Genomic DNA, 57671 nt, shown 5'->3' on the forward strand with positions numbered 1-57671 from the left:
CCGGGGACGATTCCGGAGGAGTGACTAGAGAGTCTTAGGCAAAACCGGGATTCACGCAGGAGATTTTTTCGGCAGTCAGGGCCGAAAAAAAGTGAGCATGGGCAGAGAATGCACATCAAGCATTCTTTGCACATACGAACGGTGCTCCGGCGGGGATTCCGGTTTTGTCTTAGACTCTCTTCGCGACAGAGGTGTCCCCGGAACTTAAGCCTTCCTCCCGCCCGAACCAGCCAGCCCGCTGCCGCGGGATTCCTCTCACCGTCCCCCCGCCATCTCACACTTTCCGACTTGCATCACTTTAAGCTGAAGTCCAAGCGCTACACTCCTAAATCCCAAGTTGCCACAACCACCTTGACAACTTTTCCCAAATATTGCATACTTGAATTTGCACCATATTCCACCAAAGGAGATCTTAATATGCTAATGTACCTATGGCTTATCGTTGGTTTTGTATTTTTAATTAAAGGGGCCGACTTTTTCGTAGAAGGCTCCTCCAGCGTTGCCAAGCTTTTAAAAATACCTACTATAATAATAGGACTCACTATCGTTGCTTTCGGGACAAGTATGCCGGAGGCATCTGTGAGTATTACCGCTGCCATGGCTGGAAAGAATGAGCTTTCGCTCAGCAACGTAATCGGCTCTAACATCTTTAACCTTCTTGTGGTAGCAGGAGCCAGTGCCGTACTGCGGCCCATTCACGTGGAGAATTCTGTTTTGAAAAAGGACTTTCCTTTTTCTATATTTATAACCCTTGTTCTTCTTATTATGTGTATTCCCAGCAAGTTTCACAGCAGTAAAATTTCTGTTTTGACTCAGACAGAAGGAGTACTCCTGCTTTTGCTTTTTGCATTTTATCTCTACTGGACCGTTCGCCATGCCCTGAGGGCCCGCCATTGGATGGCTGAGGATTCCGAACCCAGGGTCCTGTCTCCCCTCTGGACAATACTGTATATTATACTGGGACTGGCTGGCATCATCTGGGGAGGCAATCTTGTGGTAGACAGTGCTACCGCCATTGCCCAGGCATTTGGACTCAGCGAGACCTTTATCGGCCTGACGATTGTGGCTCTGGGTACATCCCTTCCGGAGCTGGTTACCTCTGTTGTTGCTGCCCGCAAAGGGGAAAGTGACATTGCCATGGGCAATGTCATTGGGTCTAATATATTTAATCTGCTTTTAGTACTTGGGGCTTCCTGCACTCTCCATCCTGTAGCTGTCAACCTGTTTTCCGTGTATGACATTATTATTCTGATGGCTGTAAGTATTTTCACATACATTTTTGCCCTTCACAAGAGAACCTTGAGCAAAAAAGAAGGAGCACTTATGCTCCCTATGTACCTGGCCTTTTTCTGTTTTATTTCATTTCGGTAGATGCTAAAGTTGAACAAATTCGAACAACCGCCATATCCTCTTATTTTCAGATACAACGGTTGTTCTAATGTTCTTCTTTATTCAATTTTCTACTTTCCTTTTCTTTTTAGTCTATGAATAAGTTTCTTTGATATTAATTAGTTACTATCAACAGTTACACTATAGTTACTAATTATCTATATCAATTCACATTTCGTGTTTCCCTGCTATAAATCACTGGGATTTATTGAAAGTTTTGTATCATTTATCTATACGAGCTAATTCGATATAAATAGGATAATATAAAGTTTCTAATTTATAAATCACGTGTTATAAATCTTCCAAATGCTTATTTATATAATTTCATTCGATATAGGAACTTGTTACCAAATGGATATCAACCTCTTCTTTTATTATACCTTCATTTATTATATAAACATCACATTTTTTTAAAATATATTTCTTCACATATATTTTAAAACCTTTATACTATTTTTGTGGTAATTATTCAATATGAGGACTCTTTGATACGTTACCTGATATGCTTTTCCTACTACAATATCTTTTATGAGGATTTCTCTTTTTTCTTCCTATATACCAGGTCTTTCTACAGGGAATTAAGCCTTACCACTCTCATATTGATTATTAGATTCATTCGTTCCCAATGGACTAATCCTCCTTTACTATTTCTATTCAAATATTACTTTTTTTCCTCCACATCCTTTCCTGATTTCTTTTTCTTTTGTTCTTATCTTGTACTCTCAATACACATAAAGTTCAAAGTACTTTGAAATCCTTTAGATGCTTTGTTTCATCTTTCTAAGAAGATTTATCTTCTCTGGTTAGAAAATGAATATGAAGTAATATTTTCTCTTTAGTTGTTTGTATCTCTCTTGTTTATGTATTTATAATAGCAGAGAGGGTTGTATTTGTCAATATACTTTTTAAAAAAGTTTATGTTTTTTTATAACGATATTTTTAATATTTTTTGCACAGTTTATTTTATAAATTTTCATGAATTGTACTCGCAATTTTGACAAGTTAATTATATTCAGACAAAGAAAGACCGGATGAGTGCTTTCGCTCTCCCCGGCCATTTTCTCTCAGTATGTTCCGCGGTTATCCTCTGCGGTTATAGTTAATCAGACATCCCTTCAGGATAATCTCTCTCTCATCATCGGTAAGCTCACCTAATGTAAGGGTGAAAGGGGTTAATTTCTCTCCTACCGCATATGCGGTAATCTCGGAATCCTTGTTCTCTACAGCTGATTTGATGCCCGGCACCAGAATATAACTGCCGTTGGCAAAGGGCAGTTCTCCTTCCTGGATCAGGAAAGGCAGCATCCCCCAGTTAATCAGGTTAGAGCGATATCTCTTTGTGGCATATTCGTTGGCAATGTTCGCCCATCCGCCCAGCACCTTCTGGCAGGAGGCCGCTTGTTCTCTGGCCGATCCGTCACCAGGCTTTACGGCAAAAATAGTACTTCCCACACCAATATTTCCTTTTCCTATCTCAGGATACTGAGCCTGGATGGTCTCCATAACTGGTTTCAGCTCCGGCAGAGCTTCCAGCGGACAGGTACCGGCCTCAACAGCCTTCTGTGCTTTCTGTACTTCCTTGGCTCTTCCCACGTAAGCAGGATCCTTTCTGGAGAGGGTGAACTCAGCCAGTCCCAGAGGATTGGAACGGTAGGATGAGGTCTCGCCGGAAGGAATAAGTTCGTCTGTTGTTGTAACAGGATCGTGAATCTCAGATACAACCTTTAAAATCAGATTCTCTGCCAGCGGGGACATTTCAGGCCAGTCTTTGATATTTGGACCAAACTGAATCTCCACATTGGGATCTGCCACTCCTTTGCTGTCAAATACCCGGTTGTCATAAATTGCTTTATCAAAATGGTACTGGGGTTTTCTGTAGCTGCCTGCGTATTCGGTAGCTGCTGTGAGATATCCCTTATTCGCCGCTGTGGCAGCTATGGAACGGGCGTCCATAAGTGCAACGGAGGAAATCTGTCCATTCTGGATCTTAGAACCCTCTCTGTTGGGGAAGTTTCTGGTGGAATGACGGATACTGAAAGCGTTGTTGGCAGGCGTATCGCCGGCTCCGAAGCAGGGTCCGCAGAATGCCGTTTTCACAATAGCACCGGTCTCAATTAAGGTCGCCAGGGTGCCGTTTTTGGCAAGCTCCATATAGATTGGCGTGCTGGCAGGGTATACACTTAAGGTAAAGGCATCTGCCCCAATGCTGGCGCCTTTGAGAATATCCGCGGCATCACAGATGTTCTCGAAGCCTCCGCCTGCACAGCCTGCGATGATGCCCTGTTCTACATACAGTCTGCCGTCTTTTACCTTATCTTTTAAGGTAAACGGCACCTTTCCGTCCAGACTTACCTGAGCTTTCTTCTCCACATCATCCAGAATATCCATAAGATTGGCATTGAGTTCATCAATGGTATAGGTATTGCTCGGGTGGAAGGGCATAGCAATCATAGGACGGATCTTGTTCAAATCCACGTAAACCATGCCGTCGTAATACGCCACCGCGCCCGGCGCCAGCTCCCTGTACTCCTCCGGTCTCTTGTGGATCTCATAGAATTCTTTGATCGCATCATCTGTCTTCCAGATTGAAGAGAGGCATGTAGTCTCTGTTGTCATAACATCAACGCCGATTCTGAAATCTGCACTGAGCTTTTCAACCCCGGGGCCTACAAACTCCATCACCTTATTCTTTACATATCCGTTGGCAAATACAGCGCCGATAATAGCCAGAGCCACATCCTGAGGACCTACACCCGGGATAGGTTCCCCTGTAAGATATACGCCCACAACCCCAGGCATATTAATGTCATAGGTTTGTCCCAGAAGCTGCTTTACCAATTCCGGGCCGCCTTCGCCCATAGCCATGGTTCCAAGGGCGCCGTAGCGGGTATGGCTGTCAGAGCCCAGGATCATCTTTCCCCCTCCGGCCAGCATCTCACGGGCAAACTGGTGAATAACGGCCTGGTGCGGAGGTACGTAAACGCCCCCATATTTCTTTGCACAGGTCAGACCAAACATGTGATCGTCCTCGTTGATTGTTCCTCCCACTGCACACAGAGAATTGTGACAGTTTGTCAGCACATAAGGTACAGGAAACTTTTCCAGCCCTGAAGCCCTGGCGGTCTGGATGATACCTACAAAGGTAATATCGTGGGAAGTCAGCTTATCAAATTTGACGGTAAGCTTCTCCATATTGCCGGAGGTATTATGCTCCTTTAAAATCCCGTAGGCAATGGTATTCCTGGCTGCTTCTTCTTTTGTCGGCGCCTGTCCGCCCAGCTTGCTTTTTAAGGCGGCCTGCCCATCGCTGGTATCCGGAATGATCTCAGTTCCGTTTACCAGATAAGCACCTGTGTCGTATAATTGTATCATGCTGCTTGTCCTCCTGATTTTTCTTTATTTTCTAAGCATTTTATACCTTACTGTGCGGTGTGCGCCCTGGGTGTCAGCTTTGCACCCGGCAGCACCGTAGCTCAGACCCAAGCCTGCTGTAAGATATGCTGTGAAAAACAATGTTCAAACGATTACCCCTGATTCTTCAGGAACTCCATATAGCTGGTTACCATTAAGGCGATCTTAAAGGTCAGAGCGTCCTCAAATACTCTCACATCCAGCCCGGTACTCTTCTGAATCTTTTCCAGACGGTACACCAGTGTATTTCTGTGCAGGAACAGCTGGCGGGATGTCTCGGAGATGTTCAGACTGTTGTCGAAAAACTTGTTAATGGTAATCAGAGTCTCATCATCCAGGCATTCCGGCAGCTTGCCCCCGAACACCTCTTTGATAAACATCTCGCACAGAGGCAGAGGCAGCTGGTAAATCAGCCGACCGATCCCAAGATTATTATACCCTATAATTGTTTTCTCCGCATAAAATATCTTTCCTACATCCAGAGCCATCTTGGCCTCTTTGTAAGAACGGGAGACATCTCTAATCTCATGCACAATATTGCCGTAGGCTACCCGTACCTGAGACATGGCCTCTGCATTGAGCATGTCTACGATCATGTGAGAGACTTTTTCCACGCTTTCATAGGAATCACTTTCCTCCAGCTCCCGGACGAGTATTATGTTCTTCTCGTCGATTGCAGTTATAAAGTCATTCACTCTGCCCAGGAAAAGATTTTTCAGGGTTTCCATCGCGCTCTGATCCTTTTCGTACTTAGTCTCTATGATGAGCACGACTCTCTTAGCCTCCACTGCTATGTGCAGCTTTTTGGCTCTGTTATATACATCCACTAACAATAAATTATCCAGAATCAGGTTCTGGATGAAATTAGATTTATCGAATCTTTCTTTATAAGCAATAATCAGATTCTGAATACTGCTTACGGCTACCCGGCCTATCATATAGGCATCGTCGCTGCTGCCTCTGGCAACTAATACATATTCAACCATCTGGTTATCGTATATCTTAAAAAAATGATATCCCTGTATGACCTGGCTGTCTGCCATTGATTCCACAAACTCGTGGACATCTACTGCTGCCATGTCATCATCCGGGAACGTAGCGGCCACAGTCTTTCCATCCACATCCATTACACACAGATCAATCCTTGTGATCGCTCTCAATTCCTCCAGAGTCTTTTGAATTACTTGACTTGATATCATGGAATCCCATCCTTTCGGTAATTAGACTTTTATAGCTAATAATATATATCATTTTGCGCAATTGCGCAAGAATAAACCGCCGCACTGCGTAACGCAAGTGCGGCGGCCTACACGGCATCTGTTATTAATTGGTAATAACCAGCTCTGTTTCTTTATCAAAAATATGAACTTTTTCCATATCCAGTGCAAATTTAACGGTATCACCCGTTCTCGCTGTGGTACGGGGATCCACTCTGGCTGTCATGGGGAAGCCCTCAACATCAAAGTATAAGTATACTTCTGCACCCAGAAGCTCATACACTTTAATGGTAGACTCAACCACACTGTTGGGTGACATCTCAATAAAGCTCTCGGAATCATGTACATTCTCAGGACGGATACCCATAACAACGGTCTTTCCGTCATATCCGCCGTCAATGACTGCTTTTGCCTTAGAAGCAGGCAGTTTCACAGTTGTGTTTCCAACCTTGACGGATGCTTCCTTTCCATTCACGGATACTACTCCGTCCATGAAGTTCATCTGCGGAGAGCCGATAAATCCGGCAACAAACAAGTTGCATGGCGCATTATATAAATTCTGAGGGGTATCTACCTGCTGTACCACACCGTCTTTCATTACAACGATTCTGGTACCCAGGGTCATAGCCTCTGTCTGGTCATGGGTTACATAGATAATGGTTGCGCCTAATCTTTCGTGAAGCTTGGAAATCTCAATACGCATCTGCACTCTCAGTTTGGCGTCCAGGTTTGATAAAGGCTCATCCATAAGGAATACTTTAGGCTCACGCACAATGGCACGTCCCATAGCAACACGCTGTCTCTGGCCTCCGGAAAGAGCTTTTGGCTTACGATCCAACAGTTTCTCCAGATCCAAAATTCTTGCGGCTTCCTTCACCATCTTGTCGATCTGATCTTTGGGAACTTTTCTGAGCTTCAGTCCAAATGCCATGTTATCGTAAACTGTCATATGAGGATACAGAGCATAGTTCTGGAATACCATTGCAATATCCCTGTCTTTTGGCTCTACATCATTCACTACCTTATCCCCTATCTTCAGCGTACCGCCTGAGATCTCTTCCAGACCGGCGATCATACGAAGGGTAGTGGACTTACCGCATCCTGAAGGGCCTACAAAGATGATAAATTCTTTATCTTCAATCTCCAGATTAAAGTCTTTTACCGCCTCGAATCCGTTGGGATATGTCTTGTTGATATGTTGTAAGGATAAACTTGCCATTTTAAACTCCTCCTAGCTTTCGGTTCGTTGTATTCATTAACTGTACCTAGTATAACACTAAGTTCCGAATTCATACCATGGTTCAAATACACAAAGATTCCCGCTTGTCCTTGTCAAGATTACGGTTGGATTGTCACTTTAACGAATTCCATATAAAATACTGTACAATTTACACAATACCGCTGTCACTGCCGATAACCGTGCCTTCCAGGTTCTCCCTGAGAACCTGGAAGCCTACGGTAACCTTAAAAAGATCTCCGTCCAGGTAAATGTCAAAGGTACCTCCCTGAAGCTCTGTCAGGCTTCTGGCAATGGACAGCCCCAGGCCGCTGCCTTCAGTACTTCTGGATATGTCTCCCCGTATAAACCTCTCTGTCAGTTCACTGGCCTGTATATTCAGGGACTGCTGAGAGATGTTTTTTACACTGCAGTATACCCATCCCATTTTGATGCCTACATCCACATACACCCGGGTATCCTCCAGGGCGTATTTGCCCACATTGCTGAACAGATTCTCTATCACCCGGAAGAGTCTCCGACCGTCCGCCATGATAATTGTGGGTTCCTTGGTGATATTCATGACCAGCTCCAGGCCCCGTTCCTGAAACTTCTCTATAAATTCCCCGCTGATCTGGTTCAGCAGTTCTTTAAAGTCCAGCCTTGTGCACTCCAGCTCCACATTGCCTGTGCTGATTCTGGATGCCTCCACCAAATCCTCCGTCAGCTGTTTCAGCCTCTGGGATTTGGTGTCCAGAATATCTATATAATTCTTTACTTTTGGATCCTCTATTTTCTCCCGTTTCAGAAGCCCCACGTAGTTAACGATGGAGGTGAGAGGTGTCTTAATATCGTGGGACACATTCGTGATAAGCTCTGTCTTCAGACGTTCATTTTTTATACTCTGGCTTACTGCTTCCTGCAGTCCGCTTCCAATATCGTTAACCGCTTCAGCAATCTCTCTGTTCACCCCCCGAATTTCTTTCGCAGGGAGCTGATAATCTGACTCGCCCTCTGCAATCTTCCGTACCCCCGCCAGAACCTTCTGCTGCTCCGCCGCCTCTCTGAGCATATAATAGCAGGCATAGATGTTCCAGAGAATGCATAAAATGATTCCCGCGGTGCCGAACAGAAGCAGAACTATATTTACCAAAAGATAGATGAAAAAGGTCAGAAGCACCCGGTTTCGTATCTTTCTTTTTTTCTGGAGCCTGCCCAGGGTACCTATCAGGTATTTGCAGGCACTGTTCTCCCAGAGAATTCTTCCCTTTCCCCTTCTCACAAAGCTTAACAGCTCAGTAATCAGCAGCGCGGACACGAGGAATGCTGCTGCCGCCGTAATTCCTATAGTAATCTCCGGACTCAGATCTGCTATCCAAACCATCCCCAGCCCCGCTGCGCCGGCCCCTCCGGTTATAAGAAAGAGGAGAAGGAGCACTTCTGTCTTCATGCTGTCAATCGGATAGAGCACTACCCGGTCTTCCCCCGGAATCCTCCCGGTAAGGGCACAGAGGATGCAGAAGCCCAGAAGTATAATCAGGCCGGATACCAGCATATTCCAGAAGGAAGCACGTACCCACGGGCCCCATTTGTCAAAGATTTCTTTCCCCTCCCTGAGCCTGTCATTGGCAGAGAAAGAGGTATCTACACTAATCCTTACCGTATAGACGCAGTTCCCCATCAGATCATGCCCCATCTCCCTGATGAGTACATTTCTCTGCTTATCTGAAAACTTAAAGTTCGTGTCAAGCTCATAGCTGCCTGTCTTAAAATAAATATAGTATTTGCCGTTTTCCAGATCTTCTTCTATATTCTCTGTATTTTTATATACGCTGCCTGTATTTAAGTTTGTCACCTGGTACTTCAGATTGCATTCCCCGGACTCAAAGGTATTCTTAAGGGTGGCATATCTGGTAATATCTCTGTCAATCCGCTTTAACACTCCAGCCAGATAGACCCTCCACTGATCTCCGCTCATATGCTGTATGTTTTTATCTGACTCCGCCATCTCATTGATCCCATCAAACCCAATGGGGGCAAACCGTTCGATAAACTCTCCGGCTCCTTCTGTATTCAGCGTGCCGTCCTCCTGCTGGACGTCATTGAGCCATTTTGTATAGGATGTGTCAATTTCTACCCAGGTATGGAGATCTCCCAGACGGTACGCCAGCCCGTTAACCACGTCCCCGGAAACCAGCCCGTTATTGGCATAATCATAGATATCAATGATTTTCTCTGCATCATAGACCCCGTCTGTCTCAAAATTTTCCTTAAGCTTAATATATTCTGCCAGGGAGCCTGTCATCCTGCTCACATCAGTAATAAACTGTGAAGTCTGAGTATAATCCTTAGCCTTATAATTATCCCAGCCGTCCTCCTTCCATGCCTGCCCTACCACACTGATGGATATGGCAATGCTTAAAACTACAACCTCCACGCATACCAAAAGGCCCAAGAACAGATTTAATCTGGGAATACGCTTTAAACTCTCCATATCCTTTCCTTCCTGCTACAGCTTTTCAACCTTATACCCAATTCCCCAAACCACCTTCAGGTAGCGGGGTTCTTTGGGATTAATCTCTATCTTCTCACGGATATGACGGATGTGTACAGCAACTGTATTATCCGCACCGATTGCTTCCTCATTCCATATATTTTCATAGATCTGCTCAATGGAGAATACTTTTCCGCAGTTTTTCAAAAGAAACAGCAGAATATTATACTCTATAGGCGTCAGCTTTACCACCTCGTCATCCACGGTCACCTCTTTCAAGTCATCATTCACGGACAGACCTCCTGACTGGTATACATTAGTGCTTTCCCCGTGGAGTGTGCCCAGCTTTGTATACCTGCGCAGCTGGGATTTGACTCTGGCCACCAGCTCCAGAGGATTAAAGGGCTTGCTCACGTAATCATCTGCCCCTATATTAAGTCCCAATATCTTATCGGAATCCTCCGACTTTGCTGAGAGTATAATAATGGGGATTCCGCTGGTCTCCCTGATTTTAAGGGTGGCACGGATTCCGTCCAGCCTCGGCATCATAACATCCATAATGAGAAGGTGCACTTCTTCCCTCCCCAGGACCTCCAGCGCCTGCTCCCCGTCATAGGCCTTTAATACCCTGTACCCTTCCTGGGTAAGATAAATCTCTATTGCCTCTACAATTTCCTTATCATCATCACAAACTAAAACCTGAAACATTGTTTTTCACCCTCCTTTTCTTCTTTCGTATAACCTCTTATTTCCGGCAATCTTGTCTTAGGCGTACGGCACAGACCGTCCCCCGCACTAAGGGCATACAGCTAAGGATACCCCAGGGCATTTTATACATACACTGTTAGCCTAACATAAATGTTGATAATTTTCCACTGGATAATTTGCAAGAATGCTTTACTTTCCACGAAATGGAATCTATAATATTTTCTATATAAACTTACACGATCACAATTCAATTGTATGGGAGAAAAAGTATGAAGAGGAAATTATTGGCAGCCTTTGCGGCTGTTCTTAGCGTAACTATTGGTCTCACCGCCTGCAGTCAGGGTACTGAAACCCCAGAGAAGGGGTCTGATGCTCCGGTGTCTCTCACCATCTGGCATTATTACAATGGACTCCAGCAGTCCCAGTTTGAGACAATGGTAAGTGACTTTAACAGTACTGTGGGGGCAGAAAAGGGAATAGTTGTGGAGGCCTTCAGCCAGGGATCCATCAATGAACTGGAAGAAAAGCTTTTGGCTTCCGCCAACAAGGAGGTAGGTGCGGAAGAACTTCCGGATATCTTCGCGTCATATGCGGACAATGCTTACACCCTGGATGAGATGGGCCTTGTTGCGGATCTCTCTCCGTATTTTACTGAGGAAGAACTGTCCCAGTACCGGGAAGAATATATTGATGAGGGACGTTTTACTTCAGATACCTTAAAGATCTTTCCTGTAGCCAAGTCTACGGAGCTTTTATTCCTAGATAAGACTGACTGGGATAAATTTGCCGATGCCACCGGGGCTCAGCTGTCTTCTCTCTCCACTATGGACGGTTTACTCTCCACGGCTGAGGAGTACTATAACTGGACAGACAGTCTCACGGAAGACCCTGATGACGGAAAAGCCTTTTTTGGGTGGGACTCTCTGGCCAATTATATGCTGATAGGAGCCCGCCAGATGGGCTGTACAATTTTTGATGTACAGGATGGGAAGGTTTCTCTGCATCTGGATGAGAATATTATGCGCACACTTTGGGACTCTTATTATGTCCCCTATGTGAAAGGTTACTTTACTGCCAACGGCCGGTTCCGCTCTGATGATATGAAGACAGGGGATCTCATCGCCTATGTGGGTTCTACCTCCAGCGCTTCTTACTTTCCGGACGAGATTACAGTAAGCGATACAGAATCTTACCCTATTGAATGCAAGATCCTGGAGGTCCCGCAGTTTTCAGGGGGAGACTCCGTATGCGTGCAGCAGGGCGCCGGAATGGTAGTTGCCAAAGCCGATGAGAAGCAGGAACGGGCCGCCACAGAATTTTTAAAATGGTTTACAGATACAGAACGTAACATGGAATTTTCCGCCACCAGCGGCTATCTGCCGGTAAAAGCGGAGGCATACAGCTCAGAAACCGCCGTCCCCGGCAAGGGGGAGGACATGAACCCTAAAATTGAACAGTCCATTGAGGTATCCTTCCAGCAGCTGTCCCATATGACCTCTTACACAAACAGGCCTTTTGCAAATGGCACAAAAGCAAGATATACCTTAGAAGATTCCATCAAAGAAAAGGCTGCTGCTGATTATACTGCCATTCAGGATTTGGTGGCCTCCGGTACATCCAGGGAGGAAGCAGTCAGCCAGTTTACTACAGACGATAATTTTAATACATGGCTGAAGGGACTGTCAGACAGTCTGAACCAGCTTACAAAGTAAAAGACTTTAAGGCAGGAATAACTCATGAAAAAAGAAAACCATCCCGGAACTATACTGCATAAGATTATAATTCCCGTTGCTTTGGTTCTAATGCTCCAGGCCTGTTTGCTGTGCGGTATCTTATACTGGGGCGGTCCCCTGGAGGAGTCCAATAAAAACGCCTTTAATGTGATGGAAAGCCGTACCACCGGAAGGGCCAATATTTTAGAGAACAATATGGTGCAGAATTGGTCCAACCTGGCCAAATGCCAGCAGGCCCTGGCCGGCTGTGCGGAAGATGTGGCCAGCTCCAGGAATATCAGTTACGAGGATCTTGGGACAGATACAGAAGCCATCCCAGATTTTCTGTGCAGTGCCTCTCAGCCCATGATCGACACCCTCCGGCAGAATGGTGTTACCGGGATCTATGTGATCTTAAATGGTTCCGGCAATCAGCCGGATACGGCAGAAAAAGCCGGGTTATACCTCCGGGACTATAACCCCAACGCCGGTTCTCTGGATAATACGGATCTCTTTATTGAAAAGGCTCCCGTATCTGTGTGCAAATATCTGGGGATTCCCCTGGATATCAACTGGGGATCTCATTTTTCCCTGACAGAGAATTCTACTTACTACTATAATCCCCTGCATGCATATACCAGCAATCCCTCCCTGGGCACTGTCAACGCAGGGTACTGGGACGGGCCCGTACAGGTCACGGAGAATGACATCAGTATACTCACCTACTCCCAGCCTCTTCTTGCCTCCGACAATACCTGCTACGGAGTACTTGGAGTCAGCATATCCCTGGATTACCTCCGGGAAATGCTCCCCTCTGCCGAATTAAGCTCGGGCAATTCCGCCAGCTACCTTCTGGTCCAGAAGCTGAGCACAGATTCAGCCGATCCAAGGTATAAGATCATATTGTCCAGCGGTTCCTCCTCAAAGTATTACCTGGGGGATGCAGAAGAGATCGCTTTTTCCTCCAAAGCTGTATACGGAAATATCTATCCCCTGAAAAACAGCAAGGATTTCCCTAAGGACGAGACCATTTACGGCAACATAACACCTCTGAAGCTGTATAATACAAATACACCCTTCGTGAATCAGTCCTTGTACCTGATTGGGATCTCGGAAAAGGATCATATCCTCAGCTTTGCCGCTTGGCTGAAGCACAATTGTTTTCTTCTGATACTGGTATCTCTGGCTGTAGGGATTTCTTCCGCCTTTCTTATCAGTTACCGGATCTCGACGCCCATTATCCGTCTGTACAGAAAAGTAAAAACCAGCAGCCCCTACACCCCGGTTCAGCTGGATAAGATACAGATTAAGGAGATTGACCAGCTGGTATCTTCCATTGAAGAATTAAGCGCCTCTGTGGCCGAGCAGGCTTCCAGGGTTTCCAAGATACTGGATATGGCCTCTGTGCCTATCGCTGCCTTCGAATATAAATGGGGAGAGCCCACCGCGTTCTGCTCTAAGAACTTTTTTCAGATGATCGGACAGGGTGAAGCTCAGCCGGATAACTTTACCATCTCCGCTAAAGATTTTAAGGTATTTATGGAGGACCTCCGGGAGTATATGCAGTCTTACTCCAACACAGAGGGATTCGGCATCTACCGGCTCAGGGATGAACAGGGACATCTCCACTGGTTCCGTATGCGCATTCTGGAGACTAAGGAAGCCATTACAGGGGTAATTACGGATATTACCCTCGAAATGGCTGAAAAACACCGCCTGGAATATGAAAGGGATTATGATATCCTTACCGGTCTTCCCAACCGGAGAGCTTTCCTCTCCGCCATGACGGATCTCTTCTCCAGGCCGGAAGTATTAAAGTACGCTGCATTGATTATGATTGATCTGGATAACCTAAAGTATATCAACGACACCTACGGGCATGACTGGGGCGACGAATACTTGAAGTGCGCCGCCGTTGTCTTCAAAAACCTTGCAGATAAATCAGCTGTCACAGCACGCATCTCCGGGGATGAGTTTAACGTCTTCTTTTATGGGTATGACACAAAAGAACACCTGGAGGATGCCATCACCGACATGAGATGCCTGCTCTTAGACGCCCATCTGACCGTGCCGGACGGCACCCAGTTTAAGCTGAGGGCATCCGCCGGAATCGCCTGGTATCCGGAAAACAGCACAGTTCTGGACGAACTCATCAAATTCGCTGATTTTGCCATGTATCAGGTGAAGCACTCAGACAAGGGAAACATCCAGGCCTTCGACATGTCCAGCTATAAAAAAGAATCCTACCTTCTCAGCGGCAAGGAAGATCTCCATCAGCTGATTGAGCAGAGGCTGATTGATTATGCCTTCCAGCCTATTGTAGAGGTTGCAAGCGGAAAGGTTCTGGGATATGAAGCGCTTATGCGTCCCCAGGTGCCCTCCCTCAAAAGCCCTGTGGATGTATTAACCATCGCCCAGTCTCAGTCCATGCTTCAGCCCATAGAAGCTTTAACCTGGATGACGGCGCCGGACATTTACTTTAACAGGCACATGAAGGGCAGTACAGATTGTCCCCTGCTTTTCATTAACTCCATCCCCAACCAGCGGCTGTCCGATTCAGAGGCAAACGAACTGGTCAAGAGGTTCGGCAGTTATATGGATCACATAATCCTGGAGCTTACAGAGATTGCCCAGCTGAGTCCCCTCTGTCTGGCTCACAAAAAACAACTCTGCCATCAGTATCATATGAGAATCGCACTGGATGACTTTGGTGCAGGGCATAACAGTGAGGGCGTTCTTCTCTCCCTTATGCCTGAATATGTAAAACTGGACATTGAACTTATTCACAACATTGACACGGATAAAAACAGGCTGGACTTCCTGGAAAATCTGATTATATACTTTAAGTCTAAAAATATTAAAATTATTGCAGAAGGTGTGGAGACAAAAGAGGAGCTTGAGGTCCTGGCTCTCTGCGGGGTAGACTATATCCAGGGATTTTTCTTCGGAAGGCCGCAGATGGTACCAGTCCCCCCTCTTCCGGAAGCCGTAGAGACACTGGCTGACATCCGGAATTCCCACCCGTTTAGAGAACAGCGGCATGACAGCGGCAGATAAAGGAGAATTTACATGTTTCGATTAATGGGTACACTTTATAAAAATTCTAAGATACTAAAAGATACGGTCATCTGCGACGAGACAGGGAACCGGCGCACACAGAAGGTTTTTAACAGCCTGGAAGCGATCTGCTATTCCTTTGACCTGGAAAAGCCCATCTGGCTGGAATCGAATCTTTCCGACTTTAAGCAGCACAGCAAAACTCGCTTCTATCAGGATAATTTTATTGAGGATGTTGACTTTGATTATTTGGAGATACGGGTGATTGAGGAGGATTAGAAATTTAAAAAGCGCTGCCGTACAGGCCTTTGCCTATACAGCAGCGCTTTTGTGAGCTCTTATTTTGGAATATTACTATGTCCTATCAGTTAGATTATAATCTCTTCATCAATTCTTCTCTTTCTTTCTCATAGCCCGGTTTGCCAAGAAGTGCGAACATGTTTGCCTTATAGCTCTCCACGCCTGGCTGGTTAAATGGATTCACGCCTAAGAGATATCCACTTACACCGATTGCGAACTCGAAGAAGTAGAATAATTGTCCTAAGCAGTAAGCGCTCTGCTCCGGAATTTTTACCATAAGATTGGCGGTTCCGCCGTCTGTGTGGGCTAATACGGTGCCGTTCATGGCGCTTTTATTGACAAAGTCAATGGTCTTCCCCGCAAGATAGTTTAAACCGTCCAGATCTACTGGTTCCTCCTTAATTTCCATGTCAGCCTTCGGACTTTCCACTGCCAACACAGTTTCAAATAAAATCCTGGGACCGTCCTGGATGCACTGTCCAAGAGAGTGAAGGTCTGTGGTCAGGTCTACACTGGAAGGGAAGATGCCTCTCTGATCTTTTCCCTCGCTCTCCCCGGCCAGCTGTTTCCACCATTCGGAAATATAATGAAGGCTTGGCTCATAGTTAGCCATAATTTCAACTGTTTTACCTTTTCTAAGCATGATGTTTCGGAGGGCAGCATACTGAAGCGCATCGTTTTCTTCAAACGGCAGGTTCAATGCGCGCTCTCTCTGTTCTGCAGCTCCATCCATCATTGCTTTAATATCTACACCGCTGGCTGCGATAGGAAGCAGTCCTACTGCGGTCATAACGGAAAAACGTCCTCCGATATCATCAGGTACTACAAATGTCTCGTAGCCCTCTTCTGCGGCAAGGCTCTTTAAAGCGCCTTTTGCCTTGTCTGTGGTAGCGTAGATTCTCTTCGCTGCCTCTTCCTTACCATACTTCTTTTCCAGCATTTCCTTAAATACCCGGAACGCAATCGCCGGCTCTGTTGTCGTTCCTGATTTGGAAATAACATTAACGGAAAAATCTCTATCTCCAATTACATCTATGATCCCTTTCATATAGGAAGCACTGATGCAATTACCAACATAATATATTTCGGGAGTCTTACGAATCTCTTTGGACAAATTATTATAGAATGGGTGGTTTAAAAACTCATTTGCCGCTCTCGCGCCCAGGTAGGAACCGCCGATACCGATTACCAGCAGTACATCTGAGTCTTCCTGAATCTTGGCAGCCGCTTTTCCGATGCGGTCGAACTCTTCCTTGTCATAAGTAACGGGCAGGTCGATCCATCCTAAGAAATCATTTCCAAGACCTGTCCGTGACAGCAGCATGTCCTTTGCTGCATCTGCCAATTTCCCCATAACAGCTACTTCGCTTTCACTGACTACACCAGCTGTTTTAGAATAGTCAAAGGTTATCTTATTTCCCATATTCGTTTGTCTCCTTATGTTTTTTCCAAGTTTATCCTCGGTTTTTTCCATTTAAGTTTAGCAAAATGTTATACATTTATCAAGTTAGAAATTCTTTAATCACATCCCTTACTATTTTTTCTTCCTCCTTGCTCAGAAGGTGTCCATATTTGTTATTGGTGGCAGCGCTCTCCTGGATGCCTCTGGCCAGCTGCTCCATCACTTCCTGAGATGGAAGTTCCTTTGCCTCCCCGGCAGCGGGCTTATCAGCGGGCTGGGAGATTACTTTTCCTTTTTTCAGTTTGGAAGCCTTCCCGGTCACAGGAAGATTTCTTCCTGTCTTCCCTGCCTGGGTCTGTGAGGCAGCCTTTGAGGTTTCCATAGGTACTACTTTGTTGGTTTCTATATGTTCGTTTTCCAGGTAATCAAGAAGTCCGTCTTCTATCAATTCCTCCTGGTAGGAAAATGCCAGCAGCTGGCGGAATATGATAAGTGCAGCTATCATACCTCCCGCGGCAATCAGCGTCCCCGGCCTGCTCCAGGGATTGGCGGGAGTCCACTGCCCGCTTCTGTAGGCTTGTACCAGATCCAGACCCGCAAAGAGAATAGAAAAGACGAAAGCGTACCACATGGTTCCCTTGAGTCTGTGCAGGGATATTGGCCCTATCTTTCGTCCGTTCATCCGTTTCTTAATAAAGATAACAGGATTGTTTATCTGTGAGTGTTCTTTTAGTAACTGGTGGTAGTCCTGGCAAAACTGCTGCATCCATTTCCCTTTGGGATATGGAAGACGGGATACATCCTTTATTGTTTTTTTATAGGATATATACACCATTAACAAGCTGACAGCTCCTAATACTCCTGCACACCAGATACCGTAATAAAATAAATTCACAATGATTCCCCCTTTTGCAATTTGCAGATTTTGTACGGTTCCATTATAGGTCACCCGGGGGAATTTGGAAAGCAAAATCGGTCGACAAATTCTCTGGTTTCTTGCGGCAACAGAATGCGACAAAAGGCGCTTTACAGCCTGCCTACCATATTTTCTACCAGCCGTACACTGTGTACTATGGCCTGCTTCTCAAAAGCTCCGTAATCCATGGTAGCACTGTTGTCTGCCTTATCAGAGATCGCCCGGAAGATCACAAAAGGGATCTTATTCAGATAAGCGGCCTGGGCAATTGCAGCCCCTTCCATCTCCGTGCAGCAGCCCTGGAAGTTCTCTGTGAGAAATTTCTTTTTCTCATTGTCTGAGATGAACTGATCACCGCTCACGATTCTTCCGGGTATTGCCTGAATATCCGGATTGACTTCCCTGCATGCGGCAAGCCCTGCTTCAGCCAGTGCTTTATCTGCCGGAAAAGCCAGGGTGTCCATCCTGGGAATCTGGCCCAGTGGATAACTAAAAACAGACGCGTCCACATCATGCTGGAGCGCGTCTGTTGAGATTACCATATCTCCTATATTCAGATCCTTGTCTAAAGCTCCTGCAATTCCCGTATTCATCACAGCCTCCACCTGAAAATCATCGGCCAGGATCTGTGTACACAGCGCCGCGTTTACTTTCCCGATCCCGGAACGCACCACTACTACATCCTTTCCGTTTAGTTTTCCCTGATGGAACTCCATTTGGGCCTTTACAGTTACCTTTGTATCCGTCATCTTTTCTTTCAGGGCAGCTACCTCTTCCTCCATAGCCCCGATAATACCAATATGGTTCATCTGCATTCTCCTTTTTACACTGATTCTTTTGGTCTGTCTTTAACGATCTGCATTATTATAGCAGATTCTAACCAGTTGTACCAGGGGAGAATACTCCATTACTTAGAAAAGGGCGTCAGCCGGATTGCTCCGCAATCATTCCGTATGTCTCAGCGCGGCCTGGAATATCTTGTCCAGCTCTGTCTTCTTCCAGTCCTCCAGGACATATTCCACGGGCTGCCCCTGAATCTCCCTGTAAATCTCTTGTAAGCTGTCCTTGGCTGTTTTTTGTCCATCCAGCATCCATCTTTGCATGTTATCCTTGGGAGAAAACAGAGATGCATCCAGATATTCTCTGTACTCATCCAGGGAACGGTCACTGCATACAAACCCTGAAGAGATCCCTTCTTCCATTTCTTCCAGAAGGGTATCCTCCACTTCATCCTCCGGAATGCCGTCCAGAATCTTCTGCGCAAAGGTAATCGCCTCCAGATCCTGGATCAGCTGCAGGGGATCAAAGAGCTCATCCAAACTCTGGGTACCCACACAGTAGAATCTCCGGGCGCCGTCCAGAGCCCCGGCCATAATCATCATGCCTTTTTCCATAGCGGTCCTTCCGTCAGGCTCCTTTCCCCAGGTATGGATATTGGTGCTGGAATAATCCGGTTCTTCCCCTCTGATATAGGCAGTCAGCTCTGCGGCCGCCTGCTCGTAGAGAAATTTTTCAGGGGTACCGAAGGCAATGTTAAAGTACTTAAAGTCAAAGGGAAATAGATTTGGTCTTATCTCTCCCTGCAGGCCCGTGAGCAGTTCTACTAATACCGCGCCTCCTGCCGCCTCGGCCAGGACAACCGCCAGGCCCATAGACAGGTTCATGGGTGTGGTAACTCCCATATTCGGCATGGAAAATGTATAAAAAGAATTCAGCCGAGAGCTGAATTTACGCACAATGTCAAAGGCATCCCCTCCCAGGGTCAGAGGGCTTATCATGTATACCGGAAGATGGGTCATTTCCTGGCCCATTACCCCGGTCATCTCAAACATATATTCCGCCGCCTCTACAGAATCCGGAGCTGCCGGCCAGCACCCGGAGCAATGTTCTGCTGCAATCTGATACCTGGCCAGGGAGGACAGCTGTGCCGGTACATCCGTAGGGTAGCCTGGGATCACCGGATTCAGGGGGTATCTCCTGTGTGCCTTTTCCACAAAGGCTGCATATTCACCCAGCTTTTCCCGGCCGAATTCCAGGATCCGGCCGGCATCCGGATCGCGGTAATGATAGGTATACAGACTGGCCTCCCCGTGCAGCCTGCTTCCGTGTTTGTCAGGGGGGATCTTCTTCCCTTGTTGACGGAGGAGAAATTCCCTGTATGCCGTTTCCCGGATCAGGGCCCTGTCTCCCCGCACCTCAATTCCTTCCTTATGCTTCAGCTCCTCAAGGGCCTGGGGATCTGTCACTTTAATCCCTGTATGTGCCAGAATCCTTCCTGCGCCTTCTATAATATGCTCCGCCCTCTGAGGGGAGAGATGTCTTCCCTTCCGTAATCTCATGCTTTTTCTCCCTTTTTATAGTCTCCCACTATCTTGGAGAGATAGCGGAACCCGTCTACATCCAGTCCTTTTTTGTCTGCAACCCGCTCTGCCAGAAGCTGGAGGGGGATCAGCAGGGCTGCCGGCGACAGGCACTCTTCCCTGCATTTTGCCACAGGTATCACAAACTCCCGCGGGATACATCCGTCTATTGGCGTATCTGTAACAAGGGAAACTGTAACCCCGGCATTTTGCAGGTATTCTCCGTGTTCCAGCGCAGTCTGGGTATACTCCTCCCCGGAGGCAAGGAGAACTGCGGGCAGTCCCTCTTCAATCACCTCAACGGTTCCGTGCCGGAAGTCCGAAACGCTGGACCCGGAGGTATGGATAAAGGTCTTTTCCTTCATCATCAGGGCTCCTTCTATGGCTGTGGCTGCATTTGCCCCCATTCCCAGCAGATAGAGATTCATGCAGGGGATCAGGGCATCTGCCAGGCGCTCCAGAGCCTCAGGGCAGAGCTTCATGGTGCTGCGGATAATATCCGGAATCTCAAGAAATGCCCCCTTAAGCTCCGGCCGGTAACCGGCTGCTATGATGGATAAGATCAGAAATGATGCCATATTTGTCTTTGTGGCGGAGCTTATCTCCCGCCCGCTGTGAAGAAGCATAACCTCTGAGGCATTCTCTGCCAGACTTGACTTGGGATCATTAGTGATTCCCCAGAATGAGATCCCTCGTTCTTTCAGTTCTTTTCCCACAACCTTTGTCTCATAGCTTTCCCCGGACTGGGAGATAAAGATAACAAGAGTGTCCTTGTCAATTGACGGCAGCAGATAACACAGTTCATCCGACTGGATAATCTGGGGCTTCAGGCTGCAGTACTTTAGAAATGCATACCTTGCCATATGGCACGCATAGAGAGATGCGCCTATGCCTGTAAGCACCAGCTGCTTTTTTCCCTGAAGCAAGTCTCTGAAATATTCCCCTTTCGGCAGGTATGCGTCCAGGATCTTCTGCGCCACCTCCGGCTGATCCTGGATTTCCTGCCACATTGCTGTATGTTTCATTTTCTCCTCCTTTATCCCTTTACAGAGCCTGTGGTCAGACCCTTGGTTAAATATTTCTGAAAACAAATGTATAATAGGATGGACGGTATCATTACTATATTAAGTCCTGCAAACAAGGTTACCCAATCTGCCTTCAGCTTAAAGGATTCCATCAGGGCAATAATTCCTACCGGAAGAGTGAGGAGTTCCTTATCATGTATAAAGGTGAGGGCAAATATATAGTCGTTCCATATCCAAACAAAGTTAAAGATGATGATCGTTATAATCCCATTCTTAGACAGGGGGAAGATAATCTTCCAGAAGGTGGAGTGAACCCCGCACCCGTCGATAGCTGCCGCTTCCTCCAGCTCTCTGGGCATGCTCCGGTAAAATCCGCTCATGACCAGGATAGAGTAGGGAAGGCTGAACACCACATAAAGGAGCCCCAGCCCAAGATGGGTATTCCACAGATTCAGTTTATACAGCACCGTGAATTCTGATGGCAGCACCAGGGCTGTGGGGACATAAAGCCCTGCTATAAAAAGCATCAGCACCACTTCGCTCCATCTTTTCTCACTGCGCACCAAAATGTAGGCTACGGTAGAGGACAGAACCACCACCACAAGTACAGAGACTATGGTAATCAGAATACTGTTCAGGGCATAGCTCTGAAAATCTATCTTTACCCAGGCATTGCTGTAGTTTTCCAGCTGCCACTTCTGAGGCAGGGCCCAGGGATTTGCCACAAATTCTTTGTTGGTCTTAAAAGAGGTATAGAATACCCAGAATACAGGGAACAGTACAATCAGCCCGTATCCCCCTGCCAGCAGGTCCCGCAGAACTCCCAGCGGTCTTATTTTCTTTTTGTTATTCATCCCTGCACCCCGCTTTCGTCAGTCTCATAATTGCAAATATAATAAGAAACAGTATGCCGAAGAGCAGCACGCCGATGGTGGAAGCGTACCCGTAATCGCTGTAGGTAAATGCATTTTCATACAGGTATGTGGTCAGAAGCTCTGATGCACGGTTGGGTCCGCCCTTTGTCATTACATATACAAGCTCGAAAGAGTAATTAAAGGCCGTAACGCAGAAGAATACCAGTGAAGTGCGGATCTCCTGCCAGATGCCCGGGATGGTTATGTGGACGAACTGCTGCCATGCACTGGCCCCGTCGATAGAAGCCGCCTCGTATCTGTCGTCTGGTATATTTAAGATGGCCGCAATGAACATAATCATATAGAATCCAATGTTAATCCACACAAGGGGAACGGTAAGCGCACCCATAATTACGTTGGTCTCGCCCAGCCATACGTGCTGCAGCTTTGAAAGGCCAATCTTTCCAAGGAATCCGTTGACCAGGCCAAAGGATGGGTTATAGATAAACATCCACAATACAGAAACCACTGCAATAGACATTACGTAGGGGATAAAGTAGATAATGCGCAGCCCCTGATGGTATTTTGATTTCTTTCTGGTAACCATAACCGCAAATGCCAGGGCAATGGAAAAGGTAAATATGGTGCAGAAGATTAGGATGAACACATTATTTCCCAAGGCCTTCCACACAATGGGATCCTCCAGGAGGCGTTTAAAGTTGGCAAGCCCCACAAATTTAATGTTCTCTGAAAACCCTGACCAGCTGCACAGGCTGAGAAACAGAGACTTCACGCAGGGATAAAGGCAAAATATCCCGTAGAGCAGCAATGTGGGTACCAGATATGTGATTAAAAAGCTTTTTTTCTTTCCTACCATGTCATTCACCTGCCCTTTCCAGTTTTGTGTACCCCTGCATAAATTCATAGAGCCGGTATACATCCGGGCTCTCGCCTGTGCGGACATAATAGCCCGATGTGGCATTGCCAAGCCTCAGGCTCTCCGCCAGGGGCAGCCCCTGCAGCAGCCCAAAGCACAGACCCGCGTTAAAGTTATCCCCGCCCCCGGTTGACAGTTTGGGAACGGGGGTGTAATACCCCTCTTCCTTTACCATGATTCCCTTGGTATAGCCGTAGGCACAGTGGGGAAGATGGAGGATGAGGTAATCGATGCTAAGCCTGCGGCTTATCTCCTGTCCCATTTCTCTTCTGCTTTTTCCCTCTCTGTGGAATAAGGCCTTATAGATCAGGCGGGCCTCATTTTCATTCATGCTGAACACCGTTGTCCTGTATTCTGCAAATGCTTCTCCCAGGCGCAGGATCTGGACCAGTTCCTCCCCGGACTTTCTGGATGCATCCGAGAGATCCAGGAGAAGCCATTTGTTTTTCTCTTTTTTTCCTCCTTTTATACAGTTGTCATAAACCGCCTGAAACAATGCTGTAGCCTCGGCCAGCTCACTCCAGTTGAGAAGGGCGATCAGGCGGCTGTCCCTGAAATATCCTATGAGTTCTTCTCTGTTCATCCTGCCGGCTATCATATCCCAGGTCATTTCCTTTAGGTTATCCATTGAAGAAAGCATAACCTTGCCGTCATGAAACTCCAGGGCATTGCACTGCCCGGTTCTGCACACGGAATGGAGCATGCAGTTGCCATTCATATTCTTAAATACCGGATCAATCTTAGGATACCCCATACTGCCGATACAATGTGTCTTTACCCCAAGGGTGCCAAGGCTGTTGGCAAATATGGCCATATTGCCCCCGATTTTCTCCTGCTGAAGCTCCAGTTCAATGGAACAGCTCATGTTCTTCTTTGATATCAGATAACTGCCAAATTCCTCAATGGTTTCAAAGTATGTACCGGGCAGCTGTCCGCTTTTTTGTTTTACCGCACGCACCACATGATCCACGACTACATCAAAACCGGCAGCAGCAGTAATGCTGCTGCCGGACTTCATGGCACGTTCTAATACCTCTAATATTTTTATATTATTTGCCACCGCTTGTCTCCTGTGCTACTTTATCCATTCTCTCGCAGAATTCTTCTGCATTTATTTCCTCCTGGATTAAAGCATTGATGCAGTTATTCAGTTCCCCGAGTACCTCTTTGTATCTCACTTTGTAAGAAGGAGATATAATGCTTACATTGTCATCTGCCATCTTCCACATGGTCTGTGCGCTCTTTGGAAGCAGTTCCATTACCTCGTCAGACTGTTCTTCCATAGCCAGCAGGAAGCCTGTCTTTTCAGCCACATATTTGGCATTTTCTTCAGAATAGAATAATTTTACAAGTTCTTTGATATATTCCAGCTTGCCGTCATCCTCCTGCTTCGGAAGAACCATACATTCTACAACAGCTGTGGTTGAAGTCTTGCCGGCTTCCTCGCCTGGCGCATACATAGGCTGCAGGTCAAAGTCGTCCGGCCACTGATCCTCCATCTCTCCTTCCAGCCAGCTTCCTGAGGGAACAAAGGCGTCGTTGTTTCCGATGAAATCAATCTGAGACTGGATGTGGTCCATGGCCAGCGAGTTCTTATCTATATAGCCAGCATCCCTCATCTCCTGAAGGCGGGTAACCGCTTCCAGAGCTGCGGGCTGTTTCCAGGCACCCGCCTCGTTGTTGTTAATAGCTTCCATTGTTTTCGGATCCAGATTTTGAATCATGGGTACCAGAAAGGCATCTGCCAGCATAAAGGGGTATACACCTGCATAAATCATAGGGGTAACACCGCTGTCCTTTATGGTTTTGCACAGCGTCTGGTATTCCTCCCAGGTAGACGGTACTGTCCAGTTATTGTCCGCAAAGAGCTTGCCGCTGTAAAAGTTGCCCGCGATCAGCTTGCTGGTGGGAAGGAAATAGTGGGATCCGTCCACCTCACCCAAAGCAAGTCCTGCGGAGAAAATGGTTTCCTCCATGGTCTTAGTGCCCTCTGCATTCTGCTCTGCCAGTATGTCGTCTACGGGATATAACAGCCCTTCTTTGGCAAACCCATAATAGTCCACATCACTGATCCAGGTCTAGAAGATATCCGGAGCCTCTTTGACATTGAGAAGATTGCGGATTACCTCTGCCGCCTTGGCGTTACTCTCAAATTCCACATTTACATTAGGATATTTCTCCTTAAACTTCTCCAGAGGCAGATCCCAGAACTGCTCAGACACCTCCTGCTGCCAGAGAATGGAAATGGTGACGTCCTCATCCTCTTTGCTGTCTCCCTTTGCCTCTGTTTTCGTGTCCTCTTTTGCGCTGTCCTTACTGCCTCCGCAGCCTGCCATCGAGAATACCAGTGTGCCTGCGCATAACATAGCTACAAATTTCTTAAACATAGTTTCCTCCCATAATCTTTCCTGTTTCGGAACCAACCTTTGGTTCTGTTGATTAATAGTTTATTCCCCCGCAGGCGGCTTACGCCTCCAGGGTACCACTTCGGTTTCCGCGGTATGTACCGAAATGGTATAAATCTGTCCGGCTGTATCCCCCCTGGCTTCCGGTCAGAATTTATTCTGTTTATATCATAAAGCTGTACCTTCCTCCGCCCGCCGGTTAAAGGGGCATCCACTGGGAAAATACCATCTCTGCAGCCCCGCACAAAACCGTGGCGCTGCAGTCTGCATCCATCTTTACTTCGGGGAGTACGTTTCCCTGCACCAGAAGTCTGGATGTAACCTGTTCCATACTCTTTTCTAAAACTTCCCGGATCAGTCCCACCGTTTCCCCTCCTATGTAAATACAGTCGGGGTTAAAGATATTGTTTAAGATAGAGAGAAGCCTTCCCAAAATGGCGGCATTCTCCTCTAATACCTGAACTGCCGTGCCTTCCTTTTTTTCCCAGAGTTTCAGGAATTCCTCATAAGAAGTAATTTTCCTGCTGCCATAGAGGTTGTATTTCTCCACATACCCCATAATGCGCAGATCGCTTTCCACACAGCCCATGCTGGAGCACAGATGACACTGCATCTGCATATTGCCGATGGGCATATGACAAATCTCCGGGGCATACCCGCCGCTGCCGCAGATTAACTTGCCATTGGCAACTACGCCGATTCCAAGACCTTCATCCGCAAAAAGATAAACGATATTGTCCTGATTTCTATAGATATTTTCCCTCATGTACTCAGACATGACACAGAGATTAGACTCGTTGTCAATATAAACTGTCTTCCCCAAGGTCTTTGACAGCATCTCTTTCATGGGCTGATTATTAAACAGCTCGATCTCTGAAGACACAATGTTATGGGTTTTTTTCTCAAAAATTCCGGGAACAGCAACTCCTACCCCTACAATCTGATCCTCTGAAAAACGCTTGAGCACCTGTTCTCTGTATATACTTCCGCAGGTCTGTACTACCTCCAGGATGCTGCTTTTTTGGCTGTAGTCAAATCTGTCGTCATAGACCACACGGGTGCTGTAATCCGCCACAGCCACACGGATAACCCCAAACCTGGTCAAATCAAAGCACAGAGACATGAGGTTGTTATAGTTCAGGGAGATTCCCTTGGGAGTTCTGCCCACCACCTTAGTATCCTCCAGGGCCGTCTCCTCCAGATATCCCTTTTCTCTCATCTCATTGCATATATTAGAAACTGTGGCGAAGCTGAGACCCAGCTCCTCAGCCATTACCTTTTTGGTACAGCTTTTATTTCTCTTTAAATAATTAATAATCTCTTTTGCGTGAACCTTTTTCAGTTCAACGGAACTGTCAACCTTCATCCTCTGTCTCACCCCTCCTATTATTTTATGAATTATTTTAATAATTATTTTAATAACTTTAATAATTGTATAGTAGATCAGATATCGGAATTTGTCAAGAGTAGAATTTGGGACGTGTTCCTTTTAGAAAGAACACGTCCCAAATTCGACCAGGGGTGTCCCATTTTCAGACAGCCCTGTCCCTTTTTTCACTTAACGGTCCAGCACAACTTTCACGGACCCCATCCCGCAGTTTATGTCAAAGAAGTTCTCTGCCTGAAGGTTGGACTTATATGTCCCTCCCATGCCTCCAAAGCGATCGTCTCCCACTCTGACATCTCCCATGCCTACCTTAACTCTATACCCGTAGTCCGAAGGAACGGTCAGGCTCGCAGCTATCTCACCCATCCCGCAGTCCAGCTTGCACTTGCCTGTAAGGCGCCCTTCCAGTAAAACCTTACCCATTCCACAGTTTATCTTGGCCGGCCCGCTGTAATAATCTGCCAGTACAACCTCACCGGCCCCCAGATCCAAACGGCTTGTTTCGGCAAGAATTCCCCGGCCCACCAGCTTGCCTGCACCTAATTTGATTTTAACATCCCGGAACCGATAGCCTTTTGGTATAATAATGACTATCTTCCGCTCTGAGAAAAGATTGGTAATGTTGTTCAGCACAAACAGGCCCTTATAGCCTTTATCCTTTATTTTCCAGACACCGTCCTTTACTTCCTCCCTGCAGTCTCCGTCAGGATAGCCGGATAAATCCAGCGCGAACTCATCCCCCTCCCGAACAATGGCTTCTGCCATAGAAATATCAATGTGAAGAGAGTGAATGGTCACATGATTCTCATGGATTACCTTTTCCAGCTCCAGCTTCTGGAGCGGCACATCCTCCTCCGGCGGGATATCTTCCCCCGCAGCACAGTTCTGGTGTTCTTCCCCGTTCGGTTCTGCCCCAGAGGCATCCGGTGCTTCTTCCCGCAGGGGCGTCTCCTCTGCAGCTTCCGCGGTATCCCCTCCGGACAGCTGGCCGCCTCCCAGCAAAACATCTGTACTTATGCCAAAGATGTCTGCCAGAGGAACCAGCATCATAATATCCGGGCAGGAAAGCCCGCTTTCCCACTTACTGACAGCCTGCGCAGAGATTCCTAACTGCTCCGCCAGCTGAGCCTGAGTCAGCCCCTTTAACTTCCGTAAAAATGCAATCCTGTCCCCAAAGGCTTCAGGGAGTCGTTTGTTTGCTCCATTCATATTTGTATTATCTTCCATACTTTAACCCACCTATCTATCTTATTTTCTTTTCATTAAGTTACGGTTCTTATGTTTTACTGTCATGTGTATCTGGCTAAACGGCGCGTCGCTCTCTTAAGATAGTTACAGCATATCCGTTCTTCACCGGTATTTACAAGCAACTGTAGGTTGATTTTTACTTTTTCTTTATTTTTCAACCAATAGTTGATTTATTGCTGCCTGTCCATTATAGCAAAAGATCTTTCCTGCGGAAAGAGAGATGGAAATCTTTTTCTGTATCTGCTATAATAGCTCCTAGTATGGAATCATATCATTATATATAGGAGGATTAAAGTATGGTATATAAGACAAAAGGAACCTGTTCCAGGGCCATTGAGCTTGAATTAGACGGAGATATTGTAAAATCAGTCAACTTCGTAGGCGGATGCAATGGAAATACTAAGGGAATTGCCACCCTGGTACAAGGGATGAAAATTGACGATGTCATTGAAAAATTGCAGGGCACAGACTGCGGAGGCCGCGGTACTTCATGTCCGGATCAGCTGGCAAAGGCACTTCTGCTGGCAAAAGAACAGAAACAGTAGTAAAAACCAGGGACTATGCACAAGACGTGCACAGTCCCTGGTCCATGTTTTTATCTGTCCCACTTATCACAAAGGGAATTAATCTGATCTGCAAATCTGGCCAGATCTTTATTGGCACCCCCTTCATTGCGTCTGATAACAGCCATTAATCTCTGCCCTGCTGCGATTAACCTTGCGTAGACGCCTCCTGCCTTCACAGGCTGGCCTCCAATCTCTGCCTTCCTGATAGGGATTCCGACCGTTTCCTTCACTGCCTGGTCTGCCAGCAGATCGTAAACGGTCCCGCTGAACGGTGCCATGGTATCATACTGCAGTTCATCGGTTAGCTTCTTGGCAAAGATCTCACATACCTTATCGTCCCCGTGAACCACAAAAACCTTCCTGGGCTTTTCCTGAAAGGAAGCGGCCCATCGCATAAGTCCTGTGCGATCCGCATGCCCGCTGATACCGGGGAGGCGGGTAATCTCTGCCTGAACCTGAACCTCTTCTCCAAAAAGCTTTACCTCAGTGGCCCCTTCCACAAGAGCACGTCCCAGGGTTCCTATGGCCTGATACCCCACAAACAAAATGGTGGACTCGGGTCTCCACAGATTATGCTTCAGATGATGCTTGATCCGCCCGGCATCGCACATACCGCTGGCTGAGAGAATTACCTTTGGCCTTTCGTCAAAATTAATATCTCTGGACTCATCACTGGTAATGGCAAGCTTCAGCCCAGGAAAACTTATGGGATTAATCCCTTTCATAATCAAATCCATGGCTTCCTGATCGTAACAGTCATGGTAATGCTCTTTAAAGATATTTGTCGCCTGTACAGCCAACGGGCTGTCAACAAAAACCTCGAATCCGGGATACCCCTTCACCAATCCATCTGCCTTAATCTTTCTGAGGAAGTACAGCATCTCCTGGGTACGCCCTACGGCAAAGGAGGGAACTACCACATTGCCGCCCCGGGCAAATGTTTTTTCCAGAATCTCTACTAATTGGCTGACATAATCTGTCCGTATCTCATGATCTCTGTCCCCATAGGTTGACTCCATGATAACGTAATCTGCCTCCGTAAGATAGGTAGGATCTTTGATCAGCGGCTGGTCCAGATTCCCGATATCACCGGAAAATACCAGCTTCCGCTCTTCTCCCTCTTCCTCTATCCAGACTTCAATACTGGAAGATCCCAGCAGATGTCCTGCATCATTATATCTTACTCTGATGCCGTCCTCCAGGGTCAGAATCCTGTTGTAGGGACAGCCCACAAACTGCTTGATTACACCATTGGCATCTTCCAGCGTATATGCGGGAACAAATTCCTCTTTTCCTGAACGTCTGCCTTTCCTGTTCCTCCATTCAGCCTCAAACATCTGGATATGGGCACTGTCGCGAAGCATAATCTCACACAGGTCACAGGTGGCGTCCGTTGCATAAATATTTCCCCGAAATCCTTTTGCATAAGCTAAGGGCAGATTCCCCGAATGATCAATATGCGCATGGGTCAGCAAAACAAAATCAATGTCCGCCATCGATACCGGCAATTCCTGGTTCTCGTACTGATCCGGCCCCTGCTCCATCCCACAGTCTACCAAAAATTTCTTTCCTGCTGCCTCCAGATAAAAACAGCTCCCCGTTACCTCATGAGTCGCCCCAATAAATGTAAGTCTCATAAAAAACCCCCTTTTCGGTATTGAGCTTTTACTAATATCAGCATTTACTCTATTATACCCTAAAGGGGGAGGTTATGATATGATTTTCCCTTATTTTATTCGATTTGTTAAAAATCCGCTGCCGCAGAGTCCATAATATTCATTCAACATGGATAAACGGATATAAGGGCTGATGGTGCCCAGCGTTCTAAAAGTATCGGCATCACTCAGGGTATTCACCGGACATGCATAATATCTGTAATTATTCTCTTTTCCAAATCCCATTACCCGGTAATCCCAGTTTTCTTTTGCTCCGCAGTTGGGAACTGCCAGGAATCTGACTTTCTCTTTCACATAATGAAATCTGTGATACAGTCGCTCCACATTTCCGGGCAGCAGCATATTTCCCAGCAGCAGGGTTCCGTTCTCATATTCGGTTAGTGCCTTTTTACTGTGTCCCTTCAGTAAAGCAAAATCGCTCCTGTGGGTACATGCCAGACTGCACAGGTCACATTCACCCTTCATCCGTCCCTTGCAGGACTGAATAAACGAAAATGGCTTCACGGACATTACACAGTCCTCTTCCACTAAATCATCCTCGATGGAGCCGTGATACATAACTATGGTAGGATAACCATTTCCCTGGTATACCCCAAAGGATAGCACCCACCGGTTCATGATCAGGTAGCCAGCCTTATAGACCGGGACAAATCCATCCTCTTCCTTCCATATCTTCTCATCCAAAGATTTCTCCAACGGCTGGAAGTATCCGCCCGGTATGGTATCCTGACCTTCATAGGCAGGGCCATTCCCCATGAGATACCTGAACTCTTCCACACCCTTACTCAGCGCATAGCGGTAAGGATCCCTGAGAAACGTTCTCCCTTTAGAATTCAGTGTAAGCTTGTCCGGCTGCTCCTGCCCTTCCAAATGGCGGAGCAGGCTGGCACGCTGCTTTTTATCTATGTACGGCATAATAATCTGTTTTACCCTTCTCAGCTCCAACATCTCAATAACATATTCCAGATATTGAAGGTTCAGGTGTGAGATTACCAGCAGATCAATAGGGAATGTTTCATCAGAGAATCGCGCATCCTCGCTGAGCGTCCTCGGGATACTGGCATCTGCTCCGCAGAGATATACCACACTGGCAGTGTAGTCCTGTGGTTCGTTCCACATGCTTAATATGTGGTAGATGCCGTCATTCATGTTTCTAAATAAGGTGCGAAAGTATAGGGCTTTCATGGGGTTGTGCCTCCTGTTCTTAATTTTATAATTTTTATTTTATTAATATACCGTCTGTACAAGTCTCCACAGATTCGTATGTTTCACCATCCTCAGCTGCATGATTTCCTCTAACTCTATAAAAATAACCTCTATCAACATCAATTGTGTATGATTTTAACAAAGATGATGTTTCTTGTTCCGAAACAGACCAAGTTTTAAACGAACTCCAGGTTTGATCCTCAGGATTATATTTATCCAATGATAACGAAAGATATAAATTGTCACAGATTACATGAGCAATGGTTAAGCCTGTAGCAGTCACTTTACCATCTCCAGCATTTGTACATTTAGCTGTCCCTTTATTTAGAATATTCCCTCTAACAAGCTTCATAGTAGTATCTTCTACTTCTAATTTATTAGTTAAAAGAGAGCCATCCACCACTAAACCTAAATTATCCAATGCTTCTGCCCTAACAATAGATGATGTAAAATTAGTCAGCAGTATTACACTTAACAAAGTTAAAATCATTTTATGTATCTTCATTTTTATATCCTTTCCCTAGATTACTTATTCCTCTACTATTAAATACGAGTTAAATCCTAAATAATTACACCTAAAAAGTAATTTCTTGAATTATTTTAGTAAACGTCTCTATATCTAACTTCCCTGAGAGTTCGTAATAACAATTTTTATATTCCCATTTTGCCACATAATTTGGTTGGATATCTCTCTCATCCTTAATCTCCCATATTTCTACAGTTACGTGATTAGCATTAGTAATGGGTGAATCCAGTTTTACACCATCATATGCAGAAAACTCGGCACTTTCGTTTTGGCTATTAGACATATATAAGGATATAATGTGATCCTCGTATGTGTACTGCATAAGAGCTATACAACTCTCTTCATCAACAGTATACGACGAAAAACTCATTCCTTCCGGAATAAATATTAATCTTGGTGCCTTTATATTTAGGGTGTTCTCAATAACTTGTTTTGCCTCAAATTCACTTAAATCTCCGTCTTGATGAATACCAGAGTTATTAATTTTCAAGTTACTATCCGTCCCGAGCCAAGACTCAACCTGACTTATCAAGTACACCCTATTCGCCTCACTAGTCATAGCAACCCCAAATACTCCTGACAAAATAAGGCAAACAATAGCTGCACATTTTCCAGCCCGTTTCCACCTGGAATAGAATACCACTTTTTTCTTTTCCTCTACCACCTCTTCTTTCTCTTCGTTAAAATCTTCTTCGTCTTCATGGTATATGCCTTTGTCTTTCAATTCCTGCACAATTCGGTTGTACAGCTCTTTGGGAGGATCCATACTGTCTATGAACGGGTCCTCTTCCAATTCTCGTTCAATCTGTTCAGCCTCTTCCCGAAGAGCTTCTATCTCACTTTTTGTCATAAAAATCTCCTCTGAGGCCTCTGCTTTCGGTTTGTTATTCTCCTGTGATAATTTCTCAAATCTACTCATGAAACCCTTATCTTTCCTTGACTTTTTTTTGCAAGTGTATCATATTTATCTATAGTTACTATTTTGCTTGATATGTAGGAGGAAATAAATGAAACATATTGTTCTCACGGGCGGCGGAACTGCCGGCCACGTAACACCAAATATCGCCATGATTCCCAGATTGCAGGAATTGGGCTACACTATTTCCTATATCGGTTCTTACGACGGAATCGAAAAAAAACTCATCGAAGAACTGGATATTCCTTATTATGGGATATCTTCTGGTAAATTAAGACGGTACTTTGACGTCAAAAATTTTACCGATCCCTTTAAAGTTGTAAAAGGATATGGAGAAGCGGCCCGGCTCCTGAAAAAACTGAAACCTGACGTAGTATTCTCCAAGGGAGGTTTTGTCACTGTACCGGTTGTAATTGCCGCAAGCAGACAAAAAATCCCCACCTTTATCCACGAATCTGATATGACTCCCGGTCTGGCCAATAAGATTTGCATTCCCTTTGCCACTAAAGTGTGCTGCAACTTTCCTGAGACAGTAAATGAGCTTCCCGCCAACAAAGCAGTCCTCACCGGTACTCCTATTCGCCAGGAATTACTTTCCGGGGATGTAAAAAGAGCCCGTGCCTTTACCGGCCTCACCGAAGAGAAGCCTGTAATTATGATAATCGGAGGAAGCCTTGGGGCTGCCGCCATCAATGACTGTATCCGCAGAATCCTTCCGGAGCTTCTGGAAGAGTTTCAGGTCATCCACCTGTGCGGAAAAGGAAAGCTGGATGAGTCTCTTGTAGGAACAAAAGGCTATGTCCAGTATGATTACATCAAAAAAGAACTGGCTGACCTGTTTGCCCTGGCTGATCTGGTAATCTCCAGAGCCGGCGCCAATGCTATCTGTGAAATCAGCTCACTCAATAAGCCGAATCTCTTGATTCCTCTGTCCGCCAAAGCAAGCAGAGGCGACCAGATATTAAATGCGCGTTCCTTTGAAAAATTGGGCTACAGTATGGTTCTGGAAGAAGAAGAGATTACAGATAAAACACTGCTCTTCTCTATCCGGGAATTATACGGCAACCGCCATTCTTATATGGAGGCTATGTCAGAGAGCAATCATATTGATTCCATCAAGCATATTGTAGATTTAATTGAGGATGCTGTGAATTAAAGCCCGTCATATTCCGACTGATACCGCTTTTGCGTCCATGACTTTGCCCGGTGGAGCCTGGTTCTCACATTTTCTACCGTGATACCCAGCTCTCCGGCAATTTCCGTGGCATCTTTTTGTTCCACATAGCTTTTCTCGATAATCTCATGCCAATTCTTATTATGTTCTTCGAGATCTTCCATCATTTCTTTGATAAATTCCTTTTTGATGTAGTCGTCTGCCATCTCATCTTCTACATAACAGGCTCTGGCATGATGGCTTCTCCTCACATTCGCATCCTCTTGGGATTCATTCTCACCATACTCGTAACCTACCGTTTCGTACTTCCTGTATGCTTTCCTGCAGTAATCAATTGCTTTGTGTTTTGTAGTCACAATCAGCCAGTATTTTATCAAGTCATCGTTTAATTCCTGTCTTTCTACCAGCTGGTAAAGAGATACAAAAACTTCCTGGCATATGTCCTGAGACCATCCATAATCATGTATCACATTATTAGCTATCTTAGTGGCCAGACTCCAGTACTTGTCATACAATGCTTGTAACTTCTTGTTAATATTATCCATCTTTTCTGGTTTCCTTTATAAGACCTACTTTTTCTGGAAGGCAGCAAGTATACTTTCCCTGTCTTCCTCCGTCAGGCTGCCTGGTTTCCATCCAAGAGCAACGTTGTCACCTTCGTACCGCGGTATTAAATGCATATGAAAGTGAAAAACTGTCTGCCCCGCTATCTCCCCGTTATTCTGTACAATATTGAATCCGTCGCATTTTAAAACTTCCGTCATTCTTTCTGCCATCTTTTTTGCCAGCACCATTGCCTCCGCTGCAAGCTCTCCCGGTATCTCATAAATATCTGCATAGTGAGCCTTTGGCAGAATCAGCGCATGGCCCTTGCTGGCCGGACCAAGATCCAGGATCACTCTGAAGTTCTCATCTTCAAATAATGCAGCGGAGGGAATTTCCCCATTTGCTATCTTACAAAATATACATTCGGACATATTATTGTCTCCTCCTTTTGTTATATATTTGTTTCTTTTTATTTTGTCGTATTTTACGAGTTTTTGCAATACAATATTGTTTGATATTTACAAAGTCTGATGATACACTGTAACAGGAGGTGCAAAATTATGTTAAATGTGCGCGAATCAGAAACTATTGAAGAACTTTGTATGGAAAATCCAGATATCAGACGTTTCTTATCTGAATTAGAAGACAACCACAAATTTACTATTTCCAAAATCTCTCACGAGATACGGAACCCTGTAACATTAATTAACAGTTTCCTTCAGCTGCTGGAGGTACGCTATCCCGAACTGTCCGGTGATGACTATTGGAAGAAGGTCATGGACAACATGCTGTTTCTCCGATCTCTGCTGGATGAGCTATCTTCTTATAATAATTCGGACCGGGTGGTGAGAAGCGAAGCAAATATTTACGCCATACTGTCCGAAATCGTAGAGTCCACCCGCCCCACACTGGAACAGGATCAGATAACCATTCAGCTGATAAAGAAAACCGCTCTTCCTACTTTACCTCTGGATACCGTTAAAATGCAACAAACTTTTTACAATTTCATCCGAAATGCCCACGAAGCCATAGGAACAGACGGAGCTATCACCATTAGCCTGGAGACAGACGGTTCCGATATCACCATTCAGATCTCCGATACCGGTAAAGGCATACCTGCGGAGCATATGTCTGAACTTTTCAAACCCTTTGTCACCTACAAAAAGGATGGTACCGGACTGGGACTTTCAATCGCAAAAGGTGTAATAGAAGCCCATAACGGTACCATCCAGGTAGACAGCAAAGAAGGTGAGGGAACCACATTCTCTGTCATCCTCCCCATCTGTTAATCCTACATAATATTTACTTTTTTTCTCCGGTAAAGGAGCACGCCCAGTACAAATCCGCAGATCAGCCCGCCTACATGAGCGGCGTTATCCACGCCTGCGCTGATGAATCCATGATATAAGGTCAGACCTGCAAGCACTACCATCTGACGTGTGGTCAGATCCTCCAGCCTGCCTTTATTCACTATAAGAATGTAAAGCATAGCCCCGATCACTGCAAAGATAGCGCCGGAAGCTCCTGCGGATACACTGATACGCCCGCTGCTGCCTGATATCTCTGTGTAATAAGAGATATAGCTGGCCCCTATGCCGCCCAGAAGATAGATAATCAGGTATCTGACCCTTCCTACCGCCCGTTCCAGGTTATCGCCCAGGAAACCCAGTACAATCATATTATTTACCAGATGTGCAAAACCAAAATGCAGAAACATGCAGGTAAACAGACGGTAATATTCTCCTTCCTGGATCAGCGGCGGAAATGCGGCACCCCATGCAATCATATGCATGCTGTCCCCGGAAGAACCCGTTACCTCAACCAGAAGAAATACCAGGATATTAACCGCAATCATCAGGGTATTTATAATCACGGGCTTTCTTTTCTGCACCTGAATCTTTAATTCGTCCAGCCTGGATGGTCCCTGGGGGGGATAATAATATTCATTCATGGATAAATTCTCCTCCTGACATGGGAACATTATATAGCTTTTGCGCCGGGAATGCAACCTGCATACCCTACTCTATTCATAATAAAAAATCACATCTGCAATTTTCACTTCATCATGTTCCTGCAGAGGATATTTCTCACGGCTTTCAAGAAGTCTTCCGTTGACATACGTTCCGTTTTTCGAATTCAAATCCTGTATCAGGCACAAGTCCCGGGTCACTTCAAGCTTACAGTGGATCCGGCTCACGGTAGCCAGGGGAATGCAGTAATCCACCGCCTCCGCCATCTTGCCTACCAGAATAACCCCCTCTTCCAGTGTAATAAGTTTCCCGACGCTGCTGCCCTTTCCCCGCAGACAGTGATTCCTTCCCTCTTCCTGCCCGGTCAAAAGGCTGGTCTCCTCACCGGAGGACTCCCAGGCTTCCCTTCTGGTTTTCCCTGTCTCAGATCCCGTTTCTGCATCTGGATAGGGGATGGGGTGTTCTGGACTGCCCCCCGCCTTTTCTTTTGTCCCTTCTCCAGGGGATAACAATTCTTTCTTTCGTCTGCGGTACCAGATCAGGCCTGCGATTCCTGCCAGCGCAAGCAGACCTCCAAAGCCGGCGGCCAGATAATTCCAGGGAATGTACCGGTAATTCCACGCCAGAAAGCCTCCCCCAATCATCAAAATCCCCCCGGCCACCACAGCTGCTGTCTTGATCTCCTCCCTACTCCCGGGAAATTCTTCTTCTTGGGGCTCCCTGCATATCTGGCGCAATATCTCTTCTCTCTCATGAACCTCCTCTTCTGCGCCGCCACCTGTCTCCGCCTCCCTGGAAGGTTCCTCCATCTGCTCTCCCTCAGAAGCAAATAACTCTTTTTCTATCTGTTCCAGCTGAAAATTATCTTCCGTCACGCAGTGGTATATTCCATACCCAATTCTCACGGCATCTGGATCCTGGTGGTCTATTTTAGGCAGAAGATATTCCATCAGCTCCCTCATGCCCTCCCTGGCGTCTCCCTGGTGAACCGGGATAAAGCTGAAATAAGCCCTTTGGCCGCCCGCCTCCATGTAAATATGCTCCGGCTCTAAAACCAGATGCCCTGGGTCCAGCAGATAGGCCTGCATCACTTTGATAGTATCCACCAAACTTTTTAAGATGGGATAGAGCTCCTCTCTTCCCAGTTTTTTGTCCCCATACATTGTCCCAAGAGACTGCCTGGAGGTTATCTCATAATAGAAGAGAGTACGGTTATCTATTTTCTGAATGGAGCAGGGAAGCAGCCCGGGAATAGAATTCATCAGGATCATGCGGACCTCATATGAAGCCGTATCCACCTCCCCCTCTTCCTCAAAGATTAAATAATTATGGTTCAGATCCCTCTTATAGTCCCCCCGCATATACCTCTGCCTTTCTGATTTTTCGGATGAATTCTACAGGGCGGAGTACCTTTATTTCACCCTTCCCCTGAAATTCCCACCTGTTTCTTAGAAACGGACCGCCGATTCCTCCCTGGTAGGTAACCACTATACGGCTGCTGCCGGCACTCAGCCCGGATTGTACAGTGCCTGATAATATCCCCCCGTTTCCCTGGTTGTCTTTTATCTTAGATTCAGCTATATGGCGGGCCTCCGTAAGATTCCTGGCTGCCGCTGTTCCCGCACTTACGGCCCCCTCATAGGCTGCGGCCGTATACCAGGCCCGATGGTATACAAAAAAGCACAGATACAGGGTCACGGTCAGCACCATCAAAACCAAAGGCATGCATAAAGCTGCCTCTACCGTAAAGCTTCCTCTGTATTCTTTTATCTGTCTTCTTTTTCTCAGTTCACATACTGTGGTCATACCTGTCTCCCTTCCCTGTTCCTTATCCGATCCCTATTCTGTACAAAAGTCTGCCCGCCAGTCCGAAGAATAGAAAAGGCAGAAATGGTATCCGATCTTTTCTCCCCTTCTTCCTCCCTGCCATAAGGCAGGCGGCCCACAAAGATGCCAGCGCCAGTCCCAAGAGGATTGTCTCCAGGGTATCCCAAAGGCCCAGATAAATTCCAGCCGTAATAACTGACAATCCGTCCCCGTATCCTATGGCCTCTTTGGTTCCCCGCCCCAGCGCCAGCAGCAGAAGCCCGGGGAGCAGACCCGCCGCCCAGAAGCCAAACCCTTCTCTTCCATACATCCACATTCCAAATCGGAGGGCGCACCCGAGGATGGCAGCGGCTGCAATCAGCCTTCCGGAGACTTCCCTTGTCTTCCAGTCCCTCCAACCCACAGTCCCGAGAAATATCAGACAGACAGCTTCATGAATGCCCATGGCTGCCGCACCTGGAACAGGGCCTGAGGCCGCCTGTCTCTGACTTCTTCACCAGTCTGACCGTCCTGGTAAGTCCTCCGCAGGTCTTAAGGCTGTGATACCTGTCTCCCTTTTCCGTAATATAGTACCCTGCTCCGCTGGTCCCTTTTCCCACACATTTTTCACAGGGGCGGTACTTTTCCCCGTATTCATTTCTCGCAGACGCCAGCCCCCCGCTCCCAATATAGTGAATAGAAAGCTCCAGATACGAACAGTCTTCGCGCACATGATATACTTCTTGGTTTTGGGTTATGTAAACCATCTCATTCTCTTCCCCCTCTGAACCAAAATCCATATCCTTCTCATACCCGGTCCAGGCTCTGGCATAGCCTGTGCAGGTAAGTGTTACCGGCATGACAGGGATAAGAGCAGCCGACGGCCGGTACCTGTATTCTGCCCGCAGCGTAATCTGTCCGTTATCCATGGCAGAGGTCTGTAAACGGATTCCGCCCGACTTTCCCTCTATCCCTGTAAGTCTCTCACCCTTCAGCTGTTTCTTCAGGTTTTGTTTGGCATAGGCCATACAGACCGCCGCGGTTACCACCCCCACCGGGGAATCCTTCCGGGTTTTATCCCCTGCATAGGCGTACATCCCCAGCTCTTTTGCACTCTGACAGAGAGAGGAGGTAACAATCACCTGAATCCTCATAACGTCCAGAAAGCAGATAAAAATCACCATTGCCAAAAAGAACATGGGGAGAACAGCCGCACACTCTATGGTCATACTTCCTGACAGGGAGCACAAGGATACCTTCCCCTGCTTCCTGCATGTGTCCTCTGCCGGGGACTGCAGAGGCTTATTTACTTGAAGAGAGTGATTTTTCGTTATTTTTTCATTTGTTATGTTTTGCATTTCACAGGCAAAAGGCATCCTTCTATTCCCCCTTCATATCGTATCCATAGCTTCTTATAAGACTCCATTCCTGCCCCCGGGGACCAATAAGCGTAAGCTCTGCCTCCGCCGATTCCAGACACTGATCCAGCCGGAAGCCTCCCTTGCCCTCTGTCTTTCTCATGACATTTTCCACCATATCCATACACCTGTATACCTCCGTATCTTCCTTTTCCAGGCTCAGATACAGCAGGACCCGCAGATATCCCTGATACTCCATGCCCTCTGTACCTGTCCCCCCTTCCTCCCGGAGCAATTCCAGGATATGGGGGAGATTATTCAGAGACAGCTTCCACTGCCCCTGGCTCTTTACCAGGGGAACCCTGCCCCCGGCCAGCAGATCCCGCACATCCAGCAGGCTCTCCCCGTAGGCCCAGCACAGGATCACCAGGGTCTCTGCCAGCTGCTGGCCCGCAGGGATCCCCGCCGCGGATGCCAGGGTAAGCCCCAGGGTGGCCGCCTGTCCCCGTTTTACAGGATCTGTGTAAATAGCGGCATAATTCGCAGCTTCCCGGATCAGAAGCAGCCGCTGTACTACCTTTCTCAGATTCTCCTGGTCACTGTCCTGTCCCGCCAGAATATATTCCAGCTGATAAGACAAATCCCCTTCTCTGCAGGGCTCGCTGTAATTGCCCATCTTCTTCAGTACATACTCCTGATAGAGCAGAGTCTCACTCACGCCGGCATCCTCCGGTCTTCCCCGGGAATTGCCAAGCCCCTGATTCAGGGAACGGCGGGACAAGAATTCTGATACCTCTGCCTGTTTTTCTGATATGTCTCCGCTGTCAGGAACCACCAGCCCCAGAACCCCCATTTTTTTCACCTTTCGCAATATCTCTATGGGATTCTCATCCCCTGGGATCGGCATTGTCTCATCCTCAGCCCTTTCCGTCTCCCCGGTTTCCGCCTCCTGATACTCCTCCAGCATCCTGTCATATTCTTCCAAGTCCTCCCTCTCCCGAAGCTTTTCTCCCTTCTCTTCCAATACCCTAACCGTTTCACTGTCTCCTTTCGCCTGCTTCAGGAGGCGGGAAACCGCCTGGCTCCCCAGAGAGTCTCTGGTCCATGCAGCTGCCTGTCTTTTAAAGGATTCGCCGCCGCTGTCAGTGGCCAGGCAGTATGCGGTCAGCCCGCACTGTTTTACAGAAGTCTTCATAAGATCCGTCTCCAGCACCTTTTCCATCCCATAGGTGATCCGGTCTGTAATCTTTCCCAGCTTCATCCGGTTCCCCCCGTAGGCCCCATCCAGAAAAAACAGCTCATAATGCTCCAGCAGATCCCTGTCATATTCCCCGAAGAGGGAATAGAGAGCCGCATCTGCCCCGCCGGCCGCAACTGCCCTTGCAGATGCGTTTTGTACCGAACGGAAGCCGGCGGCGACCAGTGCAGTCATAATGGTCAGGATGAGACACAGCATAATTGTAATACTACCCTTGGCTTTCACACTCCTGCCCTCCTTTTCGCTTTTAAGGCTAAAGATTGTTGCTTTCCTTTGTAATCTTAGACAAAATATTGTTTACCAGACTGGTAAGCTGCTTTTTAAAAATCACCACCAGCCCAACTAAAACCACCAGGATCAGGATTATCTCTACAACTCCAATGGCATCCTCTTCCTGTAAAAAAGCTTTCCACTCACTCATATTCTCACCTCCTTTCTTCTCAATAAAATGTCAGATATGCGGGTACCATAAGAATCACCAGAACTACCAGGAGCATAAGAAACATAGGCACCAGCAGTTTGGAAGACACCTGCTCCCCTTTTATTCTGGCGTTTCGGATGCGGTCATCCTCTGCTTCTGCCGCCTCCCTCTCCAGCAGCTCCAGAAGTCCCCGCCCGCCCTTTTTCAGATTTTGGAAAAGCAGGGTCGCCAGGGTTTTGTAGCAGGGGAGACGGCATCTTGCCCCAAACCGCTGGTAAGCCTCTGCCTCAGAGATGCCTCCCTCCATTTCTTTGCAGGCTGCGGCCATCTCCTCATATCCCGGCCGGGGTCCGCACTGTCCCCACTTTTGGTAATCTGCGGCAATTCTGGTAAACGCCCCCTTTATGGTCATTCCTGCTCCCAGAAAAAGAACCAGCTTGCCAACGATGTCTGGGTAGTCCCGAAGCAGCAGCTCCCTGCGTTCTTTTTCCTTTTTGTGCTTTTGCTCTTCCTGGCGGGCGGCGGCAAGAACCGCTGACAGAACGGCCAAAAGACTTACCCAAAGTCCTGTATGGGATGAGCTTCTCATCCAGCGGACCGTTTTGCCTTCCACCTTCCCGGGCAGATATAACCGGCCTGTATCCTCTCCCTGATTTTCCTTTTCAATGCCCTCCTGCAGCTTTCTCAAGGTCTGCTCTTCCCGGGAAAGCTGTTGGGGGAATACCTTTACCCGGCGTTCATACAGCTGTCTGCTCTCTCCCAGGGACAGTTCTCCCTGAATGGTGACAAAGACTCCCTCCTGGGGGATCTCCTCCCCAAGGGTCCCCTCCCAGTCCAGGATCTGTGGATGATCCGTAATCCAGGAGATGGCCACGGGAGAATCCCCAACGTGTTCCGGAAGATGCATGGGCTTCCTTATCTCATCCACAGACTGGTTGTCCCCCAGAATCTCCCCATCCAGCGCCTCCGCAGTCTCCTGCATAAGCTTTTCAGCTTCCCGTCTGCTGTACTTTTTTTCCTCTACCGTTACCTCTATTTTCTTCTTTTCCCCTTCGATCTCTGCCTCCATCTCCTCCGTATACGCCCCGCCCCCGTATGTATTTCTCTGAAAATAATCTTCCTGGCTCCAGGCCCGCGCTCTTCCTTCATATATGCCGATACCGCATCCCAGAAGCAGACCTGCCGCGGCAATAAGTACCGGAACTTTATATTTCAATTTCTACCATCTTCCTTCCCATGTGATACGCGGCCAGATAAGTGAGCAGGCAGCCGCTCATAATCCCGGCTCCCAGAGAGTTCCGATAAAGGACATCCAGAAACCCGGGGGATGTGACCTGCATATATACGATTATACCGGCCGGCATAATACTCATAATTTTCTGTTCCAGCTTTCTGGCCGCAATGGCTGCATCAATTTCCTTTTTTATCTCAATCTTCCCTTCCAGCACTCTGGCGCTTTTCTCCAGCGCCCCTGTGACATCTCCCCCTGTGCGTTTGGCTGCGGAGAGAATCTGGGAAAAATTATAGATATCCTCAACCCGGCTTCTCTCCCCAAAGTCCGCCAGAAGCTTTTCCAGGGGGATCCGATTGCGAAGCTGTGCCTGCATATACTGCAGCTCTCTGGTGAGTTCATCCCCGTCGCCATACAGCCGCCTCATATCTCCACAGGCTTCCCCTATAGCGTTTTCCATAGAATACCCGGCCCTCAGGGCCGCTCCCAAAGAGCCAAGAGCGTCCTTAAAGTGATAATGCAGTCTTTGCTTTCTGGCCCTGATAAGTTGTTTTTTCTTTTCTTTCAGATAATAAAAGGTAATGGGAACCATGAGCAGAAATGCCCAGACTGACTGATAGAACAGCAGATTCACTGCAATGCACAAAAGCCCGCTGATTCCTGTGTACTTCAGCAGCTCTTTTTTGGAAAAGGCGTAGGAATCGTACTGTATTCTCATATGCCGCCCTTCCTTTTTCCCATGGGTTCCCCCACCTTTTCCAGCCGTTCGCCGTTCCGGCGGATAAACAGGGGATGAAGGCAGACCTCCCCCTGGGAAATACCTGTAATCTCTGTAATCTCCAGCACGGCTCTGGACTTGTCGGGCATCCTTCCCAGATGGATCAGAATGTCAAAGCCTGCCGCGATTTGACGCCGGATGGCTTCCAGGGGAAGCTGTATCCCCATGAGCACCATGGTTTCCAGACGGCTTACCATATCAGCGGCACTGTTGGCATGGGCCGTTGACAGGCTTCCCTCATGGCCTGTGTTCACCGCCTGGAGGAGATCTACCGCCTCGGAGGATCTCACCTCCCCGATAATGATTCTGTCAGGCCGGAGCCGGAGGGCTGTTTTGATAAGATCCCGGATAGTAATTTGAGGGCTGTCCTCCAGATTTGAAAGCTTTGCCTCCAGCCGCACCAGATTTGTGATTCCCTGTATCTGCAGCTCCGCATTGTCCTCAATGGTGACGATTCGCTCTTCCGAGGGAATATAACAGGACAAAGCGTTCAGAAAGGTAGTCTTTCCTGCTCCGGTTCCCCCTCCTATGAGCATAGAATGCTTTTGCCTGACCATCTGTATCAGGCATTCGGCCCCTTCCCGGGTAATGCTGTTCCCGGCAATGAGATCCTCCATGGTGATGGGGTGATCTGGAAACCGCCGGATGGTCAGGATCGGACCGTTCAGAGCCACGGGTTCAATGACGGCATTGACTCTCGCACCGTTTTTCAGTCTGGCATCCACAATCGGCCTGGAAGTATTAATCACCCGGTTGCAGCCAGCTGCAATCTGCTGGATCACATCCCAGAGCTTTTCCTGGGAGGTAAAGGTTTTCTCCCACAGCGTGATTCTGCCCCTCCGCTCCACAAAAATCTGCTCCCACCCATTCACCATAATCTCGGTTACTTCATCATCCTCCACCAATTCCTGAAGTACATCCAGCTTCCTGACGGAGTAGAAAAGCTCCTGCCGGATCTCCTGCTTCTCCTCCAGACTCCAGCATTCTTTTCTCCCGTGTTCCAGGACCAGTTCATCAATCATCTGGAGAATCTCGGGATCCTCTGCCTCCCAGGCACCTATGTGCTCGATCTGCTCCAGCAGCTCACGGCGCAGGGCCTCTCTATTCCTCATACAGCTTCCCTCCCCGCAGAATCTCTCTCACATAGTCACCCAGCTCACTCCACATCAGCTGAGACACATATTCTTCTCCCCGGCCGAAATAGTTGTGAAAGGGGGGTGTAATCTTTTCCGTCTTCCTCAGAACCTCCCTGCAGTCCCACAGGCTGAGCAGTTTTTCAAACTGCAGGACTTTTGCCTGGGACATGGCATCCCGGAGCACCGGCATGTAGATGCGCCTGCACAGGTCCAAAAGACGATATAAGCCGTCAACCCCGTCGCCAAAGTCAATGATGACAGCCTCATACGCGCTGTTCTCTACAATCTGCCGGAGCAGATCCGTCCATTCTTCGTAGGAGGTGCTGCGGATATCTCCCGGGGATTGTACCGGAGGCAGATAATCCAGGTTATTAATTGTCTGCACCATACTGTTCAGTTTAAATACCAGATTGGGATTTCCCTGTCTGAGATAATAGATCAGGTCTCCAAGATTCCTCTCGTAGGTCCTGTCAAACAGGCCCTCAAACCCTGCATATTCTTCCAGGTTCAGATATAAGACTGCCTGATCCCGGGCAAGTATCTGGCCCAGAGTCAGTGCGAAAGATGTTTTCAGAACTCTTCCCAGAGGGGAGTAGACGCCTATAATGGCTGTGCGCCGCTTCATAACCTGCACCTTCAGAGGATCCGGTGAACTGTCCCCATAGCAGGCCATAACCTCTCTTATCACAGCATCTGAGGACTGATACTTGTACACACTGGGGTACTGATCCAGCCCGGGACTGTGGACTCCCTCGGATAATATCATGATTTTCCCCGGGGAGATGGCTTCTACCCTGGGACACATGGCTTTGTCGGATATGAGCAATATCTCTATGGGATGAGTCTCCCCGTAGGCACACAGACTTTCCACATTGGTAAACGCCTGGAACTCAAAGGGAATATTCTTCTTCTGGTTCATATATTCCATAAAGTGGCAGGCATACGAAATTTCCAAATCGCATACCGCAAAAATACTTTTTCTCAATAGTAACCTCCCGCATACATCAGCATTCCCAGCAATATGGGAACGGTAAAGTGAATATTCTCCGGCCGGCTTCCCCTCCGGCAATAAGGTTTTTTCTCCCCGGTTTTCAAATAGTCTCTCAGATACTGCCCCAGGTATGCCATCCTTTCCCTGGCATTGCCGCAGGATATGAGAAATGCCCCGCTTAAGATTCCCCCCCAGAGGAAGGACCAGGCCAGGCCGGGAAGGATTCCCCTTACCCCCAGAAGGCCGCCCAGCACTGAGAGCAGCTTTACATCACCGGCTCCCAGCATACGGAAATAAAACAGAGGGTATAAAAGGAGTATTGGAAGAAGCCCGCCGGATAAAAAGGTCAGAATCCCCCTGTACCCGTACAGCAGAACTTGATAGAGAATCCCCGTTCCCCAGCCCAGCCAGATCCATGGATTCCATATTCTTTCCCACAGCAGATCCATAACCACAGCTCCGGCGGAGAGCAGCAAAATAAGACATACCTGCAGTGTCACGCATTCACCTCGATTCCTGTGAAATTTAAATTCGTAGTTGGAAATTGCGGCCGAACGGCCTGATAGAAATACAGCTTAGAATTCACTGCTGTATTGGATTTTTATTATATCTGTCCTTTTGGGTTTTGTCCAGTAGCATTTTAGAAAAAAATCGCTTTTGTGCAACAGTGACAAAAATTATCAATTGCATTGTAATACCGATTGGGTTAAAATAATTTATATATTTCCAGTATTCGAACCATTTCTACAGGTTCAAACGCACAAGGAGAATGCCCATGGGAACTATAGTATTTTTAGGAGACAGTATCACCGATGCCAACCGGCTTTTTTCCGAAAATGGCTTAGGTTTCGGATATGTAAATCAAATCGCAGACAAGCTGCACCAGGCAAATCCTGCCTGGGAGATTATCAATAAAGGGGTGGACGGATTCGTCGCCGAACGCCTTGTCCACAATCTGGAGAGAGATTGCATCACCTACCAGCCGGACTATGTGTGTATCCTGGTGGGAATCAATGACGTAGGCATCCTTATGAATACCGTGACAACTGAAAAAGAGCGGGACTATCTGCTCACAGACAGTATTCGCTCTTACCATCAGCTGCTATTCGACCTTACCAACAGCACCAAGGCAAAAATTATCACCCTGGAGCCCTTTATCTTCCCCCATCCCCAGGAGTATGCAAACTGGATCCCCTGGCAGCAGACACTTTCCAGGCAGATCCAAAAGCTGTCCAGGAATTACGGGGTTACCTTCATCCCTCTTCACGACGCCCTGAACGGCCAGGCTGAAGAACTGGGGTACGACGCCATCACCACAGACGGCATCCATCTCACAGAAGCAGGACATCAGATTCTGGCGGATGAGATTATGAAGGCCTGGAATCTTTCATGACAACGTCCTCAAAGACCGCAGCTGCGGTCTTTGCAAGATCCTGGGGATTCAGCCGTATGGTAGTCCCTATCCGGCCTCCGCTGATATAGATGCTGTCATATGCCCGGGCACTGTCATGAATCACCGTCTTATACTGCTTCTTCATCCCCAGGGGGCTGCAGCCTCCCCGCACATAGCCCGTCACCTGGAGAATGTCCTTTACATGAATCATTTCTACTGATTTTTCCCCCAATACCTTTGCCGCCTGTTTCAGATCCACTTCCTCGGCAATGGGGATCACCAGCACAAAATAATTTTTGCTTTTTCCCTGTACCACAAGGGTCTTAAAAGACTGCTCTACCGGGGCGTTGGTGAGCTCTGCCGTGTGCAGTCCGTCGATGAACTCACTGCACTCATAGGAAATGGTCTCATAGGAGATCTTGTTCCTGTCAAGAATGCGCATGGCGTTTGTTTTGGCTTCTTTTTTACCCATGTTTCTCCTCCTAATCCTCGGTGAGATACCTGGGGGTAGACAGATACCTGTCGCCGGTATCCGGAAGGAGCACTACAATTGTTTTTCCCTCGTTTTCGGGACGCTTCGCCAGCTGCGCTGCCGCATATACAGCCGCACCAGCGGAGATCCCAACCAATATGCCCTCATTGGCTGCAATTTCTCTTCCGGTCTCATAGGCGTCCTCCCCTCTGACCTGGATAATCTCATCCCAGATATTTACATCTAAGGTTTTGGGTACAAAACCTGCACCGATTCCCTGAAGCTTGTGAGGGCCCGGGGCGCCTCCTGAGAGTACCGGGGAGTCCGAAGGCTCCACCGCCACCACTTTCACATCTGCCTTTCTGCTCTTCAGATAGTTTCCCACACCGGAAAGCGTCCCTCCGGTACCTACCCCTGCCACAAAGATATCTATCTTCCCGTCCAGATCCCGGTAAATCTCCGGCCCTGTAGTCTGCAGGTGCATCTTTGGATTGGCGGGGTTGTCAAACTGGCCCAGCACGATGGCGTTGGGGATCTCCTTCTGGAGCTGTTCTGCCTTCTCTATGGCACCTTTCATTCCTTTGCTTCCCTCTGTGAGCACGACTTTAGCTCCATAGGCCTTCAGAAGATTTCTGCGTTCTACACTCATGGTCTCAGGCATAGTCAGTATCGCCTGATATCCCTTGGCTGCCGCAACACTTGCGATCCCGATCCCTGTATTTCCGGAGGTAGGCTCTATAATTGTGGCCCCCTTCTTTAACCTTCCTGCCTGTTCGGCATCCTCAATCATTGCCAGTGCAATCCTGTCCTTTACACTGCCTGCTGGATTAAAATATTCTACTTTTGCAATTACTCTGGCTTTCAGCCCATTCTTTCTGCTGTAATTTCCAAGCTCCAGAAGGGGGGTATTGCCTATGAGTTCCACTGCACTTTTTTTCACATTTTCCATTGCTGATCTCCTCTCATTCTCTTACTTTTATTTTATATCATACTTAACCGCTGGGATTAATATGATTATATGCTCCCATCCTTCCTTTGTCAATAGAATCCTTGTTAACTTTATGCTGTATTTTCTCTTGACTTTGCAGCCGGAAGGCTATAGACTCGAGAATCATACCCAGATTTTCATGCGCAAGCAATAGAATATGTCAAAAAGGAGGCATACTACATAATGAACTATAATTTTGATCAAGTCATTTCCCGCAGGAGGACAAACAGTGTAAAATATGATTTTGCTGCCAAATACGGCATGCCGGAGGATATTCTTCCCCTGTGGGTGGCGGATATGGATTTTCCAGTGGCCAGCGGAATCCAAGAGGCGCTCCGTGCCTGCGCGGACCACGGAATCTTTGGATATACGGAGCCCGGCCCGGAGTATATCCGCGCACTCCAGAATTGGTACTCGAGCCATTTTGGCTTTTCCATTGAATCAGACTGGGTGGTGAAAACCCCGGGCGTAGTGTATGCCATTGTACAGGCTATCCGGGCATTCACTGCGGAGGGAGACAGTGTACTGATCCAGCAGCCTGTCTATTATCCCTTTGCCCGTTCCGTTGAGGAAAACCACAGGCGGCTGGTGAATAACCCCCTTTGCTGCAGAGACGGACACTATACCGTTGACTTCCGGGACTTTGAAGATAAAATTCTGAAAAACCAGGTAAAGCTGTTTGTTCTCTGCAGTCCCCACAATCCGGTAGGCCGTGTATGGTCCAGGGAAGAGCTTCAGAAAATGGGAGAGATCTGCCGGAGACATCAGGTCCTGATTGTCGCAGATGAGATTCACTCGGACTTCGTCTATCCGGGACACACGCACACTGTCTTCGGTGCGCTGGGCCAGGAATTTCTCCAGAATTCCGTCATCTGTACAGCCCCCAGCAAGACCTTTAATCTGGCAGGTCTCCAGGTCAGCAATATCATCATTGCCAATCCCCGCCTCCGGGCCCTGTTTCAGGCGGAATGCAGCAGAAACGGATACAGCAATCTCAATGCCATGGGGCTTGCTGCCTGCCAGGCCGCCTATGAGAGCGGGCAGGAATGGCTGGAACAGCTGAAGCTGTATTTGCAGGAAAATTTAAAGTGCATGAAGGATTTCCTGCAAACCGAGCTGCCTCAGGCTGTACTCACAGAGCCGGAAGGGACGTATCTGGTATGGGTGGATTTTTCAAGGCTGGGATATTCCCCCAAGGATCTGGACCGTTTTATGAGCCACAAGGCCAAAGTCTGGCTGGACGGAGGAACCATGTTCGGTCCTGGCGGGGAAGGGTTCCAGCGATTCAATATCGCCTGCCCCAGAAGTGTACTGATGGAAGGCCTGACCAGGATTGCTTCTGCGTTATAAGTAGAAAACAGAATAAAAAAACGCTCCTTTGGAATACTAATGTATAGTACTTGCAAAGGAGTGTTTTTATGTGTCATAAAAGTAAAAAAGACGATCCCTACCGTGTGGAAGCTACCTCTCTGCACGATCTGGATACAAGCGCCACCACAGAGATGACCGGGCTGATTCCCAGCTCACCCGAGACGGAAGCAGAACTGGATTCCTACAAAGCCCTGTATCCCTTCAGCCCCGATGAGTTTGTAGACTGAATCCTCTACCGCCGGGTCTTTTTGCCCAGGAAACGGTCAACCCCTTCTTCGGCTATGAGTACCACGGTTTCCTCATGGGTAAAATCTGTAATATTTTTATCAAAGAGAATGTTTGCCTGGGCGGGAAACTCATCGTCCCCGTCCCAGAAAATAAACTGGAGAGGGATACAGGGAAAAGCTTCCGCATAAAATCCCACATCCCCCCTGTTGATCCTGACAAATCCCAATTCCCGTCCTCTCTCCTCCAGAAGCTCCTTTTTCCCGCTGAACGACTGGGCAAAAGGCTCAAGCACCATCTTTTGAAAGGCACTTTCAAAGGGAGCCGCCCCTTTTACCTGGCGGAAGGGAATCCATTCCCCTGAGTTCCTGGGTTTCTCCTTAGAATAATAAAACAGATGGTATATGGCCATCTGCGTGGAAAAAGTTATCTCGTCTTCCGGATCCTGCAGATTTGTAATAATCCCCGTCCCCCGATCGATCCGGTAAGGCCGGCCGAAGTACAGGATATCCAAAAAGCCCGGACGGCAGCCCTGCAGATTCAGATTCTTGTAGATCCCTTCGTGATCCCAGGTGAGAAACCGCTCTCTCCAGGTCACACACAGTTTTTGATAGTTGGATTCATATTCCATCCAGCTTTATCCTCTCTTTCTCTTCCTTTTTGTAAAAGACAGGATACTTCCCCTCAAAATTAGCCCACACACAGCATGGGTATTTACTGAAATAAAAGGTACTGAACAAAGTTTCCGTCACGCTCAGCTGAAAGGTAATGGAAAAAAGCTCCGGCGTCAGATTAAAATATAATTCTTCCTCTTTGATGTCCATAGCCAGGAGATAATCCCGCTGCTCCTGATTCAGGACCTTTCTCACGATCCTGCGTTCCTTTTCACTTAATCTCCCGTAATAGAAGTCCACAAAAGAGTTTTCCCACCCATTTCTCCAGATCAGCTCCAGAAGCTTTGTTCTCAAATACTCTCCAGTTCCGGTAAGCATCTTGTATGCATACCGGTCAAAGCCTTCCTGGATATGTGCAAAATAGATACAGCCTTCTTCCTTCAGTTCGTCCAGGGATATTGCCTGGGGCAGTGTCATAGATACCTCTCCTTCCCTCATGTTTCATACTATGTTCGGTATAATTTAATCTTATACTAACTTATCTGAAATTACAATGGGCAGGCAGACGAAATCTTAATTCGTCTGCCTGCCCGGCTGCTAATATTTGATATCCAGATTATGTGAAACCCTGTATTCCTGTCCCATGATTTTCACTGGGATCTCCCCGGACTCCCGGCTCTCTATATGGATATACTTATGAGAGACGCAGATCTCCATCTTTTTCCCCCGGTAAACCGTATGAAACTGAATCTCTTCTATCTCTTTTGGGAGACAAGGCGCAAGATACAGCGTATCTTTCTGTATGCGCAGCCCTGCAAAACCCCGGACCACTGCCAGCCAGATCCCTCCCATTGAGGCTGCGTGGATTCCCTCATCGGAAGAGTAAGGATTCTGACCCATATCTATATCAACGGCATGCAGAAAGCTGGCAAACGCTTTCTCTGACTCCCCGCAGTCGCTGGCCACCACTGAGTAGATTGCCCTGCTCAGAGAGGAGTCGTGGATGGTCTTGGGCTCATAATATTCCCAGTTTGCCATCTTAATCTTCCCGGAAAACAGGTCCGGGAGCAGCTCCATAAGCATAATCACATCCGACTGTTTCAGCACCTGCATATTGTTTACCTGCTCTCTGCTGTAGTCCTTCAGTATGGTCTGTTTAATATTGTCATTGCGGTACCCGGAAATATCCAGTATTTTCTTGGACATAAAGGTGTCATCCTGGGGAATCACCCCGTCCGGGTTTTCCAGAGGCTGGGGCAGATATAATTTATCCGCGAAGTCTTCCAGCTTCTCCAGTATCCCTGTCTCCTGAAAATACTCCTCCGCCCGTACCGCCCTTTTGCCGTCCCCGTCTCTGAGAAGGTGTATGGCCTGTCTCGTCACATAATGGGCCATGTAATTGCTGTAGGCATTATTGTCCACATGCTCTGTGTACTCGTCCGGGCCTATGATATCGTGAATCTCATATCGGCTGCGTTCCTTCACATAAACACTTCGGCTGCGCCAGAACAATGCAGAACCTATAATCAGAAGCTCTCCGCCGTTCTCCAGAAAGGTGTTATCCCCGGTGGCCAGTTCGTACATCCAGGCGGCATAGGCAATGTCCGCCGTAATATGATGCTCCTTAATACCGGCCCACACCTGGGCCGCCTTACCGGTGAGAATATCCATACTGGCAAAAAGAGGTGTTTCCTCCCTCCCGCTCTCCGCGCTTTCCCAGGGAAACATAAGGCCGCAGTAACCCTTCTTTCCGGCATTTCTCCGGGCACGCTCCATGCGGTTCATCCGGTACTCCAGCAGCTGCTTTGCCTTCATGGGAGAGTTGAAAAGGTAATATGGAAGAATAAATACTTCCGTGTCCCAGAACACATGCCCTTTGTAGCCCTCCCCCGTCAGTCCCTTGGCTGCAATGGAACTTCTGCTGTCCGGGGGAATCATGCCCAACAGATGATACTGGGCAAACCGCAGCGCCAGCTGGATTCCCGGATGCTCTGTTTTTACCCTGACATCATGCTCCTTCCAGTACGCCCCATAGGCCTTCGCACTTTCCTCATACAGCCTGTCATACCCTTTTTCCACCAGGTTCTCAAGGTGTTCCAGTACCAGACCTCTTCCCTGCTCCTCATCCTGCTCTGCCAGATCCCGGCTGGTGTAGAGAACTGCCAGCTTTTCATAACAGCCCTTTGCACCTTTTTCCACCTGAAACCTTACAGTCTCCAGGATTCTTCTTCTCTGCATGCCAAAGCTTCTGTCTTCCGGGGTTGCCCCGGTGATTTTAGAGCCGCAGCAGTGATACAGGGTCAAATTGCTCTGGGTTGTCGTCTGATCCAGATACAGGTACTGCCGATCCAAAACCTTTTTCGTCCCGTCATTAAAGTGCTGGACACCGGAATTGGTCATCCTGGCGTTGATTCCCGATACGATCTCAATGTCTGCCTCTCCGTCCAACGGGCAGATCTCTGCCTTCAGCCCATAGGCATGCACATTGGCTCTGGATACAGTACGGCAGAATCTAAGCTCGTAGCGTCTGCCCTTTGGGGATTTCCACTGCAGCTGCCTTATCAGTTCTCCTGTATACAGGTTCAGTCTCCGGGAATAACCGGTGACCTTGCCTGTGGTCATTGAAAATAACTCTCCGTCTAAAGTGATAAGCATTTCGCAGGTGTCCGCCCCGTTAGGCAATTCTACAGTCTCATTGTGACTGCTGTTAAAGCATCCGCTCACAAATAAGCCTCTGGTCTGGAATGGATAAGGCTCTTCGTGGGCAGAGCGGATTCCCATATATCCGTTAGCCAGGCAGAAGATACTCTCTCCCTTTCCCTGATGCCTCAGACAGAATTCATCCTCTCCCAGAATCCAGTCCTTATAGTTCCCTTCGCCTGTCGTATACGTTAACACGGCACACCTCCTATAGTTCCACCACTTTTCCTGTCTCGGCGGAACGATAGAGGGCCTCAATGATTCTCATCAGGGTCACTCCCTGTTCTGCCGTTATCAGGGGCTGGTCATTCTCCGCACAGCATCTGATAAAGTTACTGATACTGATGTTTCTTTTATCAATTTCCTGAACAAAAGGGAGTTTTGTATCTGTCAGATTCTCATTCTTTTCCCCGTAGATCTCCCCCTGAAATACAGAGGCACCGGCCAAATCACCGAAGATCTCCACATTCATTTTCTGCTTTTCCTTACAGTTGAGGGCAAATGCCGCCTCTATCTGAAGAGATATCCCGCCTTCAAACTGAATAAATCCAAAGAGTCCGTCCTCCACAGTAAACTTTTCCGGATCCCAGCTTCCCATAAGGCCGGCTCCGCCTCTCTTCCCGATCCGGTCCGAGCTGCTTGCCGCCACATACACCGGCCTGGGATAGTCCAAAAGGTATAAGGCTGTGTCCAGCATATGCACACCGATATCTACCAGAGGACCGCCCCCCTGCATGGCCTTATTAGTAAAGTTTCCCCAGCCGGGGATCCCCCGCCGTCTCACCGCCTGGACCTTACCGGTATAGAGGGTTCCGAATTCTCCCCCGTCAATCATTTTCTTCATCATCTGTACTTCCGGGGCATAGCGGTAATGCAGGTTATAGGTGAGGATCTTACCTGCCTTTCTGGCTTCCATGGCCATCCGCTCTGCCTGTTCGGCCGTAAGCGCCGGAGGCTTTTCGCAGAGCACATGACATCCCGCCCGGAGGGCGTCTACCGTCAGCGGCTCATGAAACCGGTTGGGCACACAGATCGTTACCAGATCCAGCTCCTCTTTCTCCAGCATTTCTTTATGGGATTCATAGTAAGCCGGCACCTGAAACTGCTGGGCCGCTTTTTTTGCGTTCTCCAGATTCACGTCGCACACCGCGGCAATTTCCGCAAGCTCCTTATTTTTTAAACAGTTTGGAAAGTGAGAGTGCAGAGATTCCTGTCCAGCTCCCATGATACCAATTCTTAATTTCTTCATGAATAACCTCCTGAGCCTATCACAGCTTTCACATTTATAGTAATTCCAGCCATAGGATTTCCCAGGGCTTAAGCACATCCCTCTCCACCGATTCCATTTGATTCAGGATATCCTTTCCCCCAGCTTTCTTTGGCAGTCTGACTGTATGTTCCGTCACATTAATGAGTACCAGCACCCTCTGACCGGTGCTTTTATTCTCCCTCAGAAGCCCGAACACGGAGGAACCGTACGATAGAATCTCCTGTCCGGCCTCCGGTGAGAACGCACTCTGTCCGGCTCTTGCCCGAAGAAGCGCAAGATATCCCCGGAATACCCGGCTGCGCAGACTGTCCTCTCTCTGAAGCTCCGCATGCAGGGCAGTAACCTCTAATTTTTCCCGGTTGATCCTTCTGGGAATCTGTGACTCCTCTACACCCTCCTGCCAGTTCTGTGATCCCAGCAGACTGTGATAGTAGATCCCGGGAACGCCCTGCATGCTCAGCATAATTGCCTGTGACGCCAGGAACCGGCGGGCTCTCACAGAAAGGTCCGTTTCCCGGGGGGATGTCACCGCATCCAGATAATTAATATTCAGCTCATAGGGACTCTGGGTTTTGTCCGGGTTCTCTTTGTAGCTGATGCGTCCTCCGTGTTCTGTCACTTTGCAAAACAGCAGCTGTTTTTCCTCTTCATCCAAAATCCCGTCCACGGGTCTTACGCCGATGCCGTCATGGGAAGCCAGGAAGTTAAAGAATGCTGTGCCCTCCGGCAGAGGGGTATCCCCAAGACTTTTTGCCCAGGCGCTTAGTCTTCCGGTATCCCCGGAAAGCATGGTGTAGAGTACCAGAGGCGGCAGGGGGAACTGGTATACCAGATGTGCTTCGTCTCCTGCGCCAAAGTAACTGATGTTCTCCAGATGAGGAACATTCGTCTCTGTTATGATATACGCTCCCGGATAAATCTGCTGGAGCATCAGCCGCATCAGCTTAATGAGCGCGTGTGTCTCCTCCAAATGCATGCAGGTTGTACCCGGCTTTTTCCAGGCAAACCCAATGGCATCCAGCCGGATAAACCTGGCTCCCCTGGAAGCATACAGAAGAAGCACCTCCATAATTTCACAGAGAAGATAAGGACAGCCGAAGTTCAAATCAATCTGATCCCCGGAGAAGGTAGTCCAGAACCATTTCTTTCCCTGAACAGTGTCAAAAGGTGTGAGAAGGGGCAGCGCCCTTGGACGGGTGACTTTAGAATAGTCCTCCCGGGGATCGCATTCAATATAATAGTCCGTATAGGGCGCTTCTCCGGCACAGCATTTCTGAAACCAGACATGAGACTTTGAGGTATGGTTGATCACTGCGTCCAGCATAATCCCCGTATGCTCTCCAAGGGACTCCACCTCTTCCCATGTTCCAATCTCCGGTGCTATCCTGGTATAATCTGATACTGAGAATCCGTCGTCGGAGGTATAAGGAAATACCGGAAGCAGGTGGACATTGGTGATTTCGTCCGGACAGTTCTCTTTTAAAAAATGATCCAATACCTCCAGGGGATCCTTTCCTTCTTCTCTTAAAGCATCTCCATAGGTAATCAGCATACAGTCCTTCTGGGTCAGGGGACTGCCGCTGTCTTTGGCAAAAGGCCTCCATTTCTCATACAGTTCTGCAAGAAGTTTGTCTGCCAGCGTATAGTCTTCTCCTGAATACAATACCTTCAGCAATTCTTCCTGTTTCTCTTTCCAATTTTTCATACTTCTCTCCCGATTTCATTTTTCTGGCATTCTCATGTCTCTGCAAACAGGCATAGTTTCCAGGGCTGCAGCGGTATGACGGCACACTCTGGCCTCATCCTCAGCCTCTCCCTGAGCTGCCCAGGCAACTGCATTCACCAGTATCCTCTCAATTTCCGGAATGTAGTAAGTGGGGTACGTTTCATGGCCCGGCTGAAAATAGAAGATCCTGCCTCTTCCCCTCCGGTAGCAGACCCCGCTGCGGAACACCTCGCCCCCCGTAAACCAGCTGATAAATACTGTCTCATCAGGACTTGGAATATCAAAATATTCCCCGTACATCTCCTCCGGTGCAAACCTCACACAGGGAGGGACCCCTCTGGTAATGGGGTGCCCTGCGCAGGCTGTCCACATTAGTTCCTCATCATCGCTCTCTCTCCACCTGAGGGTGCAGGTGGTCCCCATCAGGCGTACAAAGGGCTTCGACATATGAGCAGAGTGAAGCGGGATAAAACCCATTCCCCGGTTCACCCTCTCAGCAATCCGCTCTGCCGTCTCATCCGGCACCTCCTGCTGGGCAATGTGAGACCAATATACCAGCACATCTGTATTCTCAAGCACCTCCCGGGACAATCCCTGTTCCGGATCATCCAGCAGGGCCACCTTCACGGAATATCCGGCAGCTTCAAAGATTTCCCTGAGCCGTCCGTGAATTCCCTCCGGGTAAACCCGGTACATATCTTTGGTGCTTTCCTTCCATCGGTTTTCGTTCCATACCGTAACCTGAATACTCATCTCATCCCGCCTCTTTTCCTACAAACCCGCTTTCTCCATACATCCCCGGATGTATGCTACCGAATCCTTATAGAGTCCTTCCTGATCTTCGCCCAAAACCCGGCATTCAAAAGCCATAGTCTTGTCAAATCCAATCTCTTTTAATCCTTCAAATCCATGTACAAAATCTGTGTGTCCGTCGCCCGGCTGGAATCTGTGACTATCAGCAATATGCACATGGCCTACAAGATCTTTCCACTTGATCAGACTTTTTTTGATGTCCTGCTCCTCAATGTTCATGTGGAAAAAGTCCGCCATAATCTGTACATGCCTCAGTCCCCCCTCGAGAATCAGGCTGCCTGCGGCATCCAGAGTGTTCAGCATATGATCCTCATATCTGTTGAGGGGCTCCAGCAGAATCCTGGTTCCGGTTCTTTCGCACACGGACTCCAGCTGCCGGAGGGAATCCAAAAGCACTTTTCTGTCCTCCTCAGCGCTTCTGGGAGGCGTCATAGGTGGCAGACGCAGGGAAAACATTCCCCAGGCAGCAGGCACTACAATTCCCGCAGCGCCCAGTTCTCCT

General features: G+C 47.8%; 54 protein-coding genes (1 of these 54 running past the window's edge). 10 read left to right on the forward strand and 44 right to left on the reverse strand.

Annotated features, from left to right (window positions below; translation table 11 throughout):
- Positions 1 to 417 precede the first annotated feature (417 nt).
- Positions 418 to 1371 carry a calcium/sodium antiporter gene (locus tag GKG41_RS01480; RefSeq protein ID WP_154256551.1) on the forward strand — a complete coding sequence of 318 codons (954 nt, stop codon included), beginning with the start codon at positions 418 to 420 and terminating at the stop codon, positions 1369 to 1371.
- Between the two features lie 1098 nt (positions 1372 to 2469).
- Here the strand turns inward: GKG41_RS01480 and GKG41_RS01485 are convergent.
- The 5 genes from GKG41_RS01485 to GKG41_RS01505 all read right to left on the reverse strand — a co-directional run bounded on the left by GKG41_RS01485 (position 2470) and on the right by GKG41_RS01505 (position 10435).
- A complete protein-coding gene (locus GKG41_RS01485) occupies positions 2470 to 4761 on the reverse strand; it encodes a hydratase (RefSeq protein ID WP_154256553.1) in 2292 nt (763 codons plus the stop codon).
- A gap of 152 nt (positions 4762 to 4913) precedes the next feature.
- Complete coding sequence (locus GKG41_RS01490) at positions 4914 to 5999, reverse strand: helix-turn-helix domain-containing protein (protein ID WP_154256555.1); 1086 nt, start codon at positions 5997 to 5999, stop codon at positions 4914 to 4916.
- 124 nt (positions 6000 to 6123) lie between these two features.
- Positions 6124 to 7236 (reverse strand): sn-glycerol-3-phosphate ABC transporter ATP-binding protein UgpC, encoded by a 1113-nt coding sequence (ugpC, locus tag GKG41_RS01495; RefSeq protein ID WP_154256557.1) that lies wholly within the window; start codon positions 7234 to 7236, stop codon positions 6124 to 6126.
- Between the two features lie 169 nt (positions 7237 to 7405).
- Entirely contained in the window at positions 7406 to 9727 is a 2322-nt protein-coding gene (locus tag GKG41_RS01500; protein WP_154256559.1) for a HAMP domain-containing sensor histidine kinase, read from the reverse strand.
- Positions 9728 to 9742: 15 nt separating this feature from the next.
- Positions 9743 to 10435 (reverse strand): response regulator transcription factor, encoded by a 693-nt coding sequence (locus GKG41_RS01505; RefSeq protein WP_154256561.1) that lies wholly within the window; start codon positions 10433 to 10435, stop codon positions 9743 to 9745.
- Positions 10436 to 10704: 269 nt separating this feature from the next.
- Between GKG41_RS01505 and GKG41_RS01510 the strand changes: the two genes are divergently transcribed.
- The 3 genes from GKG41_RS01510 to GKG41_RS01520 are packed head-to-tail and all read left to right on the forward strand — an operon-like array spanning position 10705 to position 15483.
- Complete coding sequence (locus GKG41_RS01510; RefSeq protein WP_154256563.1) at positions 10705 to 12147, forward strand: extracellular solute-binding protein; 1443 nt, start codon at positions 10705 to 10707, stop codon at positions 12145 to 12147.
- 24 nt (positions 12148 to 12171) lie between these two features.
- Complete coding sequence (locus GKG41_RS01515) at positions 12172 to 15204, forward strand: GGDEF and EAL domain-containing protein (RefSeq protein ID WP_154256565.1); 3033 nt, start codon at positions 12172 to 12174, stop codon at positions 15202 to 15204.
- A 12-nt stretch (positions 15205 to 15216) separates the two neighbouring features.
- On the forward strand, positions 15217 to 15483 hold the full coding sequence (locus GKG41_RS01520; RefSeq protein ID WP_154256567.1) for a hypothetical protein: 267 nt from the start codon (positions 15217 to 15219) through the stop codon (positions 15481 to 15483).
- Between the two features lie 94 nt (positions 15484 to 15577).
- Here the strand turns inward: GKG41_RS01520 and GKG41_RS01525 are convergent, their stop codons facing one another.
- From GKG41_RS01525 to GKG41_RS01580, 12 genes are all read right to left on the reverse strand, one after another.
- Positions 15578 to 16927 carry a glucose-6-phosphate isomerase gene (locus GKG41_RS01525; RefSeq protein WP_154256569.1) on the reverse strand — a complete coding sequence of 450 codons (1350 nt, stop codon included), beginning with the start codon at positions 16925 to 16927 and terminating at the stop codon, positions 15578 to 15580.
- 79 nt (positions 16928 to 17006) lie between these two features.
- Positions 17007 to 17801: a hypothetical protein gene (locus tag GKG41_RS01530; RefSeq protein WP_154256571.1), complete on the reverse strand. Its 795-nt coding sequence runs from the start codon at positions 17799 to 17801 to the stop codon at positions 17007 to 17009.
- A 131-nt stretch (positions 17802 to 17932) separates the two neighbouring features.
- Positions 17933 to 18631 (reverse strand): 5'-methylthioadenosine/adenosylhomocysteine nucleosidase, encoded by a 699-nt coding sequence (locus GKG41_RS01535; protein WP_154256573.1) that lies wholly within the window; start codon positions 18629 to 18631, stop codon positions 17933 to 17935.
- Positions 18632 to 18766: 135 nt separating this feature from the next.
- Positions 18767 to 20161: a trimethylamine methyltransferase family protein gene (locus GKG41_RS01540; RefSeq protein WP_154256575.1), complete on the reverse strand. Its 1395-nt coding sequence runs from the start codon at positions 20159 to 20161 to the stop codon at positions 18767 to 18769.
- Positions 20158 to 21207 carry an SIS domain-containing protein gene (locus tag GKG41_RS01545; RefSeq protein ID WP_154256576.1) on the reverse strand — a complete coding sequence of 350 codons (1050 nt, stop codon included), beginning with the start codon at positions 21205 to 21207 and terminating at the stop codon, positions 20158 to 20160. The genes GKG41_RS01540 and GKG41_RS01545 overlap by 4 nt, the downstream gene beginning before the upstream one ends.
- 11 nt (positions 21208 to 21218) lie before the next feature.
- A complete protein-coding gene (locus GKG41_RS01550; RefSeq protein ID WP_154256578.1) occupies positions 21219 to 22061 on the reverse strand; it encodes a carbohydrate ABC transporter permease in 843 nt (280 codons plus the stop codon).
- The gene (locus GKG41_RS01555; RefSeq protein WP_173015499.1) at positions 22054 to 22938 is read right to left on the reverse strand and encodes a sugar ABC transporter permease; all 885 of its coding nucleotides are present in this window, start codon (positions 22936 to 22938) and stop codon (positions 22054 to 22056) included. The genes GKG41_RS01550 and GKG41_RS01555 overlap by 8 nt, the downstream gene beginning before the upstream one ends.
- Position 22939: 1 nt before the next feature.
- The gene (locus tag GKG41_RS23845; RefSeq protein ID WP_154256582.1) at positions 22940 to 24058 is read right to left on the reverse strand and encodes a PfkB family carbohydrate kinase; all 1119 of its coding nucleotides are present in this window, start codon (positions 24056 to 24058) and stop codon (positions 22940 to 22942) included.
- Positions 24048 to 25061: an extracellular solute-binding protein gene (locus tag GKG41_RS01565; protein ID WP_154256584.1), complete on the reverse strand. Its 1014-nt coding sequence runs from the start codon at positions 25059 to 25061 to the stop codon at positions 24048 to 24050. The genes GKG41_RS23845 and GKG41_RS01565 overlap by 11 nt, the downstream gene beginning before the upstream one ends.
- Before the next feature lie 15 nt (positions 25062 to 25076).
- Positions 25077 to 25385 carry a hypothetical protein gene (locus GKG41_RS01570; RefSeq protein WP_154256586.1) on the reverse strand — a complete coding sequence of 103 codons (309 nt, stop codon included), beginning with the start codon at positions 25383 to 25385 and terminating at the stop codon, positions 25077 to 25079.
- A gap of 217 nt (positions 25386 to 25602) precedes the next feature.
- Positions 25603 to 26769 carry an ROK family transcriptional regulator gene (locus GKG41_RS01575; RefSeq protein ID WP_154256588.1) on the reverse strand — a complete coding sequence of 389 codons (1167 nt, stop codon included), beginning with the start codon at positions 26767 to 26769 and terminating at the stop codon, positions 25603 to 25605.
- A gap of 192 nt (positions 26770 to 26961) precedes the next feature.
- Positions 26962 to 28017 (reverse strand): helix-turn-helix domain-containing protein, encoded by a 1056-nt coding sequence (locus GKG41_RS01580; protein WP_226903790.1) that lies wholly within the window; start codon positions 28015 to 28017, stop codon positions 26962 to 26964.
- A gap of 317 nt (positions 28018 to 28334) precedes the next feature.
- On the opposite strand from GKG41_RS01580, the gene GKG41_RS01585 reads away from it, so the two are divergent.
- A complete protein-coding gene (locus GKG41_RS01585; RefSeq protein WP_154256590.1) occupies positions 28335 to 28583 on the forward strand; it encodes a TIGR03905 family TSCPD domain-containing protein in 249 nt (82 codons plus the stop codon).
- A 50-nt stretch (positions 28584 to 28633) separates the two neighbouring features.
- On the opposite strand, the gene GKG41_RS01590 is transcribed toward GKG41_RS01585, so the two are convergent.
- From GKG41_RS01590 to GKG41_RS01605, 4 genes are all read right to left on the reverse strand, one after another.
- A complete protein-coding gene (locus tag GKG41_RS01590; RefSeq protein ID WP_154256592.1) occupies positions 28634 to 30241 on the reverse strand; it encodes an MBL fold metallo-hydrolase in 1608 nt (535 codons plus the stop codon).
- A 90-nt stretch (positions 30242 to 30331) separates the two neighbouring features.
- Positions 30332 to 31465, reverse strand: a complete 1134-nt coding sequence (locus GKG41_RS01595) for a hypothetical protein (protein ID WP_154256594.1) — start codon at positions 31463 to 31465, stop codon at positions 30332 to 30334.
- A gap of 34 nt (positions 31466 to 31499) precedes the next feature.
- Positions 31500 to 31991, reverse strand: coding sequence for a DUF6147 family protein (locus GKG41_RS01600; protein ID WP_154256596.1), 492 nt, complete (start codon positions 31989 to 31991; stop codon positions 31500 to 31502).
- 70 nt (positions 31992 to 32061) lie between these two features.
- A complete protein-coding gene (locus GKG41_RS01605) occupies positions 32062 to 32931 on the reverse strand; it encodes a DUF4367 domain-containing protein (RefSeq protein ID WP_154256598.1) in 870 nt (289 codons plus the stop codon).
- 88 nt (positions 32932 to 33019) lie between these two features.
- On the opposite strand from GKG41_RS01605, the gene GKG41_RS01610 reads away from it, so the two are divergent.
- Positions 33020 to 34084 (forward strand): undecaprenyldiphospho-muramoylpentapeptide beta-N-acetylglucosaminyltransferase, encoded by a 1065-nt coding sequence (locus GKG41_RS01610; protein ID WP_154256600.1) that lies wholly within the window; start codon positions 33020 to 33022, stop codon positions 34082 to 34084.
- On the opposite strand, the gene GKG41_RS01615 is transcribed toward GKG41_RS01610, so the two are convergent.
- On the reverse strand, positions 34081 to 34647 hold the full coding sequence (locus GKG41_RS01615) for a sigma-70 family RNA polymerase sigma factor (protein ID WP_154256603.1): 567 nt from the start codon (positions 34645 to 34647) through the stop codon (positions 34081 to 34083). The genes GKG41_RS01610 and GKG41_RS01615 overlap by 4 nt on opposite strands.
- Before the next feature lie 24 nt (positions 34648 to 34671).
- Entirely contained in the window at positions 34672 to 35079 is a 408-nt protein-coding gene (locus tag GKG41_RS01620; protein ID WP_154256605.1) for an HIT family protein, read from the reverse strand.
- Positions 35080 to 35208: 129 nt separating this feature from the next.
- Here GKG41_RS01620 and GKG41_RS01625 point away from each other — a divergent pair, with 129 nt between their 5' ends.
- Positions 35209 to 35937 carry an ATP-binding protein gene (locus GKG41_RS01625; RefSeq protein ID WP_173015500.1) on the forward strand — a complete coding sequence of 243 codons (729 nt, stop codon included), beginning with the start codon at positions 35209 to 35211 and terminating at the stop codon, positions 35935 to 35937.
- Between the two features lie 2 nt (positions 35938 to 35939).
- Here GKG41_RS01625 and GKG41_RS01630 read toward each other — a convergent pair whose 3' ends face one another.
- The 12 genes from GKG41_RS01630 to GKG41_RS01685 all read right to left on the reverse strand — a co-directional run bounded on the left by GKG41_RS01630 (position 35940) and on the right by GKG41_RS01685 (position 46097).
- The gene (locus GKG41_RS01630; RefSeq protein WP_154256608.1) at positions 35940 to 36599 is read right to left on the reverse strand and encodes a rhomboid family intramembrane serine protease; all 660 of its coding nucleotides are present in this window, start codon (positions 36597 to 36599) and stop codon (positions 35940 to 35942) included.
- A gap of 72 nt (positions 36600 to 36671) precedes the next feature.
- On the reverse strand, positions 36672 to 37979 hold the full coding sequence (locus tag GKG41_RS01635) for a DUF6382 domain-containing protein (RefSeq protein WP_154256610.1): 1308 nt from the start codon (positions 37977 to 37979) through the stop codon (positions 36672 to 36674).
- Positions 37963 to 38424: a TadE family protein gene (locus GKG41_RS01640; protein WP_154256612.1), complete on the reverse strand. Its 462-nt coding sequence runs from the start codon at positions 38422 to 38424 to the stop codon at positions 37963 to 37965. Before GKG41_RS01640 ends, GKG41_RS01635 begins: the two co-directional genes overlap by 17 nt.
- 22 nt (positions 38425 to 38446) lie before the next feature.
- Positions 38447 to 38890: a prepilin peptidase gene (locus GKG41_RS01645; protein WP_154256614.1), complete on the reverse strand. Its 444-nt coding sequence runs from the start codon at positions 38888 to 38890 to the stop codon at positions 38447 to 38449.
- Positions 38877 to 39653 (reverse strand): hypothetical protein, encoded by a 777-nt coding sequence (locus GKG41_RS01650; RefSeq protein WP_154256616.1) that lies wholly within the window; start codon positions 39651 to 39653, stop codon positions 38877 to 38879. The genes GKG41_RS01645 and GKG41_RS01650 overlap by 14 nt, the downstream gene beginning before the upstream one ends.
- A 151-nt stretch (positions 39654 to 39804) precedes the next feature.
- Positions 39805 to 41265, reverse strand: coding sequence for a DUF5702 domain-containing protein (locus GKG41_RS23850; protein ID WP_154256618.1), 1461 nt, complete (start codon positions 41263 to 41265; stop codon positions 39805 to 39807).
- 28 nt (positions 41266 to 41293) lie between these two features.
- A complete protein-coding gene (locus GKG41_RS01660; protein ID WP_072850704.1) occupies positions 41294 to 41461 on the reverse strand; it encodes a Flp1 family type IVb pilin in 168 nt (55 codons plus the stop codon).
- A gap of 19 nt (positions 41462 to 41480) precedes the next feature.
- Positions 41481 to 42677 carry a type II secretion system F family protein gene (locus GKG41_RS01665; RefSeq protein WP_154256620.1) on the reverse strand — a complete coding sequence of 399 codons (1197 nt, stop codon included), beginning with the start codon at positions 42675 to 42677 and terminating at the stop codon, positions 41481 to 41483.
- Positions 42667 to 43410, reverse strand: coding sequence for a type II secretion system F family protein (locus GKG41_RS01670; protein ID WP_154256622.1), 744 nt, complete (start codon positions 43408 to 43410; stop codon positions 42667 to 42669). The genes GKG41_RS01665 and GKG41_RS01670 overlap by 11 nt, the downstream gene beginning before the upstream one ends.
- The gene (locus GKG41_RS01675) at positions 43407 to 44582 is read right to left on the reverse strand and encodes an ATPase, T2SS/T4P/T4SS family (protein ID WP_154256624.1); all 1176 of its coding nucleotides are present in this window, start codon (positions 44580 to 44582) and stop codon (positions 43407 to 43409) included. The genes GKG41_RS01670 and GKG41_RS01675 overlap by 4 nt, the downstream gene beginning before the upstream one ends.
- The gene (locus tag GKG41_RS01680; protein WP_154256626.1) at positions 44572 to 45591 is read right to left on the reverse strand and encodes a hypothetical protein; all 1020 of its coding nucleotides are present in this window, start codon (positions 45589 to 45591) and stop codon (positions 44572 to 44574) included. Before GKG41_RS01680 ends, GKG41_RS01675 begins: the two co-directional genes overlap by 11 nt.
- Entirely contained in the window at positions 45588 to 46097 is a 510-nt protein-coding gene (locus tag GKG41_RS01685) for a prepilin peptidase (protein ID WP_226903636.1), read from the reverse strand. Before GKG41_RS01685 ends, GKG41_RS01680 begins: the two co-directional genes overlap by 4 nt.
- A 275-nt stretch (positions 46098 to 46372) precedes the next feature.
- On the opposite strand from GKG41_RS01685, the gene GKG41_RS01690 reads away from it, so the two are divergent.
- A complete protein-coding gene (locus GKG41_RS01690) occupies positions 46373 to 46990 on the forward strand; it encodes a GDSL-type esterase/lipase family protein (RefSeq protein ID WP_154256628.1) in 618 nt (205 codons plus the stop codon).
- Here the strand turns inward: GKG41_RS01690 and ybaK are convergent.
- Together ybaK and cysK are read right to left on the reverse strand one after the other, a co-directional pair.
- Positions 46965 to 47462, reverse strand: a complete 498-nt coding sequence (gene ybaK, locus GKG41_RS01695) for a Cys-tRNA(Pro) deacylase (protein WP_154256630.1) — start codon at positions 47460 to 47462, stop codon at positions 46965 to 46967. The two genes, GKG41_RS01690 and ybaK, sit on opposite strands and share 26 nt — an antisense overlap.
- Before the next feature lie 10 nt (positions 47463 to 47472).
- Positions 47473 to 48411: a cysteine synthase A gene (gene cysK / locus GKG41_RS01700; protein ID WP_154256632.1), complete on the reverse strand. Its 939-nt coding sequence runs from the start codon at positions 48409 to 48411 to the stop codon at positions 47473 to 47475.
- Between the two features lie 222 nt (positions 48412 to 48633).
- Between cysK and GKG41_RS01705 the strand changes: the two genes are divergently transcribed.
- Together GKG41_RS01705 and GKG41_RS01710 are read left to right on the forward strand one after the other, a co-directional pair.
- Entirely contained in the window at positions 48634 to 49800 is a 1167-nt protein-coding gene (locus GKG41_RS01705; protein ID WP_154256634.1) for a MalY/PatB family protein, read from the forward strand.
- A 68-nt stretch (positions 49801 to 49868) separates the two neighbouring features.
- Positions 49869 to 50048, forward strand: coding sequence for a GTPase (locus GKG41_RS01710; RefSeq protein ID WP_154256637.1), 180 nt, complete (start codon positions 49869 to 49871; stop codon positions 50046 to 50048).
- A gap of 5 nt (positions 50049 to 50053) precedes the next feature.
- Here GKG41_RS01710 and GKG41_RS01715 read toward each other — a convergent pair whose 3' ends face one another.
- The 7 genes from GKG41_RS01715 to GKG41_RS01745 form a co-directional block, all read right to left on the reverse strand.
- Positions 50054 to 50677: a DUF3786 domain-containing protein gene (locus GKG41_RS01715; protein ID WP_154256639.1), complete on the reverse strand. Its 624-nt coding sequence runs from the start codon at positions 50675 to 50677 to the stop codon at positions 50054 to 50056.
- Positions 50667 to 51137: a hypothetical protein gene (locus GKG41_RS01720; protein WP_154256641.1), complete on the reverse strand. Its 471-nt coding sequence runs from the start codon at positions 51135 to 51137 to the stop codon at positions 50667 to 50669. Before GKG41_RS01720 ends, GKG41_RS01715 begins: the two co-directional genes overlap by 11 nt.
- 120 nt (positions 51138 to 51257) lie before the next feature.
- A complete protein-coding gene (locus GKG41_RS01725; RefSeq protein ID WP_173015501.1) occupies positions 51258 to 53558 on the reverse strand; it encodes a glycoside hydrolase family 65 protein in 2301 nt (766 codons plus the stop codon).
- 10 nt (positions 53559 to 53568) lie between these two features.
- The gene (locus GKG41_RS01730) at positions 53569 to 54609 is read right to left on the reverse strand and encodes a Gfo/Idh/MocA family oxidoreductase (RefSeq protein ID WP_154256645.1); all 1041 of its coding nucleotides are present in this window, start codon (positions 54607 to 54609) and stop codon (positions 53569 to 53571) included.
- A gap of 34 nt (positions 54610 to 54643) precedes the next feature.
- A complete protein-coding gene (locus GKG41_RS01735; RefSeq protein WP_154256647.1) occupies positions 54644 to 56335 on the reverse strand; it encodes a sugar phosphorylase in 1692 nt (563 codons plus the stop codon).
- A 15-nt stretch (positions 56336 to 56350) separates the two neighbouring features.
- Positions 56351 to 57109, reverse strand: a complete 759-nt coding sequence (locus tag GKG41_RS01740) for a ThuA domain-containing protein (RefSeq protein WP_154256649.1) — start codon at positions 57107 to 57109, stop codon at positions 56351 to 56353.
- An 18-nt stretch (positions 57110 to 57127) separates the two neighbouring features.
- A protein-coding gene (locus tag GKG41_RS01745; protein ID WP_154256651.1) for a sugar phosphate isomerase/epimerase family protein crosses the window boundary here: on the reverse strand, positions 57128 to 57671 show its 3' portion. Its footprint extends 266 nt past the window's final position; only the last 544 of its 810 coding nucleotides appear in the window; its start codon lies beyond the right edge, outside the window; it ends in the stop codon at positions 57128 to 57130.

Source organism: Lactonifactor sp. BIOML-A5, assembly GCF_009677585.1.
Taxonomy (GTDB): domain Bacteria; phylum Bacillota; class Clostridia; order Lachnospirales; family Lachnospiraceae; genus Lactonifactor.

What these genes read in the sequence shown, in the direction of transcription:
- GKG41_RS01585 (WP_154256590.1), top strand. Translation starts at nt 28,335, where the DNA reads ATGGTATATAAGACAAAAGGAACCTGTTCCAGGGCCATTGAGCTTGAA.
- GKG41_RS01710 (WP_154256637.1), top strand. Translation starts at nt 49,869, where the DNA reads ATGTGTCATAAAAGTAAAAAAGACGATCCCTACCGTGTGGAAGCTACC.
- GKG41_RS01625 (WP_173015500.1), top strand. Translation starts at nt 35,209, where the DNA reads ATGTTAAATGTGCGCGAATCAGAAACTATTGAAGAACTTTGTATGGAA.
- GKG41_RS01660 (WP_072850704.1), bottom strand. Translation starts at nt 41,461, where the DNA reads ATGAGTGAGTGGAAAGCTTTTTTACAGGAAGAGGATGCCATTGGAGTT.
- GKG41_RS01720 (WP_154256641.1), bottom strand. Translation starts at nt 51,137, where the DNA reads ATGACACTGCCCCAGGCAATATCCCTGGACGAACTGAAGGAAGAAGGC.
- GKG41_RS01535 (WP_154256573.1), bottom strand. Translation starts at nt 18,631, where the DNA reads ATGAACCATATTGGTATTATCGGGGCTATGGAGGAAGAGGTAGCTGCC.
- GKG41_RS01650 (WP_154256616.1), bottom strand. Translation starts at nt 39,653, where the DNA reads ATGACCATAGAGTGTGCGGCTGTTCTCCCCATGTTCTTTTTGGCAATG.
- GKG41_RS01490 (WP_154256555.1), bottom strand. Translation starts at nt 5,999, where the DNA reads ATGATATCAAGTCAAGTAATTCAAAAGACTCTGGAGGAATTGAGAGCG.
- GKG41_RS01545 (WP_154256576.1), bottom strand. Translation starts at nt 21,207, where the DNA reads ATGAAACATACAGCAATGTGGCAGGAAATCCAGGATCAGCCGGAGGTG.
- GKG41_RS01730 (WP_154256645.1), bottom strand. Translation starts at nt 54,609, where the DNA reads ATGAAGAAATTAAGAATTGGTATCATGGGAGCTGGACAGGAATCTCTG.
- GKG41_RS01735 (WP_154256647.1), bottom strand. Translation starts at nt 56,335, where the DNA reads ATGAAAAATTGGAAAGAGAAACAGGAAGAATTGCTGAAGGTATTGTAT.
- GKG41_RS01610 (WP_154256600.1), top strand. Translation starts at nt 33,020, where the DNA reads ATGAAACATATTGTTCTCACGGGCGGCGGAACTGCCGGCCACGTAACA.
- GKG41_RS01575 (WP_154256588.1), bottom strand. Translation starts at nt 26,769, where the DNA reads ATGAAGGTTGACAGTTCCGTTGAACTGAAAAAGGTTCACGCAAAAGAG.
- GKG41_RS01615 (WP_154256603.1), bottom strand. Translation starts at nt 34,647, where the DNA reads ATGGATAATATTAACAAGAAGTTACAAGCATTGTATGACAAGTACTGG.
- GKG41_RS01605 (WP_154256598.1), bottom strand. Translation starts at nt 32,931, where the DNA reads ATGAGTAGATTTGAGAAATTATCACAGGAGAATAACAAACCGAAAGCA.
- GKG41_RS01570 (WP_154256586.1), bottom strand. Translation starts at nt 25,385, where the DNA reads ATGTTTAAGAAATTTGTAGCTATGTTATGCGCAGGCACACTGGTATTC.
- GKG41_RS01620 (WP_154256605.1), bottom strand. Translation starts at nt 35,079, where the DNA reads ATGTCCGAATGTATATTTTGTAAGATAGCAAATGGGGAAATTCCCTCC.
- ugpC (WP_154256557.1), bottom strand. Translation starts at nt 7,236, where the DNA reads ATGGCAAGTTTATCCTTACAACATATCAACAAGACATATCCCAACGGA.
- ybaK (WP_154256630.1), bottom strand. Translation starts at nt 47,462, where the DNA reads ATGGGTAAAAAAGAAGCCAAAACAAACGCCATGCGCATTCTTGACAGG.
- GKG41_RS01500 (WP_154256559.1), bottom strand. Translation starts at nt 9,727, where the DNA reads ATGGAGAGTTTAAAGCGTATTCCCAGATTAAATCTGTTCTTGGGCCTT.
- GKG41_RS01690 (WP_154256628.1), top strand. Translation starts at nt 46,373, where the DNA reads ATGGGAACTATAGTATTTTTAGGAGACAGTATCACCGATGCCAACCGG.
- GKG41_RS01645 (WP_154256614.1), bottom strand. Translation starts at nt 38,890, where the DNA reads ATGGGCATTCATGAAGCTGTCTGTCTGATATTTCTCGGGACTGTGGGT.
- GKG41_RS01515 (WP_154256565.1), top strand. Translation starts at nt 12,172, where the DNA reads ATGAAAAAAGAAAACCATCCCGGAACTATACTGCATAAGATTATAATT.
- GKG41_RS01705 (WP_154256634.1), top strand. Translation starts at nt 48,634, where the DNA reads ATGAACTATAATTTTGATCAAGTCATTTCCCGCAGGAGGACAAACAGT.
- GKG41_RS01525 (WP_154256569.1), bottom strand. Translation starts at nt 16,927, where the DNA reads ATGGGAAATAAGATAACCTTTGACTATTCTAAAACAGCTGGTGTAGTC.
- GKG41_RS01555 (WP_173015499.1), bottom strand. Translation starts at nt 22,938, where the DNA reads ATGGTAGGAAAGAAAAAAAGCTTTTTAATCACATATCTGGTACCCACA.
- GKG41_RS01715 (WP_154256639.1), bottom strand. Translation starts at nt 50,677, where the DNA reads ATGGAATATGAATCCAACTATCAAAAACTGTGTGTGACCTGGAGAGAG.
- GKG41_RS01595 (WP_154256594.1), bottom strand. Translation starts at nt 31,465, where the DNA reads ATGAAAGCCCTATACTTTCGCACCTTATTTAGAAACATGAATGACGGC.
- GKG41_RS01590 (WP_154256592.1), bottom strand. Translation starts at nt 30,241, where the DNA reads ATGAGACTTACATTTATTGGGGCGACTCATGAGGTAACGGGGAGCTGT.
- GKG41_RS01640 (WP_154256612.1), bottom strand. Translation starts at nt 38,424, where the DNA reads ATGACCACAGTATGTGAACTGAGAAAAAGAAGACAGATAAAAGAATAC.
- GKG41_RS01600 (WP_154256596.1), bottom strand. Translation starts at nt 31,991, where the DNA reads ATGAAGATACATAAAATGATTTTAACTTTGTTAAGTGTAATACTGCTG.
- GKG41_RS01485 (WP_154256553.1), bottom strand. Translation starts at nt 4,761, where the DNA reads ATGATACAATTATACGACACAGGTGCTTATCTGGTAAACGGAACTGAG.
- GKG41_RS01550 (WP_154256578.1), bottom strand. Translation starts at nt 22,061, where the DNA reads ATGAATAACAAAAAGAAAATAAGACCGCTGGGAGTTCTGCGGGACCTG.
- GKG41_RS01635 (WP_154256610.1), bottom strand. Translation starts at nt 37,979, where the DNA reads ATGCGGGGGGACTATAAGAGGGATCTGAACCATAATTATTTAATCTTT.
- GKG41_RS01520 (WP_154256567.1), top strand. Translation starts at nt 15,217, where the DNA reads ATGTTTCGATTAATGGGTACACTTTATAAAAATTCTAAGATACTAAAA.
- GKG41_RS01510 (WP_154256563.1), top strand. Translation starts at nt 10,705, where the DNA reads ATGAAGAGGAAATTATTGGCAGCCTTTGCGGCTGTTCTTAGCGTAACT.
- GKG41_RS01740 (WP_154256649.1), bottom strand. Translation starts at nt 57,109, where the DNA reads ATGAGTATTCAGGTTACGGTATGGAACGAAAACCGATGGAAGGAAAGC.
- GKG41_RS01580 (WP_226903790.1), bottom strand. Translation starts at nt 28,017, where the DNA reads ATGGAAGATAATACAAATATGAATGGAGCAAACAAACGACTCCCTGAA.
- GKG41_RS01540 (WP_154256575.1), bottom strand. Translation starts at nt 20,161, where the DNA reads ATGAGATTACGGAAGGGAAGACATCTCTCCCCTCAGAGGGCGGAGCAT.
- GKG41_RS01670 (WP_154256622.1), bottom strand. Translation starts at nt 43,410, where the DNA reads ATGAGAATACAGTACGATTCCTACGCCTTTTCCAAAAAAGAGCTGCTG.
- GKG41_RS01630 (WP_154256608.1), bottom strand. Translation starts at nt 36,599, where the DNA reads ATGAATGAATATTATTATCCCCCCCAGGGACCATCCAGGCTGGACGAA.
- GKG41_RS01505 (WP_154256561.1), bottom strand. Translation starts at nt 10,435, where the DNA reads ATGTTTCAGGTTTTAGTTTGTGATGATGATAAGGAAATTGTAGAGGCA.
- cysK (WP_154256632.1), bottom strand. Translation starts at nt 48,411, where the DNA reads ATGGAAAATGTGAAAAAAAGTGCAGTGGAACTCATAGGCAATACCCCC.
- GKG41_RS01675 (WP_154256624.1), bottom strand. Translation starts at nt 44,582, where the DNA reads ATGAGGAATAGAGAGGCCCTGCGCCGTGAGCTGCTGGAGCAGATCGAG.
- GKG41_RS01480 (WP_154256551.1), top strand. Translation starts at nt 418, where the DNA reads ATGCTAATGTACCTATGGCTTATCGTTGGTTTTGTATTTTTAATTAAA.